The sequence below is a fragment of the Actinomadura rugatobispora genome (genome assembly GCF_042656285.1).
Lineage (GTDB): Bacteria > Actinomycetota > Actinomycetes > Streptosporangiales > Streptosporangiaceae > Spirillospora > Spirillospora rugatobispora.
Map to the genome: position 1 here is coordinate 1 of NZ_JBHSON010000062.1, position 57,671 is coordinate 57,671.

Below are 57,671 nucleotides of genomic sequence, written 5' to 3' on the forward strand. Positions count from 1 at the left end.
GAGGCCGGTTCCCTACGCGACCTGGCCAAGTGGGCTCGACCAGAGGCGACGGGGAGGCCCCAGACCATCACTCCGGTGGAAAGGGGGCCCCGCACGCCGACATCGAACCCGGCGTCCCAGATCACGCTACAGAAAGTACAGGGACCAACACAAGCCGTCAAGTCGGATCACTTGATCACCCCCATGTTCACTCAACCGACCTCACAGGCGAACAGTTCGCAACCCCCTCGGCAGCCCCGACGTCCTGGGTCTCGACCAGGGCGCCTACACGGGCGTGCTCGCCGCGATCACGCTGCTCGGCGGCACCGCGGGCGGGCTCGCCGCCGGGTCCCTCGCGGGCGGCGTGCTCGCGGCGCTGGCCGTCTACGCGCTCGCGTACCGGTCCGGGATCAGCGGGCTGCGGCTCGTCGTCGTCGGCATCGCCGTAAGCGCGATGCTCACCGCCGTGAACTCCTGGATCGTCCTGCGCGCCGAGCTCGACATCGCGATCGCCGCGACGAGCTGGAGCGCGGGCTCGCTCAACGGCGTCGACTGGAGCGAGCTGCGGCTGCCGTTCCTGCTCGTCGGCGCGTTCACGCTGATCATCGCCGCCAATGCCGGCGCGATGCACCAGGCCGCGCTCGGCGACGAGGTCGCCGCCACGACTGGCGTGGGCCTCGGACGGCACCGGCTGCTGATCGTCCTGGCGGGCGTCGGCTGCACCGCGACCGTGACGTCGGCGACCGGCCCGATCGTGTTCCTGGCGCTGGCCGCGCCGCAGATCGGCCGCCGCATCGCCGGGGCGGCGGGCGTCCCGCTGGTGCCCGCCGCGGTCACCGGCGCGGTGCTGCTGCTGGCGGCCGACCTCGCCGCGCAGACCGTCCTGGCACCCGTCGCGCTGCCCGTCGGCGTCGTGACGTCGGCGCTCGGCGGCTCCTACCTCATCTGGCTGCTCATCAAGGAGGTGCGGCGACCGTGACGGACCGCCTGACCGCCCGTGACCTCACCCTCTCCTACGGCGAGCGGGTGGTGTCGACGCGGCTCACCCTGGACGTCCCCGACGGCGCGTTCACCGCCGTCGTCGGGGCCAACGCGTGCGGGAAGTCGACGCTGCTGCGCGCCTTCGTCCGGCTGCTCGCGCCGACGGAGGGACGGGTGGCCTTCGACGGGCGCGACGTCCGCGACCACCGTCCCAAGGCCATCGCCCGGAAGATCGGGTTCCTGCCGCAGGGGGCGGTGGCACCGGAGAACATGCTGGTCAGGCAGCTGGTGGCGCGCGGCCGCTACCCGCACCAGTCGGTGCTGTCGACCTGGTCGCCGGGCGACGAGCGGGCCGTCGCCGCCGCGATGGGCGCGGCGGGCGTCACGGAGCTGGCGGAGCGGCGCGTGGAGAACCTGTCGGGCGGGCAGCGGCAGCGCGCGTGGGTCGCGATGGTGCTCGCCCAGCAGACGCCCTACCTGCTCCTCGACGAGCCCACCACCTTCCTCGACATCACGCACCAGTACCAGCTGCTCGCGCTGCTGGCCCGGCTGCGCGACGAGGGGCGCACGGTCATCGCCGTCCTGCACGACATCAACCAGGCGTGCCGGTTCGCCGACCACCTCGTCGCGATGAAGGACGGCCGGATCGCCGCCGAGGGCAAGCCCGCCGACATCGTGGACGCGGACCTGCTGCACGCGGTGTTCGACCTGCCGTGCGTCGTCGTCCCCGACCCGGTGAACGGCACCCCGATGGTCGTGCCCACGATCTGAGGTTCGCGGCCGGGGGGCGACTGTGATTGGGTCGGTCATGCAGACATGAGTGTCTACTTGCGGGGGACGGGTGCGGGTCGGCGACGTGATCGACGGGCGGTACGAGGTGACCCGCGTCCACGAGCACGGCGCCATGGGACTGGTGTACCGGGTCCGGCACCTGACCTGGGGCATCGACCTCGCGGTGAAGAGGCCCCGGCCGGAACTGCTCACCGCGGACCGGGACCGGGCGCGCTTCGTCGCCGAGGCGGAGGCGTGGGCGTCGCTGGGCCTGCACCCCCACGTGTGCGCGTGCCATTACGTCCGCACGCTGGACGGCGTCCCGTGCGTGTTCGCCGAGTACGTGCCGGGCGGGGGCCTGCACGAGTGGATCGAGGACCGCGGGCTGTACGAGGGCGGCCCGGCGCGGGCGCTCGAACGGATCCTGGACGTGGCCGTCCAGATGGCGTGGGGCCTGGAGCACGCGCACGGCCGCGGCCTGGTCCACGGTGACGTCAAACCCGCCAACGTCCTGCTCGACGCCGAGGGGACGGCCAAGGTCACCGATTTCGGGCTGGCGGGCGTCCACGGCACCGAGGCCGGCGGCGGCCCCGGCGAGGTTTCCGGGGACGGGACCATGCTCGTCCCGTGGGGCGGGCACTCGCCGCCCTACGCCTCGCCCGAGCAGTTCGCGGGCAAGAGCCTGGGACGGCGCAGCGACGTCTACGGCTTGGCGGTCTCGGTGCTGGAGATGCTGGCCGGGGGACGGACGTGGATGGTCGGGCCCGCCGCCGGCGAGGCCCTGACGGCGCACGTGGCCGCGGGCCCGGAGGCGGGGACGGGACTGCCCGCCGTGCCGCCCGAGCTCGCCGAACTCCTCGCCCGGTGCCTGCGCGAGGACCCCGGGGCGCGTCCGCGCACCATGGCCGAGGTCACCGCCGAGCTGGTCGCCGTCCACCGCCGTGTGACGGGCCGCGCCTACCCGCGCCCGGAGCCGGTCGTGGCCGAGCCGCGCGCCGACGAGCTGAACAACCAAGCACTGTCCCTGCTGGACCTCGGCCGCCCGGACGAGGCCGAGGAGATGTTCGCGGCGGCGCTGGCGACCGACCCGCGCCACCTGCAGGCCGGCTACAACCGGGCCCTGCGGCGCTGGAGGACCGGTGCCCTCACCGACGGGGAGGTGGTCGACGAGCTCCTCGACTTCCGTCCGCACGACGGAGGCCCGTGGCAGTCCCTCTACCTGCTGGCCCTGGTGGAGCTGGAGCGCGGGAACCTCGTCCAAGGCCGCTATCTCCTGGAGACCCTCGACGAGGACCGGCCCGGCGAACCGGAGGTGCGGGCGGTCCTGAACGCCCTGCCGCCGCGCGGCGTGACGACGAAGCCTCCCGGCGCAGGCCAGGCGGCCCCGTGGAGCGTCCCTCCGCGCCAGGCGCCGCGGAACTGGCGTCCCCCGGAACCGCCCGCGCCGGCCGCCCTGCGAATCCTGCACGGGGGACGCCGCCTGCTGTACGGGGACGCCGACGGCGTCGTCAAGTTGTGGGACCGCGAGACCTGGAGATCCCTGCAGACGCTGAAAGGGCACGCCGGTCCCGTGCGTTCCGTCGACGTCTCCGCGGACGGCCGCCTGGCGGTCTCCGGCGCCGCCGACGACCAGGTGCACGTGTGGGACCTCACCGACGGCACCCTCCTGCAGACCCACACGCCGCCGGGCCTGGAGGCCACCCCGTGGATCCACGCGGTCAGGCTCGCCCGAGGAGCCCGCGACGTGCTCGCGGTGTCGGAGGAAGGGCACCTGTTCGTCTGGGACCGCGAGAGCGGGCGGCCGCGGCTGACGCTCCAGCCGCCCGGCGACGGCCTCAGGCGGCAGGTCGAGGTGAGCGCCGACGGCCGCCGGGTGCTGCTGGTGACCTGGCCCGGCGGCGCGGCCGAGCTGGTGGACCTCGACACGGGACGCGTCGAACGGCGGAGCCCGTTCGGCCTGAACGTCACCGCCGCACGGCTCGGCGCCGGCGGGCGCACCGCCGTCGTCGCCCAGGGCGACACGATCGCCATCTGGGACCTGCGCGAGGGACGCCGCCTGCGCACCCTGACCGGGCACACCGACGAGATCGGGGCGCTGTCGCTGAGCCCGGACGGCCGGTTCCTGATGTCGGGCGGCCGGGACCAGACCGTGCGGCTGTGGGACCTGGACACCGGGCGATGCGTCCGCACGTTCGGCCGGGCCCACGGCGTCCACGGGCACACCCTCCCGGTCACGGGGGTGCTGATCCGCGCGGACGGCAACGGCGGGATGTCGGTCGGCGCCGACGACACGGTGCGTTCCTGGGAGATGGGGCCGCCGTACACCGCCCCGTACCAGGTGGCCGTCCCGCGCCGGACCGAGGAGATGAACCGGCAGGCCGTCCAGATGCGCGCCCTGGCCGAGGAGGCCGAGCGGGCACTGGAAGAGAGCAGGTACACCGACTCCCTCGGCCTGCTCACGCGGGCGCGGGCGATCCCCGGGTATGAGCGGGAGCCGCGCCTGGTGGACGCCTGGCACGAGCTCGGCCGCCACCTCGGCCGCACGGGCCTGCGCGACGGCCACCTGGTGACGGCGCTCGGCGGGCACCGCACGGCCGTCCGGTCGGTGGACGTCGACCCCGGCGCCGGGCTCGCCGCGTCCGGCGGCGACGACGGCACGGTCCGGCTCTGGGACCTGCGCGCGGGCCGCTGCACGCGGGTGATCGAGGCGACCGCCGGGGCGACCCGGGTGTACGAGCTCGGCGTGGTCGCGGTCCGGCTGACCCCCGACGCCCGCGTCCTGGCGCTGACCTGGGACGGGAGATTCCACGCCTGGTCGGTCGCGACCGGGGAGCGGCTGGCCGGGAGCGCGGTCGTGCCGGTGCGGTCGCGCGGGGCGGGCGTCACCGCCGCGTCGTTCACCCCGGACGGGCGGCGGCTGCTGGCCGGCGGCGGCGACGACGATCTGATCCGCTGGTGGAACCTGGACACCGGCGGGCTCCTGCAGGTCCTGGACGGGCACGCCGGCCCGGTCGCGGCGGTGTCGGCCGCCGCGAGCGGCTGGACGGCGGCGACGGCCGGACGCGACGGCACCGTCCGGCTGTGGGACCTGGCCACCGGCCGCCCGACCCGCCACCTGGGGCGGTTCACCGGCCGTCCCGGCTCGGTGTGCCTGAGCGCCGACGAACGCCTGGTCATGGCGACCGGCTGGGACGACGACCGGCCGACCCGGATCTGGGACGCCGGCAGCGGCGAACTGCTGCACGGCGGCGCGTGGAAACCGCGGTCGGGCCGGCTCACCGCCGACGGCCGCTTCGCGGTGATCGGCGGCACGGACGCCATGCTGCGGGTCTGGAACCTGCGGAACGGGCGCGGGACCGTCCTGCACGGGCACCGCAAGGAGATCAACGACCTCGCGCTGACGCCGGACGGCCGCCACGTGGTGTCCGGAAGCGCCGACGGCACGGTACGGCTCTGGGAGTTCGACTGGGAACCGGGCGGCTAGCCGAGCCGCGGGCTCAGCACCAGGGCGGCGTTGTGGCCCCCGAATCCGATGGAGCAGGACAGCGCCGGCGCCACGGGCAGCGCCCTCGGTGCGCCGGCGACGATGTCCAGCCCCTCGGCGTCGGCGCCGCCGGTGAAGTTGGCGACGGGAGGCGCGAGCCCGTCCCGCGCGCTCAGCAGAGCCATCACCGCCTCGAAGGCCCCGCCCGCGCCGAGCAGGTACCCCGTGACGCCCTTGAGCGCGGTGATGGGCGGCCCCGCGCCGTCGAACACCGCCCGCAGGGCCGCCGCCTCGGCGCGGTCCCCGGCCGGTGCCGCGCTGCCGTGCGCGTTGACGTGCCCGATGTCGGCGGGGCCGAGCCCCGCGTCGGCCAGCGCGTCCGTCATCGCCCTGGCCACCAGGGCCCCGTCAGGACGCGGGCTCACGATGTCCGCCGCGTCCGAGGTCAGCGCGTATCCGGTGATCTCGCCGTGGACCCGCGCCCCGCGCCGTTCGGCGACGTCCGCGCGTTCCAGGGTGAGGAACGCCGCGCCCTCGCCCATGACGAAGCCGTCGCGCTCCGCGTCGAAAGGGCGGCTGGCCTCCGCCGGCGTGGCGGTGCGCCGCGACAGGGCCCCTAGCCGGTCGAAGGCGTGCACGAAGAACGGCGTCAGCAGCGCGTCCACCCCGCCCGCGACCGCCCGGTCGAGGTGACCCGCGCGGATCGCCCGTACCGCCTCGCCGATCGCCACCGCGCCGCTCGCGCACGCCGCCGCGAACGTCAGCGCGGGGCCGCGCAGGCCGTACCTGATGGAGATGTGCGCCGCCGTGGCGCTCGGCATGATCATCGGAATGGTGTAGACGGGCGGCCGCTCTCCGGCGAGCAGCACGGCGGTGGCCAGGCTCAGACCGCCGCTGCCGACGTAGACGCCCGAACGGGCCGCGTCGCCGGCGAAATCCGGACCGGCGTCGGTGACGGCGTCGACCGCCGCGGCGATCCCGAGCTGTGAGGCTCGGTCGAGACGCCGCCGCTCGGCCTTGGAGAAGTAGCGATCGGCGCCCAGCTCGGGAACCGGGCATCCGATCGCGACGGACAGTCCCGAGTCCAGGAGCTCGGGCAGGTGGACGGCCTGCGGCTTGCCCGACAACACCGTCTCGTAGGCGTCCGCGACGGTGTTCCCCGCGGGGCTCTTGACGCCCATCCCCGTCACCACGACGGGGTGGGAAACGCGCTGGGCTGTCGACACGGGGTGCCCCTTCCAACGGCGTACGGCCGAGCAGGCTACGGCCCGGGAGCGGCGCTCCGCTTAGCCCGGGCGCAACAAGTGGCCCGCTCCCGACTGTCCGACCGTGACAAGCAAACGGTCCAAAGCCTGGGAGAGCCTTGGCCGCCCAGTTCCAAAGCACGAGGAGGCGGCACATGCGGCGGACCATCGGCCCGGTCCTGACCGGCGCGGCGGCGTTCCTGCTGATCACCGGCGCCCTGCTCCACTTCTACGTGGCGCCGCGGATGACGCGGGCACCGGCGAACGTCTACGCGGTCACCACCATGCGCGCCGAGAACGCGACCTACCTCGACGCCTCGACGGCGAAGGTCCGTACCGGGGCCACCGTGACCTCGACCACCACCGTGCGCGGCGACCCCGCGGCCGGCCACGGCCGGATCGCGGTGTGGGAGTCCTTCACCGCGACGCAGGACCTCGCCAACGACACGACCCTGAGCTACGCCCGCGACCGGATCGCCTTCGACCGGAGCAGCGCTCAGCTCGTCAACTGCTGCGACGCGTCCATCGACGGGCACACCGGCGTGCCGATGTCGGGCATCGGCAAGTTCTGGCCGATGAACGTGGAGAAGAAGACCTACATGCTCTTCGACATCCCCACCCAGCGGGCCTGGCCGGTCACCTACCAGGGCGAGGAACGCGTGGGCGGGCTGCGGACGTACAGGTTCGTCCAGCGCGTCCCCGACACGATCGCCCCGGGCGAGGTCCCCGCGGTGCCCGCGTCCATGCTGGGCATGAAGGGCAACGCCCCGACCCCGGTGCAGCGCCACCACCAGGGCGAGGCGACCTACTGGATCGACCCGCGCACCGGGGCGCCGGTGAACGTCCGCCAGAAGGTGCACTCCACCCTGGTCGCGAAGCAGGGCCCCGGCCGCCTGGTGGTCGCCGACATGGACCTGCGCATGACCGAGGACGGCCGCCGCAAAGCCCTCGCCCAGGCCAAGAACGGCCGATGGGGCCTCCTGGCGCTCACCACCCTGGCCCCCATCGCCTGCCTGCTCCTGGGCCTGGCCCTCCTCGCCACGGCCCTGATCACCGCCAGAACCCGGACGCCGCACAGGCACTGACTCCGCGAACTGTCGGCGGCGCAGGGCAGTATCGGCCGCAGCCGTGCAGAGGAGAGAAACCGGTGCCGTTCACCAACCAGCAGATCAGCGATCACGCCTTCCTGAAGGGGATGTACGAGGACGGCTACTATCCCGATCACGTCGTCGACAAGGGGAAGGCGATCCTGCTGCGGCTGTGCGAGCGGATCGAGGCCGAACGCCCGTCCGACCTGGCGGCGCTCTACGTCCTGACGCAGGCCGCGACGGAGGAGTTCAACGCGCTGGCCGAGGATTTCGACGCGGCGGGCAGCGAGCTCGAGACGGTGGCGCGTGAGTTGATCGGCGAAGACTTCTGGTTCGTGGCCACCGCCTACGGCTTCGCGGACGCGGACGCGGAGGAACTGATCGCCACCCGCGACTGGTGACCGGCACCCCGCGACGGGGCGGCGTCGTGGCGCGATGCGAGACTGTCAGCCACGCGCGAGTCGGGAAATGAACGTGTTTGATCATTTTGTCTGGTCAGTGCTGGTCGCACCGGCCCTGGTGGTGGTCGTCGTCTCCGTGCCGGCCGACCGCGTCAGGCCGGCGGCCGGGGTGACGGCGCTGGCGTGGTCGGCCGCGGCGGCGGCCGTGGCGACCCTGGTCAATCTGGGCGCGTTCACGGTGAAGGCCGCCGCCGAGGTGCCCGGCGTCGCCCATCGTTTCGGCCTGTCGTACCAGACGGTCGTGCAGGACACCGCGCACCAGCGGTGGGTTCCGTGGCTGTCGGCGGCCCTGCTCGCCTGCGGGACGGTCGCGGCGGCGCGGGTGTGGCGCAAGCACCGCCGCGGTTGGCGGTTCGCCCGCCGGTTCGCCGGGACGCCGGGTGACGGGCAGGTCGTCCTGGTCGATCGGACCGAGATCGACGCGTTCGCCGTCCCCGGCCGCCCCGGCCGGATCGTCGTCACGACCGGGATGCGGGAGGCGCTGGACGACGACCAGTTCGCCGCGCTCGTGGCGCACGAGCGCGCCCACCTGGACGCCGGCCATTCCCGCCTGATGCTGGTGGCCGAACTGGCGGGGGCGGTGCATCCGGCGCTGCGCTGGGTCGCGCGCCGCGTGTCGTTCCTCATCGAGCGCGCCGCCGACGAGCGGGCCGCCGGCGCGGTCGGAGACCGGCGGACGGTGGCGACGGCCATCGCGGCGGCGGCGCTGGCCGCCGACCGGCGTCCGGCGGCCGACGGGCCGGTTCGCCTGTCCTTTGCCAGAGCCGTCCACCCCGGGGCCGTCCCGCGGCGCGTGGCCGCCTTGCTGGCACCGCCGCCAGGCCGGCGGCGCGCCTGGCCGGTCATCGTCCCGGTGCTCCTGGCGGCCGGCTCCGTGGTCTGGACCGGGGAGGCGCTCTACGACCTGTACGAGTTGCTCGTCCTGGCGCACCATCTGGCGCCCTGAACGAACGAGCCGTCACGCCGCCCCGGGACCCTGCCCGGAGGCGGATCCGGAGGCGGATCCGGGCGCCGGCGCGGGGGCCGGCCGGCCAGGTGCGGTGCGCGGGGTCCCGGCGGCCTGGGGGCGCAGGAACAGCACCATGACCGGGACCAGGTAGGCGATCCAGATGATCAGCTGGAGCCAGGTCACGGTGGGGGTGAGGTTGAAGACCCCGTGCAGCAGCGTCTGCGTCCACTGCCCGGCCCTGCCGAACCCGGCGAAGAACTCGGCGGGCTGCAGCGCCAGCGCGCCCAGCCCCGGCAGGACTCCGGCCTCCTGCAGGTCGTGGAAGCCGTAGCCCAGCACGCCGGCCGCCACCACGATCAGCGCGATACCGGTCCAGGTGAAGAAGCGCTTGAGGTTGAGCCGCAGCCCACCCCGGTAGAGCAGGTACCCGAGCACCACCGCGGTGGCCAGCCCCAGCAGCGCGCCGATGATGGGCGTGCTGCCGGAGTTGGAGTTGCTCGTGTTGATCCACAGGAACAGGGCCGTCTCCAGCCCTTCGCGGCCGACCGCCACGAACGCCACCACGGCCAGTGCGGCCGGGCCGACGTTCAGGGCACCGGCCAGCTTGCCCTCCAGTTCGGCCTTGATGGAACGGGCGGCGGTGCGCATCCAGAAGACCATCCAGGTCACCAGGGCGACCGCCACGATCGACAGCAGCCCGCCGGCCAGCTCCTGGACCTTGAAGTGGTTCTCCTGGGCGACCAGCAGGTTCAGTAGCAGCGCGAACCCGACGCTCACGGCGACGGCGGTCCCGATGCCGGCCCATACCGGGATCAGCGCGTCCCGCCGCCCGGTCTTCACCAGGTAGGCGGTCAGGATGCTGACGACCAGCGCCGCCTCCAAGCCCTCGCGCAGGCCGATCAGATAGTTGCCGAGCATCGCACCGTCCTTCGCGGTGAGCGCCGGAAGCCGCGCTCTAGCTTCTACACGCGAATAAAATTAAGGTTAGCATTAACTAACTTTCAACCCCCTACGCGGCGCTCGTGCCCGCACCCCTGGAGAACGAAGTCATGCGCATGTCGCCGTCTTCCGCGGTCCTCACCGGCGTCGCGGCGGTGTCGGTGTCCCTGCTCGCGGCCTGCGGCGGGGACGCCGGGGGCGGGAACCCGGACACCACGAAGATCGTCGCCTCCGACAGCGAGTGCGAGGTCACCAGGAAGGACTTCCCGGCCGGGGTCAACGAGTTCCACGTGACCAACACGGGCTCCCGGGTGACCGAGGTCTACGTCTACGCCCCCGGTGACAAGATCGTCACCGAACGGGAGAACATCGGCCCCGGCACCAGCGTCACCCTGACCGTGCAACTGGCCGCAGGCACGTACCAGATCGCCTGCAAGCCCGGCATGGTCGGCGCCGGCATCCGCCAGGACATCACCGTCACCGGCCAGGCCGACCCCAAGCTCGACCCGCGCGCCGAGAAGGCCGTCACCGACTACCGCGCCTACGTCGTCGAGCAGACCGACAGCACCATCGCCGCGACGCGGAAGTTCGCGGCGGCGTTCAAGGCCGGGAACGTCGCGGAGGCCAAGAGGCTGTACGCGCCGTCCCGGATCGGCTGGGAGCGGATCGAGCCCGTCGCCGAGTCGTTCGGCGACCTGGACCCCCGTGTGGACCTGCGCGAGGCCGACCTGAAGCCCGGCGAGAAGTGGACCGGATGGCACCGCCTGGAGAAGGCGCTGTGGAAGACCGGCTCCACCAAGGGCGAGGAGCAGTACGCCGACCAGCTCATCAAGGACCTCGGCGAGCTCAAGGCCAAGGTGAACGCCGCCAGGCTCGACCCGCCCATCACGCCGGTGTCCATGGCCAACGGCGCCAAGGAACTCCTCGACGAGGTGGCCACCGGCAAGGTGACCGGTGAGGAAGAGGTGTTCAGCCACACCGACCTGGTCGACTTCAAGGCCAACGTGGACGGCGCGTTCAAGGTCTACCAGCTGCTGCGGCCGGTCGTGCGGGACAAGGACCCGGACCTGGCCAAGGAACTGGACGAGAACTTCACCAAGGTCCAGGATGCGCTGACGAAGCACCAGAGAGGGGACGGCTATGTCTCTTACGACACCGTGGGCAAGGCCGACCGCAAGACGCTCGCCGACGCCGTGAACGCGCTCGCCGAACCGCTGTCCAAGCTCGCCAAGGCCGTCACCAAATGACCGGACGCCCGTCCCGCCGCCGGATGCTGGGCTTCTCCGGCGCGAGCCTGCTGGTCGGGGGCGCCGCAGGAGCGGGCTTGGGCCGGGTGGCCACGGCGGAGCCCTCCCAGACCCCGCCCGTCCCGCCCGTCCCGTTCCACGGCCGGCATCAGGCGGGCATCGTCACGCCCGTGCAGGACCGGCTGCACTTCGCGGCCTTCGACGTGGTCACCGACGACCGCGCCGAGCTCGTCCGGATGCTCAAGGAGTGGACGGTCGCCGCGGCGGCCATGACCCGGGGTCGGCCGGTCGGCGACGGCGCGGTCGGCGGCCTCCCGCAGGCCCCGCCGGACGACACCGGCGAGGCCCTCGGCCTGCCGCCGTCCCGCCTGACCTTGACGATCGGATTCGGGGCCGGCCTGTTCGAGAAGAGCGGCAAGGACCGCTTCGGCATCAGGGACAAGCGGCCCGCCGCCCTCGTCGACCTGCCGCACTTCCCGGGCGACCGGCTCGACCCCGCGCGCGGCGGCGGCGACATCGCCGTCCAGGCGTGCGCCGACGACCCGCAGGTCGCCGTGCACGCCGTCCGCAACCTGGCCCGCATCGGCTTCGGCACGGTCGCGGTGCGCTGGTCGCAGCTCGGCTTCGGCAAGACCTCCTCGACCACGCCCGCCGAGCAGACGCCGCGCAACCTCTTCGGCTTCAAGGACGGCACCGAGAACATCCCCGGCACCGACGCCGGCCTCCTCGACGACCACGTGTGGGCCGCCGACGGATGGATGGCCGGCGGTTCCTACATGGTCGTGAGACGCATCCGCATGCACATCGAGACGTGGGACCGCACGTCGCTGCTGGAACAGGAGGACATCATCGGCCGCGACAAGAGCGAAGGCGCCCCCGCGGGCAGGTCCAAGGAACGCGACAAGGTGGCCCTGGCCGCACTCAAGCCCGATGCCCACGTCCGGCTGGCCCACCCTGACACCAACCACGGTGCGCGCATCCTGCGCCGCGGCTACTCCTTCACCGACGGCACCGACGGCCTGGGACGCCTGGACGCGGGTCTGTTCTTCATCGCGTTCCAACGCGACCCGCGCAAGGGGTTCATCCCGATCCAGCAGTCTCTGGCAGGCGACGCCCTGAACGAGTACATCCAACACGTCGGCTCAGGAATCTACGCCTGCCCACCGGGGGTGAACCAGGGCGGGTACTGGGGCGAGACCTTGTTCGGGTGACAAGAGCCGTCCTCAGCCCTCGTCGTCCTGGCGGAGCAGGTCGCGCAGGAGTTCCTCGTCGCCGGGGTCCAGCGAGCTGACGAACCGCCGCAGGACCGAGGCACGATCGTCTTCCTTGCTCAGCAGCCGGTTCATCCTGAAGGCGGTCAGGCCCGCCGCGTCCGCCACCGCCCGGTACCGGAAGGCCCGCCCGTGACGGCGCCGGGAGGCGACACCCTTGCTGTGGAGCCGGTTCAAGGTCGTGACGACCGTGCTGTAGGACAGGCCGGCCCCGGCACCCAGCCGCTCCAGCACCTCGCCGGTGGTCAGCGGCTGCTCGGCCTCCGCCAGGACGGTGAGGATCTGCGCCTCCAACTGCCCCGCTCCCCGGCGTGCCGCGGGCGGACCGGCTTCTGAAGGCGGATTCGACGTCACCTGGAAAACTCTAGCTCCCGCGGCTCCCGCCGCGGCGACTTCGGGGTGCCGCCATCAGTGCCGTACATATACTGATGGACACGTCCGGTTGTCTGCGCACCCCTGCCGTCGGCGCCCCTCGCAACCGCCGTCGAAGCCGTCGCCAGCGAATGGGGAAGGTCCAGCACTGATGAAGGCCCCAAGCTCTGGGGTGGCCCGGCAGATGAATCAGCCATCGATCGGCGAGATGGTGGCTGACATCCTGCGCACCCGGATCCTCACCGGCGAACTGCCCGAGGGCTCACTGCTCCCGCGTCAGGAGGACCTGATGCGCGAGTTCAATGTCAGCCGTCCCCCGATGCGCGAGGCGCTGCGGATCCTCGAGGCCGAGGGACTGGTCGTCGTCCGCCGCGGCAACGTCGGCGGCGCCCAGGTCCGCGCACCGGACCGCAGCGCCGTCGCGAGCAACCTCGGCATGCTGCTCCAGTTCAAGGACGCGCCGCTGAAGGACCTGGCCGACGCCCTGGTGGAGATGGAGCCGCTCTGCGCGGCCCTCGCCGCGGACCGCGAAGACCGCGTGGAAGCCGTGATCGCCAAGCTCCGGCCGTACCTCGATCGGCAGCGCGAGCACCTCGAGAACGGCGCGGAGTTCACGGCCCACTGCAAGGCGTTCCACGACGCGATGATCGCCGCGTGCGGCAACGACACGATCCGGATCTCCGTGGGCGCCCTGGCCGCCCTCTGGTCGACGCAGGAGCAGGCGTGGGCCGACGTCGCGGCGTCGACCGACGGCTACCCGCCCATCGCGCAGCGGGAAGAGGTCCTGGCGATCCATGAGCAGATCGTCGACGCCATCGAGAAGGGGAACCGTACACAGGCGATGGCCCTGACGCGCGCACACGCGCGCGCCTACCCGCAGCACGTGCTCGCGACGGGCGAGCGCCGGCGGATCATCCTCACGAGCACGGGCCGCGGCCACGCCGGGCCCTGACCCGCCGCTCAGGCCGCCCCCGTCACCGATCGCCCTCGTAGGTGCGCAGGCTCGCCAACGGCGCGCTGACGGCGAGCGGTTCGCCGGGTTTGAGGGACCGGATCCACGTTCCGGCGTCTCCGGTCCCGACCCGCACATGCAGACGGGTCTCCTTGGCGCGGACGGTGACGTCGACGTGCCGGCCTCCGTATTCGGCCGTCACGAGGTCGGCGTCCAGAGCGACGGCCCCCTCGAGATCGTCCGGCTGCCGCGGGTGGACCCGGAGGTCATCGGGCCGGACGCGTGAGACCGCGCGCTGTCCGGTGAGCGCACCGAGGTCGTCCGGGCCGACCCGGGCCCCCGCGGGCGACGACCAGCCGCCGTCGACACGCTCCCACTCGATGCGGTTCGACATGCCGATGAAGGCGGCGACGTAGTCGCTCGCCGGTTCGACGTACACGCGCTCCGGCGTGTCGCACTGCTCGATCCGGCCGTCCCGCATGATCGCGATCCGGTCGCCCAGCGCGAGCGCCTCGTCCTGGTCGTGCGTGACGAGGACCGCGGTGAAGCCGAGCTCCTGGTGCAGTTCGCGGATCTCCGTCCTGACCTGATCGCGCAGTTTCGCGTCGAGATTGCTCAGGGGCTCGTCGAGCAGGACGAGGCCGGGCCGGGCGACCAGGCCCCGGGCGAGCGCGATCCGCTGCTGCTGCCCACCGCTCAGCTGGGCCGGGTAACGGTCGAGCAGGTCGCCGCAGTGCACCATGTCCGCGGCGTTCTCGACCCAGCCGTCCGCGATCGCCTCGCGCCTGCCCCTGACCTTGAGGGGGTAGGCGATGTTCTTGCGGACGGTCATGTGCGGCCACAGCGCGTACGACTGGAAGACCATGCCGATGTCGCGCTTGTGGATGGGGACGTTCCAGCCGCGCCGGCCGTCGAACACCGTCGTGTCCCGCAGTTGGATCGTTCCGCCGTCAGGGGTCTCAAGCCCGGCCAGACAACGCAGCGTCGTCGTCTTCCCGCAGCCGCTCGGGCCGAGCAGGACGAGGAAGTCGCCCTCCCCGACCTCCAGGTCGAGACCGTCCACGACGGTGGTGCGCCCGAAGCGCTTCGTCAGACCCGAGACGGCGATTCCCGATGCCATCAACCTTTCCTTTCCGTCGATTCGAGGCGGCCGCAGCCCATGGGAACGGACGCCGCTCAGGAGTGGCGCAGCACCCATCCCAGCTGCAGGGACGCGAAGAACGCGGGGTCCTCCGCGTAGTAGGCGTGCCCGCCGCCCTCGACGGTGACCAGCTGCGCGCCGGCGATCCCCCGGTAGAGGTCGCGGGCATGCGCCGCCGTCGTGAGGATGTCCTCCGTCCCCACCGTGACCAGCGTCGGCGATGAGATCTTCGCCAGCTCCTCGTCGGACATCCACTGCTCGGTCGCGACGCGCAGGTGCGAGGCGTACTCGGACTCCGACAACTCGTCGATCTCCGCGGCGCCCTCGGGCAGTTTCTGCATCGACATCTTGTCCGGGCTCCACCCCCAGAGCGCGACGAAGGAGCGCAGCAGCTGCGGCGCGAGGCCGCCCGCGAGGAGCTGCCCGCGGAAGTCGAGCATCGCGAGGAGGCGGGGGTCGGGCCGGGCCGCCGTGGAGTGCAGCGCGAGGCTCTTGACCAGGTGCGGGTGACGTGAGGCCACCCTCATCGCGATCCCGCCTCCCAGCGAGACGCCGCAGACGTGCATGGGGCCCTCGCCGATGGCCTCGATCAGCTCCGCGGCGTCGTCCGCGAGGTCCTCGATGGTGGTGGACTCTCCGATCGGGGAGGCCTTGCCGACACCGCGGTTGTCGAAGGTGACGCACCGGAGGTGGGGCGCGAGGTGCTCCACGATCGGATCCCAGGCGCGGTGATCGGTCCCCAGCCCCTGGATCATCAGCACGGAGGGCCCCTCACCCTTCGTGCACACCACCGTCTTCAGGGCCGACAGCGAGATCGTTTCGAGCTTCGAGTCCAACGGTTCCTCCGCGATGCGTTCGACGGACGGCCAGGAGGGCTGATCCTACAAACTTTGTACTGTTAGCGCCATGGCATGGCGCCTCCGGCCGCGATACCGATGCTCCCAGGCATCGCGGGCTGGAGGGGAGTCTAGATTCTGTATAAAGATTGCAGTACTGTGCGGCGAACGGGCTCCCGGCCAGATCGCGGTGACGCGTACCCGGGAGGACGCGGAGCCGGACCACGCGGACCGGCTCGGTCTTCCGGGGCCGAACCGTCGTCGTGGGCCGCCGACCCTACCGACCGCACGCCCGAGCAGGGGCGGACCGAGGCGCAGGCCCCGGTGGCGAAAGATCCTCGGCCGCCGGCCCCGCGGACATCTCACGACTGACGAAGGACGTGATCGTGAACGCCGATCTGCGCGACTCGGACGGGGCCGTGAAAGCCACCGTCGGCGCGTACGGACGACCCGAGGCCACCGCGAGTCCCGGCGATCCGGCCGGGTCACGACGCGCCGCGACATGGATCCGCCGCCACGGCCTGTCCGCCGGGCTGGCGCTCGTGCTCTCCTACCTCGTCGTCTTCCCGCTGGTGCGACTGCAGTACCTGGCGCTCCAGGACGGCGGGCGCGCCTACCGCGACGCGTTCGCGCTCCCGGACATCGGGAAGACGGTCCTCACGACCGTCGCGCTGGGCGCGGGTTCGCTCGTGATCTCACTCGTCGCGGGAGTGTCGCTCGCCTGGTTCGCGCTGCGGCTGCCGCGTCGCTGGGCGTGGCTGTCGGCGATCCCCATCCTGCCGATGGTCCTCCCCGCCGTCGCGGTGGTCGTGGGATGGGCGTCCCTGCTCTCCCCGCAGGTGGGGTACCTGAACATCGCGCTCCGCAAGCTCCCCTTCGTCGACGTCCAGGCCCCCGAGGTCGGGCTCCCGAGCGGACCGCTCAACGTCTACAGCATCCCGTGGATCATCGTCGTCACCGGCATCCAGCTCACGCCGCTCATCTTCCTCTTCGTGCAGTCCAGCCTGCGGCAGCTGAACTTCGAGGCCGTCGAGGCGGCCATGGTCGCCGGCGCGTCGCCGGCACGCTGCTTCCTCGGAATCGTGGTACCGCTGCTGCGGCCCGCCATCGTCTACTCCGCGGCGTTCGCGATGCTGCTGGGGCTGGGGCAGCTGACCGCTCCCCAGTTCCTCGGGACCAGGGAGGGCATCCGCGTGCTCGCGACCGAGGTGTACCGGTTCGGTGGCGAATCGCCGACCGACTTCCCGCTCGCCGCGGCGGTCGCCTCCCCGCTGCTCCTCGCCGGTCTCGCGTTCATCCTCATCCAGCGCGTGTCGCTGCGGCGGGACTTCAGGTTCGTGAGCACCGGGGCCAAGGGCACGTCGCGGCCGGGCAAGCCGTCACGTCTGGCGGCCCCGGTGATCGCCCTGTACGGGCTCTTCACGCTGGTACTGCCGTTCGGCGCGCTCGCCCTCGTGGCCTTCTCGTCCTTCTGGACCGGAATGATCGACGTGGACGCGTTCACCCTGAAGAACTTCGAGCGCGCCCTCAGCGACGAGTCGATCATCGAAGCGCTCGTCACGAGCATCACGACGTCGGTCGGTTCCATCCTCATCGCCCTGCCGCTGGGATACCTCCTGGCCGAGGTCATCTACAGGCGGCGCGGGAACGCCGCCGTCCGGACGATCCTCGACGTGATCACGCAGCTCCCCCTCGGCATACCCGCGGTGGTCTTCGGGGTCGGATTCCTCTACGTCTACATGGGCCAGCCGTTCCAGCTCTACGGCAGCCGGCTGCTCATCGTCATCACCTACGTCGTGCTGGTGCTCCCGTTCACCGTGCGCCTGCAGCTCACGGCGCGCATGTCCCTCGGCACCGCGTACGAGGACGCGGCGCGGGCCAGCGGCGCGAGCACGCTGCGGGCCCATCTCACCGTCGTCGTACCGATGATGCGGGGTGCCATGGCGGGCGCCAGCGTGCTCATGTTCGTCATCCTCACCCACGAGTTCGCGGCCTCGCTCTTCGTCCGCTCCACCAACACCCAGGTCCTGGGGACCCTGCTGTACGACGAATGGACGCACGGGTCGTACCCGATGGTCGCCGCGGTGGGCCTGATCATGTCGGCGGTGACCGCCGCGGGGCTGGTCGTCGCGGTCTGGGTCGGCGGTCGCGAAGCCACCCTCGACCGGCTCTGACCCGCGCCGGATCGGGATCACCGCCGCGAAGCCGCCGGCCATTGTCCATCTGTTAAAAGATAGCTATCCTCATAAGTATTGATACTTCTGCTCGGGGTGGGCCACGGCTGTCCGGCCGTCGTCGAAGGTCGCTCGAACATGTCGCCCCGTGCGCGGGTGCCACCGGCACCACTACGCCGAGACGACGAGAGGAGACGGTCAGGGTGAAGATCCGCACACGATGGATGCGCACGGCGGGCGTTCTGCTCGCCGCATCACTGCTCGCCGCCGGCTGCGGGGGCGGGGACGGCGGAAGCGGTCCCGCGCCCACCGGCGACGCCCAGTGGCAGGCGGTCGTCAAGGCGGCGAACAAGGAGGGCCATGTCACCTGGTACACGATGGCGCCGCAGTCGGCCCAGGAAGCCCTGAAGAAGGCCTTCGAGAAGAAGTACCCCGACATCTCGGTCAAGGTCCGCTCGATGGGGATCGCCGAGCTGAACTCGGCGCTCGAGGCGGAGAAGAAGACCGGCGCGGAGGGCGCCGACGTCGCCACCTCGGTCGCCTACAGCTGGGTCTACGAGAAGGAGAAGGCCGGGTGGTTCGCCGACCTGACCGGCGGCTCGCTCAAGGCGCCTGAGTGGACCTCCAGCGGTTACCTCGTCAACAACAAGATCGTGGTCGCGCCCCTGGGGCTGATCGTCCTGGGGTGGAACGCGACGCTCCTCCCCGGGGGCGTGAAGACGTACACGGACCTGCTCAACCCGAAACTCGGCAACGGGGCGATCGGGGTCGTGCAGCCGGAACCGGCGATCCACGCGGACAACTGGGCCTTCATCGAGAAGAACTTCGACCAGAACTGGCTCCAGAAGCTGGCCGCCCAGAAGCCGACCGTCTTCCCGAGCGCGTTCGCGCTGCAGGAAGCGCTCGCCGCGGGTGAGGTCGCCGTCGGCAGCTTCGTGTCGGCCACCGACATGGTGGGGCTCCAGGACAAGGGAGCCCCCGTCAAGTTCGCGGTGACCAACCCGGCGTGGGCGGCCCAGAACCTGTTCTTCGCGCTCAAGTCCGCGAAGCACCCCAACGCGGCGCAGGTCTTCATGGACTTCTTCGCGTCCCCTGAGGGACAGCTGGCGGCGGCGCGCAACGGCTACAGCCCCCTGAAGGACGTCGCCCCGAAGACGCTCGGCGGCAAATCCCGCGTCGTTCTGACGGACGTGAAGCAGGTCCTCGACCCGAAATGGGGCCCGGAATACCTCGCGCGCTGGAAGCAGACGTTCGGGAAGTAATGAGCCGCGCACAGGGATGAAGCGGGCGGGGCCCGGCGCACCAGGAATGGCTCCGACGCCGGCCCCGACCGCCATCATCCTCATCATTGCGTCATCTTTATAAAGAATGTAAAGTAAGTCCACGGCAATGGACCCCGATGAAGCCCCGTCTGTCATCGGGCGACGAGAAGGGATGTCCGGTGAAGTTCGGACTCTTCCAGACCCCGTACACGCGCCCCGAGCGCAGCCCGCTGGAGACGTTCACGTGGGCGGTGGACCAAGCGGTGGCGGCCGAGAACGCGGGCTTCTCGGAATTCTGGGCCGGCCAGCACTTCACGCTCGCGTGGGAGGCCATCCCCAACCCTGAGATGGTCCTGGCGGCCGCGGCGCGCGAGACCAGCCGCATCACCCTCGCCCCCGGCGCGCACCTGCTGCCCTACCAGCACCCCGCGGGCCTGGCCTCGCAGACGTCGTGGCTGAGCCACATCGCCGAAGGCCGGTACATCCTGGGCGTCGCGACCGGCGTGAACCCCATCGACGCCCAGTTCCACGGTCTCAAGAACCGGGCGGACAACCTCGCGATGTCGATCGAGTCACTCGACATCATGGAACAGGTCTGGTCCGGCGAGCCCTTCGAGTACGTCGGGCAGTACTGGACGGCCGCCTTCCCCGCGCAGAACGACACCCACCAGCTGCGCGACCTGCGTCCCCACGGCGGCAGCATGCGGATCGCGATGGCCGGGGCGAGCCCGAACTCGACGTCGATCCAGTGCGCCGGATCCCGCGGCCTGATCCCCCTGTCGTTCGGCGGCAGCCCCGAACTCGTGGCCAACCACTGGGAGAACTACCTCGCGGGCGCGCGGGAGACGGGCCGTCAGGACGGTTTGGACCGCGGCATTCATCACATCGCCATGGAAGTGTTCGCGGCCGATACCGACGCGGAAGCCGAAAGGATCGTCAAAGAAGGACCGATCGGCCACGCCTGGCGCGAGCACCTCGTTCCCAACGAGCAGGGCCGGGCACGCAGAGCCGGCATCGCCCCGGTCTGGGACAGCAACTCCTCGATGGACGAACTCATCCGGCACAAGATGGTCGTGGGAAGTCCCGACACCGTCGCGGAAAAGCTTCAGGCCCTCATCGAGAAGAGCGGCGGCTGGGGGACCACCCTCGTGTTCGGCCACGACTTCATCGACGACCCGTCCCCCTGGAACCACAGCATGGAACTCCTCGCCAACGAGGTCGCGCCCAAGATCGGATCGGACGTCAAGTAAGCACATTCGGCGACAACGGTCGAAGCCGAACGAATACCGGCCTAATAGAGCGGTGGGATGAAATGCGAGACACCCCCTTCCTTGTCGGGCTCGGCGGCACCCTCCGAGCGCAGTCATCGAGTGAATCGGCCCTCAGGATCGTCCTCGAGCACGCGCAGAGCCTGGGGGCGACCGCACGGCAGTTCAGCGGTGAGGACCTCGCGAGCCTGCCCCCGTACGCTCCCGAGCGGCCGGATCGGACGGTTCTCGCAACCGAACTCGTCGCCGCCCTCCGCCTGGCCGATGGAGTCGTCATCGCCTCGCCTGGCTACCACGGATCGGTCTCCGGTCTCCTGAAGAACACGCTCGACTACATCGAGGACATGCGGACGGACGCCCGCCCCTACCTCAGCGGGCGCGCGGTCGGCATGGTCTCCACCGCGTACGGCTGGCAGGCGGCCGTCACCACGCTCACGTCGATGCGGGCGATCGTCCACGCTCTCCGAGCATGGCCGACTCCCTTCGGGGCCGCGATCAACTCGGCGCAGGTCCGGATCGGACCCGATGGCTGCAGCGACGACGACGTGACGTCCCGGCTGCGCACCGTGGCGGAGGAGGTGGTCACCTTCGCCGTCCGTCAGCGAGCGTGGGCGAACGGGACCGCGCATGATGGTCCGGCTGTTCGGGAGGATCCCCAGCCCAGCGGCAGCCGGTCAGATCAAGGCGCGGTGTAGCCGAAGAGGACTCCCCGATCGCCGGACTTCGGCGAGCACCGCGGATCAGGTCGTGCGCCGCGAAGGCGGCCCCGGCGACCAGGTCGGCCGTCGGCGCGGCCCCGAGGGGTTCGCTCGCGCCCGCCAGGAGCCCGGCTCGTCCCTGCACCGCGAGATCCGTTCCGGGCCTGAAGCCCTCCGCGCGCGTGAGTCAAGCCTCCAGCGCCGCCCTTTCAGGTCCAGTGTGATCGCGGACTTGGTGCGGTTCAGCGCGTGGAACGGAGCGAGGAGCGGAACGTCGGTTCCTCGCCGAGGTCTCCCGGCGGCATCGCGGCGCAGGGGCCGGGACGACTGCTCGGCGAGGCTGAGTACAACACGGCCCGGTCCCCTCCCGCCCGAGCTCACCTGGTGGTCTATCGCGGGGGACGGCCAGCGGAGCCGGACGAGCCCCAGGCGTGCTCGGCGGCCACCAGGGCCTCGTCGTCGGCGGTCCACCCTGGGAACGGTCACGCCGGCTCCTGTCCCGCCACGGGATCGGTCGGCGAGACGGAGCTGGGTGGATCGGGGTGGATACGGTGTCAGCGCCCTGGTCTGAGCCCTGGATTCCGGGAGCTGTGCAGACGGGTGATCGGCAGGTCGCGCCGGCCTTCGAGGACATGGTGGTGCGAAGCCAGCGAGTGGGATCGGCTCAGGTTGGTGGCCTGATGGCGGTCGCCGGCGGCGATCGCGGTGGCGATCATGTGGTGCACCTTCAGGGCGCGGCGCTGCTGCTCGACGGCCGGGTACTCCGAGGCCGCCGCGACCACGTCGGCCCAGTCGAGTTCCTGCGTCGACCAGAGCTGCGCGAGGGCGCCCGCGGTGAGGATCAGGGTCGTGTTCCCGCAGCCGCTCACCACGGTCTCGTGGAACTCGCGGCCGATCGAGGTGAAGTCGTGGGCCTCGCCCACGGCGCGCTCCTGCGCGTCGACGAGGGCGTACAGCCGGGGGACCAGGTCGTCGTGCCGGTCCGGGCGCGTGGCGGCCACCCCCGCGCACAGCGGCTCGATCTCGTTGATCGCGTCCGACAGATCCCCGAGGGTCACCTGCTGGAATCTCAGGAGGAGGCCGAGGGTGTAGGTGGTCGCGTGCTGCGAGGGCGCGAGCACCACGACGCCGCCCTGGTTGCCGCGCCGCACCGAGATCAGTCCTTCGGCCTCCAGGATGCGCAGCGCCTCCCGGTACGAGGGCCGGCTGACATTGAACTCGCGGAGCATCTCCTCCTGGCGGGGGAGCAGGCTGCCCTCGGCGAGCTCGCCGTTGATGATCCGGTCGCGGATCGAATCGGCGATCAGTTCCGCGACCGCGGGCTGGCCGAATTGCAGGTCCGGATATGGCTTTTGACGGGACCGCGCCCCAGTCGCATCCGGCATGAGGTCTCCGATCAGGCTCTTCACTCCGAGTTATTATCTGTATAAATATAACACATTTGAAGGGGGAGGCGGTGTGATGTGAACGACACACACCGTCATATGGCGTTCCCCTGCGCATTCTGGCGCACCGTACGGGAACGGTCTAACCGGCAACGGCCTAACCGGGGCGCCCTGGCAGACCGGACATAAGCGCAGGTCGGAGCCGGGATCGCCGGACCGGGCGAGGAAATGCGCAGGCTCGGTGCAGCGAAGGGCGACCGGATGGGCCCGCGTCCCCGAACCGGCTGGACGCGGTACTCCTGATGGCGGCCGCTGTCGTGGCGGGAATGGCCGTGACTCCGGTGAATTGGAAGCTTCCACCCGAGACCGCCGCGGTATACCTCGCAGACCTGACCCCTTTCCTGGTCTTCTGCTCCCGCGAGCATCGTGCCATCTCGGAAGGCGTCACCGGAGCCGTGGTCGTCGATCGTCGATGACGAGCCCGCCGCTGGGACGGCCGGGAACGCCGCTGGGAGAGGGGTGCGGCCCCGGAGTCCGGCCGCGGTGCCGATCCCCTGACGATCATGTCCACCTGGCGGCCCCACCGGAAGGCCCGGCGCGGCAGCTTGTTCCCCGCCGGCGACCCTGTTCGGGCGTCGGCGCCGGGGCGAGCTCGGCTTCGTCGAGCGAAGCGGCCGGATGTTCGGGTGCGGTGGAGAGAACGTCCACCCGGCGGCGATCGAGCGCGGCCGCCCGGTGGTCGGCGCGCCGAGTGCGGACCCGGGCGCCGAGGCAGGTGGTTGACTATATGTTCAAAGATTGATTTGATGCGCGTGTCGGGCGTCACAATCTAGGAGAAACAGATGTCCCTAGACCTTCCCCCCACGGTGCGGTACGAGGTGCGCGATCGCGCCGGCGTGCTGATCCTCGACCGCCCGAAGGCCAAGAACGCGCTGAGCCGGGAGATGTACGCCGCCGTGCGCGACGTCGCCCGGGCTGTGCGGACCGATCCGGCGGTCGACGCCCTGGTGCTCGCCGGTGCCGGTGGGGCGTTCGCCGTCGGCGGCGACCTCAAGGAGATGCGGGCCATGCTCTCCGGCCCGGACCGCTCCGAGATCCTCGGCTACGAGGACCATCTGCCCTTCGAGGCCGTGCGCCAGCTGCCCAAGCCCACGATCGCCGTCATCGACGGCCTGTGCATGGGCGGCGGGCTCACCCTGGCGCTGATGTGCGACATGCGGATCGCGACGGAGTCCTCGACCTTCGCCATCCCCGAGGCCCGGGTCGGCATCGTCGACGGGCACCTCCCGCGCCTGCTGCGCGACCGTGTCCCGCCCGCCGTGCTGCGCCGCTGGATGTACACCGGAGCCCCGTTCAGCGCCCGCGACGCCTGGCACAACGGCCTGCTGTCGGAGCTGGCCGACGACGCCGAGGATCTCCAACGCCGCCTTGGAACGCTCCTCACCGAGCTGAGCGCCGCGTCCAAGCCCGCCATCGCCCGGCTCAAGGGCATCTTCAACGAGGTCATGCCCCTGCCCTCCATGAGTGACGCCTACGACTCGCTCCTCAACGAGGAGGTGCTGGTGCACCTGAAGGGGTTCGGTGCGAACCAGGGCGCCGGCACCGCCGCGCAGCCCGACGGGGGGACCCGGGCGTGAGGCGCGCACGCGGAATCCGGGCCGGTGCCGTGGCCGGCACCGCCCTGGTGACGGTGCTCGCCGGATGCGGTGGTGGTGGAGAAGGCGGCCCCACCTACCGGATCGGCATGTCGATGGACCTGTCGGGAGCCATCGCCTTCAACGGCAAGCCCGCGGCGGCCGGACTGCGCGCCTACATCTCCGACCTGAACGCCCGGGGCGGCGTGAACGGCCGCAAGGTGGACCTGAAGGTGCTCGACGACGGCTCCGACGTGGCCAAGGGACGGGTCAACGTCCAGCAGTTCACCTCAGAGAAGCGGCTGGCCGTCTTCGGGTTCATCCTGCCGAACCTCAGCATTTCGGGAGTGCCGCTCGCGGCGACCCGCAAGACCGCGATCGTCGGGCTGGGCGGCCCCGGCAGCCTGTTCGAGCCGGTCAACCCCTACTACTTCTCCTACGAACTGCGGGCCGAGCGCCTGGAATCGGCGATCCTCAACCACATCGCCACCCGGGCGCAGGGCGACGGCGTCGCCAAACCGCGGGTGGCGGTCTTCTCCGTGGACACCCCGTCGAACCGGGACATGGTGAAGCTCGCCCAGAAGGACATCGCGTCCCGCGGCTGGACGCACGCCACCACGCAGTACATGCCGGTCGCGCCGACCGATGTGACCGCGCAGGGCGCGGCGATCAAGGCGGCCAAGCCCGACTACGTGCTGCTGAGCCACAACGACGCCGGCGCGCTGGTGGCGGTGCGGGGACTGCGCGCGCAGGGCGTCACCGCACCGGTGATCAACCAGTGGGCGGGCTCGGCCGACGCGACCCTCAAGCAACTCGGCGACTCCTACGCGGCGTTCCGCTCCTACTCCAGCCCCACCGAGAAGGGCGTCCCCGCGGTGGAGGCGATGAGGCAGGCCGCGACCAAAGCGGGGGAGGCCGGCAACATGACCAACCCGTACTTCACCCAGGGCTGGGTCGCGGGCATCCTGATCGAGCGCACGCTCAAGGCGTGCGGCGCGTCCTGCCCGTCCGCGCAGAAGTTCCGCGACGCCCTGGAGGGCCTGGGAACGATCCAGACCGACGGCCTGTCCGGCCCGCTCACCGTGAGCGCCAAGAGCCACGAGCTCGTCAGCACGGTCAGGTTCTTCAGCTGGGACAAGGCCAGCGACTCGGCCAAGCCGCTGACCGGCTGGGTCAAGGCATTCGGATGACCGCCCCCGGGCACGCGAGGGGGGCGCGGCCGCCATGGTGAGCCTTCTGGTGGGAGCCCTGGTGCTCTCGGCGATCTACGCGCTGGTGGGGTTCGCGTGGGTGCTGCTGCGGCGCACCAACGGGATCCTCAACCTGGCGACCGGCGCCCAGCTGGCCTTCGGCGCGTTCATCTTCAACCAGTACGCGACGAGCTGGGGCCTGCCCTGGCCGCTGGTGGTGCTCGGCACCCTGGCCACGGTGGCGGCCCTGGGGGCGGTCACGCACTGGCTGATCTTCCGCAAGCTCTCGGGCCAGCCGGAGTTCGCACTGGTCATCGCGACGCTCGGGCTCGCCAGCGCCCTCAAGGGCATCAGCTCTCTCACCTGGGGGACCGAGGCCCGGGTCATGCGCGAGCCGGTGGACAGCCGCGTGGTCGACCTGCCCGGCGGCGCCTCCACCACCCTGTACGGGCTGTTCGGGCTCGTGGCCGCACTCGTGGTGTTCGCCGCCGCGCACGCCTTCTTCCGGTACTCGACCACCGGGGTGCGCATGCGCGCCGCCGCGGAGAACCCCGTGCTGTCCGCGCAGGGCGGCATCGCCGTCGACTGGGTGTACGTCCTCGGCTGGGCGATGGCGCTCACCGCCGCCGCGGTGGCGGGGATCATGTACGCCTACCAGACCGCGCTGAGCTTCCACGGGGTGGACGCCCTCGGCCTGCGCGGCGTGGCCCCCGCCCTGGTCGGCGGCCTCACCAGCATCAAGGGCGTCATCCCCGGCGCACTGATCATCGGGCTCGCCGAGACGTTCGGCGTGAAGCTGTTCGGCGGCTCGGCCCAGGACGTCGCGGCCTGGGCGGTGATCCTCGTCGTCCTGCTGCTCCGGCCGCAGGGGCTGTTCGGCGAGAAGCAGGTGGAACGCGTATGACGACGACGGACCGCCCCCTGACCCCGCCGGCCGAGCACTCCCAGGGCCGTGACGGCACGACCGCCGTGCGCCGGTACGGCGGCCGGGCCGCGGTGGCGCTGCTGGTGTGCGTCCTGCCGCTGGCCCTCCAGGACTACCAGCTGTCCCTGGTGAACTCGGCGCTGATCGCCGCGCTCGGGGCACTGGCGCTGACACTGGTGATGGGTTTCGCCGGGCTGGTGACGGCCGGCAACGCCGCACTGCTCGCCCTCGGCGCCTACGGCGCGGCGGCCGGCGCGACCGGGATGGGCCTGCCGTTCGCGGTGGTGCTGGCCGCGTCGCTGCTGGTCGGCGGGCTCGTCGGATTGCTCGCGGGCCTGCCGGCGCTCCGCGTGACCGGTATCTACCTGGCGATCGCGACCCTTGCGCTGCACTTCATCCTGATCTTCATCTTCAACGAGTACCAGACCCAGGCGGTCGGGTCGGCGGGGTTCGTGCTGCCGATCGCCGCGATCGGCGGGCTGGCGATCGACACGACCCTGAAGTGGTACGTGCTGCTGGCCGCCGTGCTCCTGCTCGCGTGGTGGATCGTGCTCAACCTCAAGCACAGCAAGTTCGGGCGGGCCTGGATGCTCATCCGCGACACGCCCCTGGCCGCGGCCAGCCAGGGCATCCCCCTGGCGTCCTACAAGCTGACCGCCTTCGTCATCTCCTCCGCGCTGGTCTCGCTGTCGGGGACGCTGCTGGCCTACTCCCAGCAGACCGTGTACATCGAGAGCTTCACCCTGGAACTGGCGATCCAGTACATCGCCATGGTGATCATCGGCGGGATGGGCTCGCCGGGCGGGGCGATCGCCGGCGCGGCCTTCGTCATCCTGCTGCCCACCATCCTGTCGCGGCTCATCTCCCTGCTGCCCCCCGAGATGCCGGTCGTGTCGTTCCTGCAGCAGAACCTGGGCGACGTGCAGCTGATCATCTACGGAACCCTGGTGGTGGTCTTCCTGATCTGGCGGCCCGACGGGATCGCGGGCATCGCCCGCGTCCTCACCTCGATCCCGCTGCCGGGGCGGGGCAAGGGCGGCGACCGGTGAGCCGGCCGCTGCTGGAGATCCGGGACCTGACGGTGTCCTACGGCGGCGGCAGCGTCGCGGTGGACCACGTCGATCTGGACGTGCACGACGGCGAGGTATGCCTGGTCCTCGGGGCGAACGGCGCGGGGAAGACCTCGCTGCTGCGCGGAGTGGGCGGGTTCGCCTCCAGCGAGCGCGGCCGGGTCCGCGGCGGCCGGGTGCTGGTCGGCGGCGTCGACGTCACCGGGCTCCCCCCGCGCGCCATGGTCGGGCACGGCGTGGTCCTGGTGCCCGAAGAGACCAAGGTCTTCGGGACGCTGACGGTGGGAGAGAACCTGCGCGCCGCCCCGGCGAAGGGCGGGCGGGCCTCCCGGGCCGCCCTCCTGGAGGAGGCCGTGTCGCTGTTCCCGTTCATCGCCGAACGGATGAACCTGCCCGCCGGCCAGCTCAGCGGCGGCGAGCGCCAGCAACTGGGCATCGCGCGCGCCCTCCTGCTGAGTCCGCGCCTGCTGATGGTGGACGAGGCGTCGCTCGGGCTGTCGCCGATCGCTGTCCGCGCGGTGTTCGAGTCGCTGCGCGCGCTGGTCGACTCCCGGGGGACCACCCTGCTGATCGTCGAGCAGAACGTGCGGGCGGCGCAGGCGATCGCCGACCGCGCCCACGTCATGGTGTCCGGCTCCGTCGCGCTGACCGGCCCGGCGCGCGAGGTCCTGCAGAGCGAGCGGGTCCGGCGCACCTACCTGGGACTGGAGGTCTGACCGGATGACCGGGAACGGTACCGCCGCGGCGGCCGTCCGCACCCAGGGCCTGGACGTCCGCCTCGGCGGGACCCATGCCGTGCGGGAGGCGACCGTCTCGTTCGGGGAGGGCACGACCTCCGGCCTCGTCGGGCCCAACGGAGCGGGCAAGTCGACGCTGCTCAACTGCGTCAGCGGGCTGGTCCCGGTGAGCGCGGGCCAGGTCTTCCTGTACGGCGAGCGCAGCACCGGCATCAAGCCGCACCGCCTGGCCGCCATGGGAATCGGCCGGTCCTACCAGGGCGCGCAACTGGTCATGGAACTGACCGCCGCCGAGAACGTGATGGTCGGCGACCACCTCGCCGTGCGCACCGGCCTGCTGGGCGCCGGCCTGTCGCTGCCCGGCGCCCGCCGGGCCGAGCGGCGGGCCCGCGAACGCGCCCTCGGTGCGCTGGAGCGGGTCGGGCTGCGGCAGCATGCGGACCGGACGGCCCGGGAACTCCCCTACGGCGTGCAGAAGCGGGTCGACCTCGCGCGGGCGCTCGTCAGCGAACCCCGCTGCATCCTGCTCGACGAACCCATGGCCGGGCTGTCGCGCTCGGAGAAGGAGGAGGTCGTCGAGGTGCTGGCGGGGCTGCGCGTGGAGGGCGGCCCGACCCTGGTGATCGTCGAGCACGACATGCGGGTGATCAACCAGCTGTGCTCCGACGTGGTCGTCCTGAACGCCGGCGCGGTCCTGGCCGTCGGGCCCCCGGACGTCGTGCTGAACCGCCCCGAGGTGGTCGACGCCTACATCGGCCGAGACAACGAACAGGAGCGCCCGTGAACCCCTTCGCCCAGATGCTCGACCGCTGGCTCGCCACCGGCGCGCGGCTGCGCGTCCAGGCCGAGGACGTGGACGCCGCGTCGCTGGCCGCCGACGCGACGGCCGTCGCCGAGCAGTTGCGGTCCCTGGGGATGGACCACCGCTCTCGCGTCGCGACCTTCATGAACACCAGCGCGCAGGCGCTGGCGGTCTGGTTCGGCACCGCCATGACCGGCTGCCTGGAGGTGCCGCTCAACACCAACTACCGCGGCGACCTGCTCACCTACCTGCTGCGCGACTCCGAGACAGAGGTCGTGTTCTGCGACGCCGGACTCCTGGAGACCCTGACCGGGAGCCTGCCGGGAACCAGCGTCCGGCATGTGATCGTCGCCGGGCGGGTACCCGAGCAGTGGCAGGGCACGGTGTCCGTCCTGGAGAGCGGCGGATCCGGCGACTTCCACCGGTGGTGTTCGGACGCCTCCAGCGGCGTGGTCCTCTACACCTCCGGGACGACGGGGCCCTCCAAAGGCGTCCACCACTCCCAGGAATCCTGCGTCGAGCTGGCCAGGGCGGTGGCGCGGCTGAACGACTACGGCGAACGCGACACCCTGCTGAACTTCTTCCCGCTCTACCACCAGAACGCGCGCTACACCGGGGTCGGCGCGGCCCTCGCCGCGGGCGCCGGGTTCCAGCTCGACCGCCAGTTCAGCAGCTCGCGCTTCTGGGACATCTGCCGCGCCGGGAACGTGACGGCGTTCAACTACCTCGGCTCCGTCCTCGGCATGATCCTCAAGGCCTCCCAGGGCCTCGACGACCGGCAGGCCCGCGACCACACGGTCCGGGTCGCGTGGGGCGCCGGTGCGCCCCGCGACGTCTGGACGACGTTCGAGACCCGTTTCGGGGTCACCATCTCCGAGGTCTACGGGCTGACCGAGGCGCCCATGGCGACCGTCAACCGGTCCGCCGGCCGGTCGCCGGCCGGCTCCGCCGGACGCGAGAGCGACCTGTTCCACGTGCAGGTCGTGCGTCCCGGCGGAGAACCGGCCGGGCCCGGCGAAGTCGGTGAGATCCGGCTGCGGCCCAAGCGGTCGAACGTGTTCATGCGCGGCTACCTCGGCCGCGAGGCCGACACCATCGCCGCGACGCGGGACCTGTGGTTCCACACCGGCGACTCCGGCTGGCTCAGCGAGGACGGCGACCTGTTCTTCGCCGACCGGATCAAGGACGCGATCCGGCGCAAGGGGGAGAACATCTCGGCCTGGGAGGTGGAGTCGGTGCTCCTGTCCCACCCCGATGTCGTGGAGTGCGCGGTGTACGCCGTGCGTCCCGACGACGAGGACGAGGTGATGGCGGCCGTCGTCCTGCGTCCCGGCGCCGACGCCGGGGCGACCATCGCCGCCGTCGAGCACCGGCTGCCCCGGTACGCCGTCCCCCGCTTCGTGCGCGTCCTGCCGGAGCTGCCCCGCACCCCCACCCAGAAGGTCGAGAAACCGGCCCTGCGCCGCCGCGGCCTCGAAGGAGACGTGCTCGACCGCGCCGAAAAGACAACAGAAAAGGAGTGAGCGTTGGACCTCGACATCAAGGACCGCGTCGCGATCGTTACGGGCGGCAGCAAGGGCATCGGCCTGGCCTCGGCCGCCGAACTCGGCCGCGCGGGCGTCAAGATCCTGCTCGCCGCGCGCGGCGAGCAGGACCTCGACAACGCCGTGAAGCGCCTGCGCGCCGACGGCGTGGACGTGGCCGGTCATGTCGCCGACGCCGCCAAGGCCGAGGACGTGGACGGGATCCACGAGGCGGCGGTCGCGGCCTTCGGCCGTGTCGACATCGCCGTCTGCGCGGCGGGCGGCGGCCACGGACCGCTGCGCTCGTTCAGCTGGCAGCAGTGGGTGGAGCACTTCGAGCTGAACGTGCTGAGCGGCGTCGCGCTCGCCATGCGCTGCATCCCGGAGATGCGGGAACGCGGCTGGGGCCGGATCGTCTTCGTCGGCTCCACGTCCGGGCGCGAGGCCGACCAGCGGTGGGCCGCCTACGGCGCCGCCAAGGCGGCCCTGATCCACGCGGCCAAATCGCTGGCGCTCGGCTATTCCAAGGACGGCGTCCTGGTCAACTGCGTCCTGCCCGGCCTGACCCGCACCGAGGGCGTACTCGCCGGATACCAGGCCCAGGCCGACCGACTCGGCGTCACGACCGACGACGTCGAACGCCGGATGCTCGAACTGCAGCCCATCGCGATGGGCCGCCCCGGCGAGTCGGCCGAGGTCGCGGACGCGATCGCCTTCATGTGCTCGGAACGAGCCTCCTGGATCGCGGGCACCTCCCTCCTAGTAGACGGAGGCACAATCCGCGTAACCCCCTGACCCCGCCCCGAAAACGGCGCCCTGCCCAAAACCAGGGCGCCGTTCCGTCCCCCAGACACCGCAACCACCCTTCGCTGAGGCGCCTCCCCCGACCCGGTCGCTACTCACCACAACCACCCCAACCACCCAGGGACCGCGCAGCCACTCCAGCAGCGGCTGGGGTGCCGTTGGGAGCTGCCTGGTGCCAGAGTGAACACATGATCACGCTGAATCACAGCGATAGAGAATCTTGAGGGCGGTCTCAGAGGCGTGCGATCAGGGCTCTGACCTGGGGGGCTTTGGAGCGGGCGACGGGAATCGAACCCGCGTAGCCAGTTTGGAAGCGGCAGAAAAGCATCCCCGAAGATCACGCTCAACCCCGCTAAACTGCAGGTCAGAGGCTGTTTCGTATGCCATCCTGTGCTCGCTGATGTCGCTGGGATTTCCGTGATCCAGTGACAAATGAGTGACAGATGATCTCGCTTCCCGGGGGACCATGGGTTTCACACGCAAGCGCACGGGTCCGCACGGCACCCGGTACCAGGCGCTCTATGACGACGCCAGGAGCGTCCGCCAGACGGCCGGCACCTTTGCCACGCGCAAGGAGGCCGACCGAGCCTGGCAACGAGCCGAGGCACGCATCGCCGAGGGCAAGGCAGGCGACCCTCGCCGAGCCCGGCAAACCTTCCGCACCTACGTCAAGGAACGCTGGTTCCCGAACCACCGCATCGAGGCATCAACCCGCCAGGACTACGCCTACGCGCTCGCCTCCCACGTCATGCCGTACTTCGGCGACATGAAGCTGCAGGACATCACCTCGGAGACCGTCCGCGAGTGGATCACGCACCTGAAGAAGCAAGGTGCCTCGGCCTACCGCATCAAGTACTGCAAGACGGCCATCCTCAACGCCATCTTCACCACCGCCGTCAACGACGGCGTCCTCGTCTACCACCCCAGCCGCGGCGTGAAGACCGACCCCGTCCCCGAGAAGCCGCGTCAGATCATCACGACCGAGCAGTTCGCCCGCATCTACGAGGCCCTCCCGGACGCGACCGCCCAGCTCTTGGTCGAGACCGACATCGAGAGCGGCCTCCGCTGGGGCGAACTGACCGAACTGCGCGTCAAGGACCTTGACTTCACCACCGGCATCCTCACCGTCAGCCGCTCTGTAGTCGAACTCGTCCCCAAATACCACCCCGAAGGCCGCCGCTTCCTGGTCAAGGACTACCCCAAGGGCAAGCGGTGGCGCCGCTTCAAGCTCAGTCCCCAGATCGTCGCCAAGCTCAAGGCACACGCAGAAGCCAACAACCTCGGCCCAGACGACCTCTTCTTCAGCCGCCGCCGGGACAAACCACCCAAACCCGAACTCGTAGAACCCGAAACCCTCACCTTCAAAGCCCCGAACGGGCGCACCTACACCCACGGAACGATCACGGCCTACAACCTCGGCAAGTGCAAGTGCGACCGCTGCCGAGCCGCCTACGCCGCTTACCGAGCCAAGCGTCGAGCCCAAGGCAGAGACAGCCCCCGCAAGCCCCGCATCGTCGACACCGAACCGCACATCTCCGCCAACTGGTTCCGCAAGTACTGCTGGCACCCAGCCCGAGACGCCGCCAACCTCGGTTGGTCACCTCGAATCCACGACCTCCGCCACGCCCACGCCTCCTGGCTCCTCGCTGGCGGCGCCGACCTTCAGGTGGTGAAGGAACGCCTCGGTCACCGCAAGATCTCCACAACCGAGCGCTACCTTCACACCCTCCCCACCGCCGATGAAACCGCCCTGGAAGCCCTGAACAAGATCCGCACAACACCCGCAGGACCGCCGGGTTCCCCGAACGCAGAGAAGGAACTGGCCGATGCGAAAGCCAAGATCGCCGAACTCCAAGCATTAATCACCGATCAACTGATTGCTCAGAAGACCAGCGACAACCTCAAGCTCCGCCCTGCCTAGAAGGGCCGTACATTCTCGCCGGTGAGGGTGGCCGAAAGTGGCCTAGCGTCATCGTTTGTTCCTCAGGCACCGTAAGCAGCGCGTCTCTTGATCTAACCTTCGAGATATGGAAGAAGCCCCCGAGCTGATTGCTTCGTGCAGTGCCGTCACGAAGATTGTGCGAGAAGAGAGGGAGAGCCTGCGGGCGCGCTACGGCCAGCCTGTTAGTGGAGGATTTCCTCATTCGGACCTTTTGTGCGAGTCTCAGGCTGGCCATCCTGGTCGCCACGTCCTCCTAGTCAACGAATACGAGGGTATGTTGCTGGTCTGGCTTCACTGGGACGATGAGGGTGCCCGCGAGTTTGCCTCGATGCCCGGATGTCCAGCCGAGATCCCGATGACCGACACAGAGCCCGGCGAGTGCTGCACCTTTCCCGCAGAGCACTGGGGAGCGCACTCCTACGAGACCGACCACTTTGCGCGCAGCAGGGAATGGTGGTCGACGCACGAACCTTGGCGCGAGGAACGTGAAGCCCTCTATGCAGCCCTCAGCAGTGGCACAGGCGTCTTGGGCCCTGGCCCTGGCTACTACGATGGGACCGGGTACTGGCTCTCGGGATATCCCCCGACCAGCGGCCGTGCACGCTGACCCGAAGGTCCCGCTTGCGAGCCGCTTGTCCGCGCCGCCCCGCACTGCCCCAGAAACGACGAAAGGCTGGTCGGTCGAACGCGTAGGCCCGTATCAGTCTGTCGCTCGGCGTGCCGCCCTCGGTGCTCGGTTCTCGTGCTGCTTGCAGGAGGAGCGCGGCGACGCAGACGGCCGGGATGGGTAGGCCGTTTCTGGCGTTTCGGTCTTGACCTGGAGGCGCAGCAGTTGCCATCGGACCTGTTGCGGTTGCTCGCCCACCCACAACTCAGCGGCGTCAAAGTCCATCAGGTCCCAGGTGAGCCTGAGAACCTCGCCTTTCGGTGGCCTCAGCACGAAGGCGGGCTCTGCGCGCAGCACTGGCAGGTCGTGCGGAGCTTGAGCTGAAGGGATTCAACCCAGCCATTCGGGCTGTTCTGGAGTGTGCTCTATTGGAGTGGTGAGGCGGTCTGCTGTCTTCCGTGATGGCCGAGGTCGTGGTCGGGTGCACGATGGCCTCGTGAATAGAGCGAGGAGTGCCGGTGGGCACCGGCGATGTGGCTCGAGGAACCGCAGGCTGGTCGAACCCCGGGCAGCAGGTTCTCGCGGTTGGCGGGCGGGCGCAGCCACGGCAGCGGACAAGCCGAATGTCCTCGCACCGCAGCCCCGAGCAGCTCGCCGCGCCGCAGGCCGACGCAGAGCACCAGGACGTAGAAGGCGTAGAGTTGGTCCTTCTTGGCCGCCTTGAGGACGTCCCGCACCCGGTCGATCGTGAGCCCTTCGGTTGCCCCGTAACGGCCAACTCCCACACGTCCGCAACATCGGCCGCCACAGCCTCAAGAGATCCACGCCGCCTTAGTAGCCGCAGGCATGGACGTCCAACACACCAACCTGACCCAACACCCACGACGCCCTAGCACGGTCAGCCACCACACTGACCAGGCTAGCCAGAGGCCGCCGCACGTCCAGGACCTCAAACTCACCCGAAGCCGCCGCAGCCTGGATGAGGACTTTCGATACGTCTTTCCATCCGCTCCTTCCGAGATCTTCCCGCCGAACGAGACTTGATCCGGCCGTCGGTGTAGTTGCCGGTTTGGACGTTGCGACCCTCGCTTGCCCCGGTGGACAGGCGCCACCGACGCCCCTCTTGTGCAGATCAGCGCCACCTAACTGTTGCGATCATCATTGCTCGACCGCGTCCGTTCAGCGAATGTCCTGGTGCCACGCGGTGTCGCGAGTCAGGTGGCGATGGTTGGCCCATTCCTGGGCGATCCGACGTCCGCCAGTAAGGAGGGCGGTCACGGCTGGGCGTTGGCTGAGGGGGAGCCAGGCGCTAAGGGAGGAGGCCACATCGGGGGCGACGCAAGACTCGGTGCCGTGGCGGGGGCGGCCAACCCGAAGGAGCAGCTTATACAGCGCCGTCGCCGGGAGAACGGGGGGGAGGCCGATAGCGGTGGCGGCTTGAGATGCCTTGAGGGGGATGGTGAGGCCACTTGGGTCGAGGTCCCCGAAATAGCGGATTTCGGCGATCCGGTGCTTGGCGGCGATCGATCGGATCGAGGCGCGAAAGGAGCCGCCGACTCCCCAGGCGACATAGCCGAGCCGATGGTCTGAGGGGAGCGCGTCGACGATGGACCACCACGTGGTGGAGTTCTCGATGACGAGGAGCAGGTCGCCGTGGCCGACCCTGTGGAACCGGCCCTTGTCGTCGGTGGCGGGGAAGGTCTCGGTCAGGAGGGGAAGCGGTGGGCGGAAGGTGCGGAGCACTTCGTCGAGCCGAGCGGTGTCGGAGAAGAGGACGCCGCTTCTGAGATTGTCGAGAGCTTTCTCGGGAATGGGGAAGTCGGCGTCCGAGCCATAAGTGCCGAAGATCTCCAGAGTGCGCTCGCGAAGCGGCAACGGAGTTAGATCGGGGGCGCTCTTCAGCCAAGTATTGATGGCCCTGTAAGCGGCCTTCTGCCGTGGGCCGGCCGTTCTCCAGGATGCGGCCATGCCGCTGAGCTCGGGATGCCAGGACGGCATAGGAACGGACGTGGCCCGCCGCGGCGTCTCGGGAAGCAGCCAGACTCCGACGGGCAGCGGGGCCATGTCGGGGGCTCGCTCCCGCAGTGGTCTGACGATGCGGTGCTGTTCGAGTTGTTTGAGGAGGTGGGCCAGCACCTCCGGTTCGTAGGCGTTGTCGGGATTGCGATTGTGGACGAGTTGGAAGACGTCATAGACGTCCCGGATCGGGACACGGGTCTTGGCGCCCTTGCCGAGGCCCCGGTCGTCGGCCCATCGGCGGAGTCCCGCAGCGAGCTCACGCTCCCTTCGGGGGAGGGACCTGTCCTGTGCCTCTGCCATGGCTGTAGATTCTCGCAGTGCTGATCCGCCCGACGCCGTCAGAAGGCGGCAGAGCGTCGAGGTGCCCCTTGACCCGCGCGTCGACGGACAGGAACATGCGGGCGGACCTGAGATCCTCGTCGTTGCGAAGCCTGATGATCAGAGGGAACTGGCGCAGCGCCCTGTCGTCGAAGAGCCCTGTTGTGTAAATGAGCTGGACCCCGAGCGTGCGCGCGACGGACAGCTGGAGATCCAGCAGGTAGTAGGCGTTCGCCCGGCCGATCGGGTTGTCGAGGAACAACAGCCCGGCGCGGTGCTCCGCGCGCCGGCCACGGTCGTTGCCGCGGAGCGCCGCCATCGTGCAGTAGAGCAGGATCGCGGCGGTGAGCTGCTGTCCGCCGGAGAAGACCTTTTTCACCCGTGAGACCCGTTCGCGTTCGGCGCGCAGTGTGGTGTCGGGTTTGAGGACGTAGACCTTGATCCCCTTGGGTGTGGCCGCATGGACGGCCCTGAGTATCAAGGCCAGACCGGTGCGCTGGACCTTGCGGTTGTCGGAGGTCCTCCCGGCGGCGGCTTCATCGACGACCTCGCCGAGACGTTCCATGAGGAGTTCGTTGCCGAGGAGCTCGAATTGGAAGCGGAGGAACTCCTCGTTGTGCCAGTCGCCGAGGCTGCTTGGGAGCCGGGACACCCGCTGGGCGGTGCGGAGAACACCGATCGCCTTGTCGGTCTCGCCCTTGAGATTGGTGACGATGTTCCGGCGGTGCCGTTCGGTCTGTTCGAGATCGTCGTTGAGGGACCGAAGACGGGGCCGCAGCCGTTCCTCCCAGGGTTCGGCCTTCTCCGCAAGTCGCTCGGGTTCCGTCGCGTTGATCTCGCGCTGAACAGCGGCGCCCAGTTCGGCGAATCGGTCGCTCCTGGTGAGGGCGTGCAGGGCGCGCCCCGACTTCCTCACCTGGTCGGCGTCCTCCAAGGCCGCCGATCGCGTGGACTTTCGGGAGGCGAACAGGACGTCGTACTCGTTGACGGCGGACGCGTAGTCGCCCTCGTAGGGCGTCTCGACGGAATCCGTCAGATCCTCCTCGAGTCCCTTGGCAAGGACGCCGAAGGACCTGGCCGCCTCCTCCGCTCCCGAGTGTTCCCCTTGCCGGAGATCCAGTTCCTTCTCGCGTTCGGTGACCAGACGTACGGCGGCGGCGTGCTCGTCGAGCGTCTGCCGGATACTCAGGTCACAGGCCGCGACGTCCACCGGAAGCGGATGGAGGAACCTGTCGACGGGCCCGGCCTCCTTGTCGTCCCATGCCGTTTGGAGCCGTTGGGCCTCGTGCTCGCACACACCTCGGCGGACACGCGCGTTGTGGTGATCCTCATCGGCCACAGCCCGGGCCCGCACGGCCAGGTCGAGCGCTGACGCCCGGCTGGCCGCACTCGCACCCGCAGTGGTTTTGAGGAGGTCCTGGGCACGTTCCCGGATCTTCGAGTTGAGGGCTTCGTAGGTCGCCGTCGTGGCCGCGGCGGTCTTCTCCGCAGTCGCCAGCCGCTCCATCAGATCTTCGTCGGTCGCGGCGCGCTGGTATTGCTCCGCCGCCGCAGCGTAGAGTTCGCGCAGTACCGGGACGGGCTCTGCAGGGCGCGCACCGGAGTCGGTGATCTCCTCAGCACCGGGCAACGCGGCACGTTCCGCGTCGAGGTCCCGCTCCGCCCGGCGCTGCCGGTCGGCCTCGCGAACCGCGTCGGTGGCCAACCGGTTCTCGTTCAGGGCGTCGTTTCCGAGACGTTCGGCGGTCTCGCTCTCCACACGGGCGGTCTCGAGTAGGCCCCTCCGCTTGTTCTTCCAGCCTGGGATCTTCTCGGCCTCGTCGGCCAGAGCGGTGAGGGTTCGGACCAGGTCTTCCGATCTCGTTCTTTCCTCCGCGAGAGCCTGCCGCTTGACACGGGCGTGGAGAAGCCGACGCTCGTTCTGCTCCTTGGCCCTTTCGGCCGTGGCCACGGCCGCCGTCGCCTCGGTGAGTTCCATTGCGGCTCGATCGCGATCGCCTTCGAGTCCGGTAATGCGCCCCGGTGGATAGTCCCGCAGCCAGTCACGGACTCTGCTCAGAAGGGCGGTGTCCCTCTCTTGGGCCTCCGTGAGCGCGGCGATGGCCGTGGTCCTGTCCCGGTGCCGGGACTCGATCCGCTCGTGTTCTCGTTCGGCGGCTGCCTCGTCGTAGAGCGCGGGTTTGAAGGGGAGCACGAAAGCGGGTACGCCGGAGCCGGGCCGCTCCAGTTCTTCGGTCGTGGCGACGGTCACGACCGAGGCCGACTGGTGACGCTCGTCGGACAGGATCCGGCGGGCGTCCTCGACGTGCTCCTTCGAGTTCAGGAGAATTCCGGCCACCAGGTGCGGATGGACGCGGACGAGTTCGCGCCGCCGGTCTCGGTTCTGAATGTCGCTGACATATCTCCATCCCGGCCATGCCTGAATGTTCTCCCTGACCAGGGCCGCGCATGCCTCCTCCACCCCGGCCGACGGCGGGAGCAGGTCGCCCTCGGCGAGGGCCAGGCGGTCGCGTTCGTCCTGTGCCTGCTCGACCATCAGGGCCACGATCTTGTGGGTGTGCTCCGCGATCGCCTCGGCGAGGGATTTCGCGAGGGTTGGAGCGTCCTGCTCAAGGAGGACGTCCCCAGTCTGGAGGAGTTCCGCGAGGCGGTCCTCCGCTTGGAGGAGCGCGCGTCGTCGGTGGGCCTCCTCAACGGCGTCCCTCGCGGCGTCATGCCGTTGTTCGGCGTCCTTGGCCTCGAGGTCCGCGCCACGTTGTTCGGCATCGAGACGCGGCCAGTCGTCGATGAGCTCGTTGACCTGCTTCTGGGCGCCGGCCACCTTCTCGTAAAGGTCCTGTCGCTTGTTCCGTTCGGTGGAGAGCGCAGTCGCGAGCGTCTCGGGTGCCTCGATGAGGCCGTCGTTCACGGCTTTGTCGAGCCGCCTCCCCACGTTGGAGATCAGGTCGGTGAGCGTGACCGCGTTTGCCCTCGCCTCGGCGGCCTTTCCGGTCGCTGTCTGCTGCGCTTCGCGTGCGGCGGCTTCCCTGTTCTGGTGTTCGGCGGCCTCCTCATCGAGGACTGCGGCGGCGTCGGCGGCGTTCCGCGCGAGGCCAAGGAGCGCACGCGCGAGAGACATGGCGGCGAGCGTCCGGGCCTCTAGGAGGGGACGTGCCTGATCGTCGCGTTCCTGAACGAGTTCGCGAAGGCGTCCGGCCTCGGCGGCGTTGCTGAGATGATCGAGTACCGCGCCGGTGCTCTGCCATGCGCTGACCTCGGCCTCGGCCTGGCGAGTCCTCCACTCCGTCTCGTTCGTGTTTCGATCAGCCGCCTGGAGCGCCAGTATCGCCTTCCGGAGGCGCAGTGCTTGCTCGCGGTTCAGGAGGGCGGTGGCCTCGAGCTCGGCCTCCTTGAGGGACGTCTTGGCTGCCTTCACCCGCTCCGTGAGGCTGACCAGCGACGAGTTCTCACGGCCGCTGCGGGCGGTGACGCTCCCGGCAAAGGCACTGAGTGAGGCTTGGGCCCGCGCCGAAGTGTCGTATGAGACTGCGGCGCGCTCCGCGTTCCGTCGCAGCGGGGCGAGGAGCTCCAGCGTTTCCTCCACGAAGTCCCGTTCCAGGACAGTGGTGGCGCGTTTGGCCAGCTTCTCGACGTGCTCGGAGACGAGGTCGGCGAGCGGAGTCAGGTCCCGCTCGAGCAGGACGGCCTCCAGTAGGAAGTCGACGAACCGCTCGTCGGTCTCCATGGTGAAAGCCCGGACGGCCTCGCCTTCGCCCGCGTTCATGTGCCGCTGGTAGTGGAACAGTTCGGTGTCGATGCCGAGCTTTCCCAGGCGCTCGGTCCAGTCGCCGTGGCTCCTGGGCCAGTAGAGATCAAGATGCGAGTCCTCGACGAACGCCGCGCTCAACTGGGCGCGGTACGCCTGAAAGGTCAGATAGCGGCCCTGCTCGACGACTGGGAGACTTTCGAGGTTGAGCTTCTCGTTGGGAAACAGGCAGTACCACTGTTCAAGAAAGTTCTCGGCGGTCGCTGAAACCGTCTGCCCCTTCCAGGCCATGGTTTTCCCGGTGATCAACAGGCGTCCGGTGACCGAGTGCGTCCACTCCAGGATCACGTGGGAGACGTCCCTCGCACCGACGAAGTCGCCAAGGGAGGTTCCGTCCGAGCCGCCGACGACGTTGCGCTGGCCTGGCAGCAGGACCGAGAACACGAGCTTCAGCAAGACGGACTTGCCGCCGCCGTTCTCCAGGAAGACAACGCTGGCCGACGACGGCCGAAGCACCTCCGACACACTTGCGAACAGGTTCGCCTGGTAACCCGTTACCGGACGGCCCGCCTTGCTGAAGTCTAGGAGGACGTTCTCGTAGCGCGCCCCGGAGGGACCGACGGAACGGAGGCAGATTCGGGAAAGCTCGTACATCTCACTGGTCTCCCGACAGCGCCTCGGAATCAGGTCGGCGAACGAGGCCGCCCTGCGACATGGGCGGACCGTTCATGATCTCGGTCAGCTCATCGAACAGCCGGAGTGCCGCGAGCTCACGGACCTGGAGCTGGTATCGGTTGGTCGTCCGGAAGACCCGGTCGGACTCCTCCGCCTCCTCGTTGTAGGCCGTGAGCATGCCCTCCTCGAGGAGATACCTTACGACTCTGAGGACGAGCGCCTCGTTGGTGTGAGGCGCGACCCGGTCGTCCCGCGTCTCCGCGGCTTCCGGTCGGCGGGCGTATAGCCTCCAGACCCGTTCCAGTTCCGGTTCGCCCTGCGGTGGATCCCCGTTCTCGCCAGCCGCCGCCGCCCGTGCGTCCAACTCCTTGCAGACGTCTTGGACGACGCGGTCGACCTCTCTGACCGAGATCCGGCCGACGTACTTGTCGTCGGCGAGGTCGGCGGGTCTTGGAAAGCCCAGCGCAGCTGCCGCGAGGTGGACGATGCCGTGGAGGACGCGTTCGGTCTCCCGGTGCTGGGCCTGGCGGAACAGCCGGGCGTAGGGTTCGAGCTTCGTTTCGAAGAACGAGCCTGGAAGCGGTGCGAGGACGGAGCCGGCGCTCCCGGTGACGCCGATGACACGGAGCTTCAGTCCCGCCGCATAGCGGTGGACGATCCGCTCAAACTCCGGATCCTCGTTGTAGCGCCGGACGAGCGCCGCGTAGTCCAGGTCGCGGAACGGACGGAGTTTGGGCCGGAAGCCGTAAGCGACGAGTCGGCCTGCAGCCTCAATGTCGTCCTCGTCCTCGAACACGGGGTTCACCGCTCGCCTGCCCTTTCGTCGTTCCGCTCGATAAGTGCCGAGGTGACCAGCAGGTCGTCGCCGCCGAAACCGGGGACGTCGAGCGGTGTGCCCGTGGGGACCGACAGCCGCAGCGCGCGATCCCCTCTGTGAACGCTCGAGCGCGCTTCCGGCGCGAAGGCGTGCTGGGCCAGAAGAGCCACCAGGTCTGGAAGGTTCTCAAGGTCGGACTCCGCCGCCTCCGCCAGGAGGTCCGACAGCCTGCGAACCCTTCCGGGGAGGTTCAGCAGACGCTCTGCGGCATCCCATTCCGCGTCGGAGAACCCACTGGGTTCGGGCAGTGGCGCGAACTCGGGCTGGGGCACCGGTTCAGCGTGCCGTGGCCGCTCGGGCGGGGGATCGAACAGCAGCCGAACGAGTCCCGTCAAATGGACGGGGGCGCTGGCTTCGGGGCCACTGGAGGCCGCGAAGAACCGCGCGACGGGTTCGGCCGCCTCGGCGACGGAGAGCGCCATCAGCGGCTTGAGTAGACCTCCGTACAGGTCAATGCCGAGCCCGCCGGGCCGTCCCGAAAACTCCTGGCGGTCCTGTTCCTCGCGAAAGACCACGCGAGCCCCGATCAGCCACCGTTGCAGAACGGTGTGGCGGCGGACACAGTCCTCGACGATGTCGACGAGTTCGGCAGCCGCGCGCTTGAGTACTGGATCGTCCGCCTCGTCTCGCGTCCGTGTGATCTGTGCGGCGATCCCGCGTTCCATGACGACACGTTCCTCGACGTGTTCCAGCGCCTCGTCCAGGAGCCCGGGCATCGTCTCCATCCAGTCCACCGACCATACGTCGCGCCGCGTGGCGTCGAGGCGTGCTCGGATCTCCTCGCCGAGTTGGATCGTCCGGATCCGGGCCTGCTCGGCGACGAGCTTCGCGTCCTGGAGCCGCCCCCGCTTGATCAGGTTCCGAAGCCGGACCTCGGCGGCGATCTGCGCTGACTCGACGTCCGTGTCGAGCGCTCCGACCAGCACGTTGAGTGCTTCGTTGGACGCCCTGAGCACGAGCCCGCCGCGCTCGTCCCGCTGCTCTTCCAGCAGCCGGAACCGGAAGTCCAGCCTGACGTGGCGGCCCGCCTCATCGGTCACCCCGTAGGACGAGGTGAATCCCCTCTCGATGTGCTGAGCGTTGAGCAAGCCGTTCAGCACCCAGCGAGCCACGGCCGTCCACTCATTCGCTGATCGATCGGGCGCGATCTGCCGAGCGTGCTCCGATAGCCGCTCAATGACGCGGTCGTGCCCCGCGCCGGTCTCGAAGTCTTGGGCGATCGCGACGATGTCGATGGCGTGCAAGGCCAATTCTGCCATCGGGTACACCCGTGCGTCCGCCCAGGTGACGAGCCCCTTCCTCTCGTCGAGCTCATGTAGCGGCCGGGTGAGGGATAGCGCCTTGACCCTCTCGCTGAAGCTCCGATCGGATGATCCCCCAGGTTCAATGACATCTCCTGTCACGGCAGTCACTGTATCGTTCAGAATGAGCACAGTGCCGTCATTTCTCACCCTTGCGTCCGGCTCTGTCATGGAGTTCGCCTGCTTCCCGAGCCAGCTCGCAGGAGGGCGCGCCATCGTCCGTCCGAAGCATCGTCACCCAGGTGAAGTCCATCCACATCGAACCGGACAGCCTCCTGTCCTGCGCGATCCACCCCTCGGGCGAGTTAGTAATCAACTGTGTCGTGTTGGCCTACTGACTGCCGGAGCGCAACCACATGCTCCAAAACACTCGGGGCACGGAACGTCTCGGTGCCCCGCGAGCGGCGTTCCCAGCGTGCAGCGCCGCTGCCTGAGTCACCGAACCGACCAGTAGGCCACCTTGAGATCTTCCGTCTGATTGGATCTCCCTCTCCGCTGGGAGAGGGATCTGGCTCGAGCGTGGATCAGCCTGTTGGTCTTGCGCACGCGGGGGTGGTCCACTCAAGGTGAAGTTCCAGCCCTAGGAACACGAGTGATCCCCATGCCTGTGGGGGCAGGCCGTGACGCCAGATGACTCCGGTCTCCCGACGCAGATCCTCCTCACACTCGGGGAGCAATCCACCACACCAGCACTGGCATGCCCACTGCAGCAGGTGGTCTCATGCCTACAGGCATCGTCCGCGACTAAAGACCGGTCTACTTCACGCTGTTAGCGCAGTTATTCCGCGAAGCAATCGTGACAGGGCTTGCGGGTGAGAGTGGGCTCACGGGGGTAGGATCTCAGCAGAGGGCGGAGCTAGGCTCAGTAGGCAAGGCAATTCGCTTATCGGGTTTTCGCTCATCAGGCACGTGCATCTTTGCAGGTCAGTGCAGCGTTCGGGGCGTGTGACCTGAAAGCAGAAGGTTGGCGATTGCGTCCGTCCCTGTCACAAAGTCACCTCCGAGCAGCGGGAATGTGGTCAGGGTTTCTGCCATCTTCAGTTGGTGTGATGGTGCAGGGTGGGATCCTCGGGACGATCACTGTCAGCTGCCGGTAAGCAGCGTGCCCGCCGCCGGTATCCGTGCTCCAAGGGTGACCCTCGGGAAGCTCAGAACGATTAGAGCGGCTTATCACCGGTGGCCGTTCTGTAGATAGGAGGCCTTACCCGCTTGGAGGCTGTGCAGTGCTGCATGTGCGCGACGCCAGACGTATGGGCGGAGGCGGTTGGCGGCTTCGTTGTCGTTGCAGAATTCGAAGGCGCCTAGCTCTTCATCGTTCAGGCTGAGGTTAGCGATCTGGTGCTCATCGAGTACGCCGCCGTCGAAGATGAACATGAGGGAGTCGTCCCAGGGGCCGTGTGGGGGTACCCAGTCGATGCATAGGAGTCGGCCGGGGTGGATGTCGAGGCCCAACTCTTCCTTCAACTCGCGGCGGACGGTCTCTGTTGGTGGTTCGTTGGCTTCGCTCATACCGCCGGGTAGGTCCCAGTCCGGCTTGTACTTCGGGTCTACAAGGAGCAGCCGGCCCGCGGGGTCGCGGATGAGCGCGTCGGCGCCGACGCGCTTGCGTGGTTGGGTGGCGTTGCCCTCGGCGAGATGGGCGCGCCATGCTTCGGGGTCGCGCTCGTAGAGCGGTTCTTCAGGAGACATCGGTTCTCCTCGGCTCATCGCGCAGTGGCGGCGTCGCTGCTCAGCCAACTGTAGAGACCGCGTCGGCTGCGGACGACATCTTCTAGGCAGGGTAGGAAGTCGGCGACCGTGACGTTCGCTCGGTATGGCCTCAGTAGCGCCTGTAGCTCGTCGAGTTGCTGGGTTACGAGGTGAGAGCTCAACCCTTGGATGGCGTCGACGACTTCGCGGGCTTGGGTGCATGCCTCTTCCGGCTGGCCTTGGGCGATGAGCACTGTCACCAGGAGGAGCTTGGCGAAGGCTCGGCTGCGGATGTGGCTGTCGGCGCGCAGCTCGATGATGCGTCGGGCCTGGCGCTCGGCTTCGGTCAGGTGCCCGAGTTGGCGCATGCAGCGAGCGGTTTCGCTGGCCAGCGAACCGGCGTCGAAAGGGCTGACCCATGGTGACGGTACGTCGGAGGGGGAGCGTTCTAGTGCCTTCTCCGCGTCGGTTAGGGCGTCAGTGCAGGCGGCGTGATCGGTGAGCGCTGCCAGGCCGCGTGCTGCCATGGCATAGAGCCGTGCGGAGAGCGCTGGTGCTGGGGGTGCGTCGGCGAGTGCGGTGTGGCCTTGCTGTGCAAGCGCTATGGCGTCTTCCGGTTCGTCCTGGTGCAGGGAGAGGTGGCTCATGCTGGCGTAGATATGGGCGCTGAGCTGGGGGTCCCCGCCCATCTGGGCCAGGTGGAGTGAACGGCCGAAGTGCTGGCGGGCGATGCGGTCGTGGCCAGCGTCGTGAGCCATCCAGCCTGCCATCTCGGTGAAGCCGCCTGCTGCGGTGAAGACGTTGACCCCTCGCTGGGGCGTGTGGCTGCCGAACAACTGGGGCGCGAGCGTGGTTTGCAGATAGCTCGTGACGGTGGGGTAGAGGTGGCCGCCGCCGACCTGGCGGTCTGCCGCGCGGAAGGCGTGCAGTGTCGTCATGTTCGGGTCGTCACTGGACAGCGCCAGGCTGGCAAGCGGGTTGAGTACGGCTTGCTGCACGGCGGCGGGTAGCGATGGAGCGGTGGCTTGCCGGATAGGTGGGGATGTGGCGGGTGGCTGACGGTCTTCTGGGAGCTTGAACCACAGCAGGCAGGATGGAATGCCGAGGGTGCGTGCCCAGGGGATGAGGCGGTCCAGGTCGGTCACTGGTGGGCCGCTCTCGATGCGACTGAGCTGGGTCTGAGTGATGTTGAGCCAGCGGGCGACGATGTCTTGCGGCAGGGCACGCGGGCCGTGGTGGGGATGATGCCGGTACGCCCGGACGACCTGCCCCATGTGCCAGCTGACCAGGGCCGCCCGTAGGGGCTCGGAGCTCCAGAAATCAGCGGGCACGGTCAGTGGCGTGATGAACCGGTCACGCGCTTTCACCTGACACGGAGCGCACCGAACGCCCGGATTGTCCCGAGCGAGACGCGTGCCGCAAGTGTGGCAAATACGCGCATTATCCCCTGTGGTCATAACCGACGGTGGCTTCCTGGGGGTAGTCGATTACGGTCAGTATATGTCGCCTGGTGGTGACTTGTCTCGCCGCTATGCATCGTGCGCATAAACGGTAGGCGGAACCAGCGTAGCCCGGTAGTTCCCCAGGTCGCAGGCTGGTCCTCCACCGCAAAGCACCAACTCACGCGGAGAGAACCATGCGCACGGCTGGCAAGCGAGCTGGAGAGGTTGCCTGCCGGCCGTGTGTTCCCGACGCGGGGTCGATGTCGTTTGTGAATGTCCGCTCCCCCCTGCGGTATTTGCGAGAGCCCTGCTCCGGCATCGGCCCTGCTCCACCCTGGCCGCCAACGCATCGAGGAACGCATCGTGAACACTTGGACGCACCAAAGCGAGCTGACACTCATTGCACTTCCCAATGCCGCGTATTGGGGCCGGCGGCATACCGAGGAGGTCTTGAACCGGTGGAATATGCGTTGCGTGCTCGGCGACGCGAAGCTCGTCATCACCGAGTTCATCAGCAACGCGGTGAAGGCGACCGGCACGCTGGATGTGCAGCAGCAGGAGGCATACGCCAAGGACCCGCTCGCTGTGCCCTCTGCCGAGCTGTCCCAGCTCGAACAGGTGCGGCTGCGGCTGTCGTGCAGGCGGGCTGAACTGCTCGTCGAGGTGTGGGACAGCAGTGACGAACCGCCGGTCGAGCAGCTGCCCGACTTCGAGTCCGAGGGCGGGCGCGGCCTGTTCGTTGTGCGGGCCTTCTGTGAGAAGTGGGGCTGGTACCCGGCGCAGGGCGGCGGCAAAGTGGTATGGGCGGAGCTGCGCGCACCGTGACCTGCGTGCTGGACCTCAGGACTACACCCGGACTCTTGTGGAGATCATCTCGCTGATGCCTCTCGCCATCGAGCCCAATCTGGCACCGGCGACGATTACGGCGGTTCTCGTTCTTGGCCCAGGTGCCGGAAAATTGGGGCGTTTGCCGGCGGGTGAACGGTTTGAGAGTTCGCGGCATCGTGCGTCACGATCTGTTCGTCTTCGGAATGAAAGCGTCTGCGTGACCTAGCATTCATCCAGCCCAGCGCGGGATGCAAGATAGCTGGTAGAGCGCTACCTGTTATGGATAACTTCCGCTCGGAAGATCACACTGGCCAGGTGGGGACCGAGCGCGGTCCCCAAGAGCCGTGAGCGGAGGTACATGGGGAGAGCGAAGCATGAGGACGGCCAGTCAGAGCCGTTGCAGCGTCGGGCGAAGCTCGGTGAAGGGCGACGGAGAGAACGGGAACTGAGAATCCGTGTCAGCGACCAGAAGTACAAAGAGATCCATCAAGCCGCGACACAGGTCGGGCTCGCTTGTAGTGCCTTCGTGGTAAGGACGGTCCGCACTGCGATCCGGGAGCAGCGGCCCTTGGACGGAGCGCTCGCCGCGGTGCATGCCGACCTGCGGAATGCCAGCCGCCAGGTCAACGCGGTCGGCGTCAACCTCAACCAGCTCGTGCGCCATGCCAACACCCACAACGAGGTTTCCGATTCGCTGCCGTGGCTGGCCGCGTACTGCTTCCAGGTCGTGCGGCGGGCTGAAGCGGTCATCGTCGAACTCGGTAGACATCTGCCGTGATCGCCAAGGTCACCCGCGGCACCGATGTCGGCAACCTGCTCCGCTACCTGTACGGGCCGGGCAAGCGGAACGAGCACGTTGATCCACACATCGTTGCCGGATACCGGCACCCAGCCGCACTGGAACCACCCAGACCACCGGGCAGGAAGTACGATCTTCGGTCGCTGGCTGATGCGCTTGGCTCCCCAATGGAGACCCTGCGGGGCAGCCAGCCAGCCGAGCCGGTCTGGCAGTGCTCGCTACGGACGGCTCCCATAGACCGTGCCCTGACCGATGAGGAGTGGGCCGACGCCGCCGAGGAGCTGATGCATCAGACCGGCATCGCACCACGCGGCGATCCGGAGGCCTGCCGCTGGATCGCCGTCCGTCACGCGGACGATCACATTCATGTCGTGGCCACGCTCGCACGGGAAGACGGCCGCCGCCCGAACATCACCCGCGACTACCTCAAAGCGCGGAAGGCATGCCAGGTCGTCGAGCAACGGTACGGCCTGTGCCGCACCGCGCCCGCGGACCGGACGGCGGCGCCGCGTCCTACGCGCGCCGAGACGGAACGCGCGCAGCGCGCCGGCTTGAAGGAGCCGCCTCGCGTCACCTTGCGCCGACAGGTCGCTGCAGTCGCCGGATCCTCTGACAGCGAGGAAGCCTTCTTTGCTGGACTGCGTGAGCGCGGGTTGTCGGTCCGGCTGAGATTCAGTGTCCGGACGCCGGGAGAGGTTACGGGCTACGCCGTGGCGGTGCCCGATTACACGAACTCGTCAGGTGCGCCGATCTACTTCTCGGGCGGCAAACTCGCCGCTGACCTCACCCTGCCCAAGCTGCGTCACCGGTGGGGGGACGACGCCGCCCGCGAGCCGGATGCCCGATCGCACAGGTGGACACGACGGGCAGTGGCCGACTATGAGGTGCGGGTTGGCGCTTACCGGGAGGCTGCTCGGGTGGCCGGGACGGCGGCCTGGCAGATGCGCGCACTCTGCGATCCACGTGTTCGTGCCGATCTCGCAGCGGCGGCGTCCGACGTCCTGCACGTGACCGCGGACATCACCGGAAACCGCGAACTGGCCAAAGCCGCCGACTTCTACGATCGCGCCGCCCGGGAACCCTACGGCCGTCCACCACCGGTCACGCCGTATGGGGGCGCCCTGCGTTCCGCTGCGCGGATGCTCGCCGCCGCCAACATCCACCAGGGCGATCGACGTGACCAAAGAAGGGACCTCACGGTCGACCTGCTATTCCTGATAGCGAACCTCGCCGACCTCATCGAATCGGCCGCCGAGCATCGCCTCGCCCAACACCGCCTCGCACAGGCCGACGCTGCTCGCCGAGCTGCAAGTCGGCTCCACACCATCCGTCAGCTGGCGTCTGGATCAGCCTCCCCGGCACCACCGCGCGTCGCAGACCTCGCTGAGGAGGCCCGGACGACGGCACGTCTTGCGGCCAGCTCCTTCCCGGTGCCGCTGGCCGACGGGTTGGGCTCGACGGCCGTACCGGCCCCTCGACTGGCCAAGGAGTCACCGCGTCCAAGGGGCGTGCCCAGGCGCTGAGCGGCAGGGGGCGAGACTCGCCGATGCGCTCGCAGTGGTGGAGCCATGATCACCCTAAGTGCACAATGACGGAGCGTAAACAATGTCATGAAACGGCAGAGCGTCTAGCTGCCGCTCCTCGAGAGGAAGGACGGGCCATGTTCACGATCAGCTCTGGCTCTCCCAGAGAGGGCCTGCACCTCAAGGAGTGCATTCATGACCTACGACCGAGGCAAGACCGGTCGTGACGTCCAAGCGGACTGCGAGACTGAGCAAATCGCTCACGAACTGGAAAGGGTCGTCCGGTCGCTGAACCGGGCCGTCGGTGAACCTCGCGGTCTGGATGGGGCGGCAACCGTCCACGTGGTGTTGGACGCCGTCTCGGCAGCCGCCTCCGGCCTCGATCAACCCCTACAGCAACTCGAGCGCTTCCTGGCGCGCCAGCACGCGGATGGGCGCCTCGTCCATAACTCTGGCGCGAATCTCGACGAGGCGCTCGGCGCCTGCAGCCGCTCCATCCTTCACGCTCGTCATCTGGGCGCGGGGTGTGGCGAAGCGGTCAACCAAGCGCGAAGCGCGATCGACCATGTCCGTGGCACGGGCCTGTCGGCAGTCGGTGCACCGTCGTCCTACAACATCGCTGGCGAAACGGCATCCACGGCCTCGGGAGGCGGGCAACGGGCGAGATGGTTCAGAGGCCTCAGGAAGGGGGCCTGAGCCGTGAAGCAGATGAGCCACGAGGAGCTTCTCGCCCTGCCCACCACGATCAGCATCGAGACCGCCGCACGCGCCATCGGGTTCGGGCGGACGCGTGCTTACGAGTTGGCCCGCCGCGAGCAGTTCCCCTGCAAGGTCATCCGGGTGGGGGTCAGCTACCGGGTCGTGACGGTTGACCTCCGGCGCCTGCTCGGGATCGAGCCGAGCTAGCGAGACGTCCGCAGGCTGAAGGTCCGGTTCTCCGTTGGGAGCCGGACCTTCGGTGTTGAGGGCGCGTGGTTGTCCCCCGTACCGATCTCTGCTGGGGGCGGTCAGACCTTGATCACGAAGGTTCGCAGATGAACCAGGATGCCGCTCAGGCGTGCCCGATCCCAGTGACAAATGGGTGACAAATGATCTTGGGAGGGGCGGTCAAGACCGCCCTGCGAGGCTCTGACCTGGGGGAACGGTGGAGCGGGCGACGGGAATCGAACCCGCGTAGCCAGTTTGGAAGACTGGGGCTCTACCATTGAGCTACGCCCGCTTGGGGTCGGCGGCGGCCTGGCGGGGCCGGCACGTCGATCGCCATCCGTAGAGTACAGGGTTTCGGGGGTGCTCGGGTCCGGGTGGTAATGGGCGAGGCGTTCGGGGCTGATCGGCACTACACTGCTCGGGTCAGACGGGCTGTGGCGCAGTTTGGTAGCGCACCGGCTTTGGGTGCCGGGGGCCGTGGGTTCAAATCCCGCCAGCCCGACGTAGGTCAGAGGCCCTGTTCTCCTTTGGGGGACGGGGCCTCGGCTGTGTCCGGCCTACGTTGGTCTCGGGGCTTCCTGGGGACGGTGGCGTGTGTTCAGGTTGCGGTATGCGTGCGGGCATCGTTGTCGTTTGCTTGTTGCTGGCCGGGTGTGAGAGTGGGGCCCCGTTGCTCGTCCTCCGGTTGCCTCCTCGCCTGGGGTGAGTGTTCCGACTGAGAGGTTTCAGGGTGCTTGGCGCGCAGAGGGTTCGGCTGCCTGAGGACGAGGGGAATGCGGAGCGCATGCGCACGTGTGCCTCGCTGCTCATGCCTGGAGAGGTTGTGCGGATTGAAGGGCAGTGCGTTCCAGGCATGCCTGGCTCGGCACGGGGTGAAGTTGCCGGCTGAGGGTGAGTGGCTGCGGATCGACCGGCGTGAGGAATCCGTGATGGACTCGGCGCTCAAGCAGTGTTCATGACAAGGCGAAGAGCCTTTCCCAGGTTTCGGCGTTGACGGTGCCTGTTTGCGGGATTCCCTCGCGTTCCTGGAAGGCGATGACGGCGTCGCGGGTGATGGGGCCCAGTTCGCCGTCGCCGTTGAGCTGGGTTCCGCTGATCATGTTGAGGCGCATCTGGACGCGCTTGACGTCGATCTCGGCGAGCGTGCCGGGGAAGGGGCGGGTTCCGGCGACGAGATCCCAGGCGGCCGAGGCGGCGTCGCCTGCGCGGGTGCAGAACCAGAGCCTGAACACGGGGCCCGTTGGTGCGGTCTCGGTTGTCGCGAGCAGTTCGCCTCCGGCGCCTCCGACGCGGCCTTCTGGAGACGGCATCTCCCGGGGCACCAGACGCATCTGGGCGTTCTCTTTTGACTCGAAGACGGCGCCGGGGCCGCTGCGGCTGATGGCGTGGAGGCCGAACCCGGCGTCGCTCGTGCCCAGGACTCCCGTGCTGGTGCGGCTGTCCCCGTGACTGCCGATTCCGGTGCGGCTCATGCCCAGGGTCGCGGTGTTGCTGTCGCTCATCCCGTGGACGCCGAAGCCGGATCCGCTCTTGCCGAAGACGCCGGTGCCCGAGCCTGTTCCGAGGGAGTCGAGGTTGACCTCGGCCGGTGGCACGTTGAGGTTCATGAGGTCGTTGGTGTTGGTGACGCTCGCCCCGACGACACCGATGCGCTGCCCGAATCCGGTTCCCAGTACGCCGAACTGGGAGAAACGGCCATGGCCGTACAGGCCCGCGACTCCGCCGCCACTGGTCTGTCCCACGACGCCGCACCGGCGGGCGTTCACCCGGAGGCCGAATTGGAAGCCCGTGTCGTCGGAGGAGAGGGTCGAGAACGCCGTCTGCGGGAATCCCGAGTCGGCGAATGGGGGGCCCATCGCGGTGAACTGATCGTCATGCATTTGCGATTCTCCCTTTTCTCTTGTGGTGCGGCCGTGCCCGCTGAGGTGCAGGGCAAAACGGGGTGTTGCCGCTTCCGGTCGGCCGTGCCCCTTGAAAAGCGGGTGCGCGGGTAGGGGAGGAAGATCCAGGATGGGGGGCGTGGTCGAGGTCACCAATGTGCTGCTGGCGGGGGTCGTGGGGTCCACGGCCTATGGGCTGGCGACGCCGGAGTCGGACGTGGACAGGCTGGCGGTCTTCGCGGCGCCGACGGCGCTGTTCCACGGGCTGCGGCCGCCGACCGGGAGGCAGGCGACGAAGGTCACCACGAACCCGGACGTCACCCAGCATGAAGCGGGCAAGTTCGCGAGCTTGTGCCTGGGGGTCAATCCGTCTGTGACGGAGCTGCTGTGGCTTGAGGAGTACGAGACCCGGACGGGGTTGGGGGACCGGCTGATCGGGATCAGGGCGGCGTTCCTGTCGGCGCCCCGGGTGCGGGACGCCTATCTCGGGTACGCGGTGTCGCAGTTTCGTCGGTTGGAGGGCCGCGGGGACGGGTCGTTCTCGGCGGACACGCGGAAGCGGACGGCCAAGCACGCCCGGCATCTGGCCAGGCTCGTCCACCAAGGGCTGGAGCTGTACCGGACGGGCCTGCTCACGGTGCGGCTGGCCGAGCCGCAGTGGTACCGGGACTTCGGCGAGCGGGTGGCCGGGGGCGAACTGGACGAGGCGAAGGCGGTCCTGGCCAAGGCGGAGCAGGACTTCGACGCGGCCTCCACGCCGCTGCCGGAGCGTCCTGACGAGGGCGCCGTGGAGGAGTGGCTGCTCCAGGTGCGGGCGGCCTTCCTCTAGCGGGACGGGCCGGGCGCGACGGCGGTCTTGGCGAGATCACCGGCCCGGACGCGGTCCAGGACGGTGGACACGCTGGTGACCACCTCGTCGAGGTTCTCGCGCAGCGCGTCGGCGGAGGCCCGGTAGTCCTCGGGGGAGTCGACCTCGGCGGCCTCCAGGAGCGGGACGGCGTCGGCGAGCTGAGATTCCAGCCAGCCGATGGGGTCGGCGGTCAGGTCCTCGCTGAAGACGCGCCGCCCCGGCTCGTTGTCGGCCATCCCGGGGTGGTGGTGCATGCGGTCCTTGGTGCCGGGGCCGTTCGCGGCGGTCTCCAGGAAGTCGGCCCGCCAGACGGCGCGGTCGGCCACCACCCGCTGGGAGGCGTTGATCGAGCCGCGCCACGGCTCCGGGTCGAGCAGCCGCAGCTCGACCCGGACGCCGCGTTCGCGCCCGCCGCGGACCGGGTCGGGGTCGATCAGGAACACGTCCTCCACCGTCACTCCGAGACCGCCGAAGCAGAACACACGCAGCACGCCTGACTCCTTTCGCCCGATAAGTCGGACGATACGCCAGGGGGCGCAGCAATCAAGGTGTCAGGAGATCGCGCGCGGAGCGGGCCGCCAGGCCGAGCGCCTCGTCCAGCCGCTCGGGGCGGCGTCCGCCCGCGTTCGCGATCGGGCCCCGGCCGCCCGTGCCGCCTCCGAGGGCCGCCGCGGCTTCCCTCAGCAGCGACGAGGCGGTGCCGGACGTCGCATCGGTGAGCGCGGCGACGAGGGTCGCCTTGGCGCCGGAACGCGTTCCCAGGATCACCGCGCCCGGCTCGGTGCGCGGGCGTCGCGCCAGCACGTCGGCGGCGAGCGTGCGGAGGTCGCCGGTGTCCGGGACGATCGCGCTGATCAGCCAGCCGCCCGGCAGCTGCTCGGGGCCGTCCGCCAGCCGGCGCGCCAGCGCGGCGCGCTCGGCGTCGCGGAGCGCGTCCAGGTGGCGGCGGGTCTCGGCGAGCAGGTCGAGCCGCTGCCGCAGCCGCGCCGGGGCCTGGTCCGGCGGGACGTTCAGCAGCGCCGCCAGCTCGGCGAGCAGCGCGTGCTCGTGGTCGTGGTGGCGCAACGCGTCCGCGCCGGCCAGCGCCTCGATCCGGCGCAGCCCGGTGCCGATGGACGACTCGCCCACGATGTGCACGGGCCCGGCCTGCGCGCCGTGCCCGACATGGGTGCCGCCGCACAGCTCGCGGGACGCGTCGCCGATGTCGACGATCCGGACGCGGTCCCCGTATCTCTCGCCGAACATGGCGGTCGCGCCCGCCGCCTCCGCCTCGTCCCGGGTCGCCTCCCAGGCCCGGACCCCGGGATCGTCGAGCAGGTAGTCGTTCACGAGGGTCTGGACGGGGCCGGTGTCGACCGGGGCGAAGTGCGCGAAGTCGAACCGCAGCCGTCCGGGCTCCACGCGGGAGCCGCGCTGCGCCGCGTGGTCGCCGAGGACGCGGCGGAGCATCGCGTGCAGCACGTGCGTCGCGCTGTGCGAGCGCGCCGTGGCGTCCCGGCGCGCCGCGTCCACGACCGCCTCCGCCTCCTCGCCCGCGCGGACGGCGCCCTGGGCGACCCGCGCGGTGTGCACGTGCAGGCCGTCCAGTCCGGGACGGGTGTCGAGGACCTCCAGCACCGCGCCGCCGGAGGTCCGCACGGTGCCGGTGTCGCCGACCTGCCCGCCGCCCTCCGCGTAGAACGGGCTGCGGTCCAGGATCAGCTCGACCTCCTGGCCTTCGGACGCCTCCGGGACAGGCCCCGAGCCGTCCAGGAGCGCGACCACCCGGCCCTCGGACGCCGTCGTGCCGTACCCGACGAAGGAGGTGAGGCCGTGCCGGGCGACGACGTCCCGGTAGAGGTCGCGGCGCGCCACCGCGCCGCCCTTGCGCTCGCGCCCGGCCTGGTGCGCCTGCCGCCGCTGCTCCTCCAGCAGTTCGGCGAACGCGTCCGCGTCCACGGTCAGCCCCGCCGAACGCGCCGCGTCCACGGTCAGGTCGACGGGGAAGCCGTAGGTGTCGTGCAGCTCGAACGCCGTGCGCCCTGGCAGCACCGCCGAGCCCGACGAGTGTGCCGCCGTGATCGCCGAGTCGAGCAGCCGGGACCCCTGCCGCAGCGTCCGGCCGAACGCCTCCTCCTCCGCCGCGCACACCCGGCCGATCAGCGTGCGGTGGCGCTCCAGTTCCGGCCACGCCTGGCCGAGGGTGTCCACGACGCTGCCGGCCAGCGAGGGCAGCACCGGGTCGTCGACGCCGAGCAGCCGCGCGTGCCGGATCGCGCGGCGCATCAGCCGCCGCAGCACGTAGCCGCGCCCGTCCCGCGCCGGCAGCACCCCGTCGGCGACGAGGAACGCGACCGACCGCGCGTGCTCGGCCGCCACCCGGAACGACAGCGACTCCTCGCCGCCGTCCCGCCCCGGGTAGGGGCGCCCCGCCAGTTCCTGGACGAGCCGCAGCGTCGGCGCCAGCAGGTCGGTCTCGCACAGAGTGCCGGCGCCCTGCAGGACCGCCGCGAGCCGGTCCAGGCCCAGGCCGGTGTCGATGCTCCTGGCGGGCAGCTCGCCGACGATCGGGTAGCCCTCCTTCGCCGGTCCCTCGCCCCGGACGTTCTGCATGAACACGAGGTTCCAGAGCTCCAGGTAGCGCTCGCCGTCCACCGCCGGGCCGCCCTCGGGGCCGAACGCCGGGCCCCGGTCGTAGTGCAGCTCCGACGACGGCCCGCACGGCCCCGGGACGCCCATCGACCAGTAGTTGTCGGCCATCCCGAGCCGCTGGATCCGGCCGGCCGGACGCCGATCCGCCGCCACAGCCGCTCGGCCTCCCCGTCGTCGGTGTAGACGGTGGCCCACAGCCGCTCCGGCTCCAGCCCGAACCCCCGGGTGAGCAGCTCCCAGGCCCAGGCGATCGCCTCCTCCTTGAAGTAGTCGCCGAAGGAGAAGTTGCCGAGCATCTCGAAGAACGTGGAGTGCCGCGCGGTGCGGCCCACGTTGTCGATGTCGGAGGTGCGCGCGCACTTCTGCGCGGTCGCCGCCCGGCGGTGCCCGGGGACGGACTGGCCGAGGAAGCACGGCTTGAACTGGTCCATGCCCGCGCCCGTCAGCAGCAGCGTGGGATCGGACGGGACGAGCGGGCTGGACGGTACGACGCGATGGTCGCGCGCCGCGAAGAAGTCGAGGAACGTGCGACGGATGTCAGCGGAGAGCATGGAACGGCCTCACGAGGTCGATGGGACGACGGCGCACACCGCCGAGCCGGGCCGGGCACGGCTGCCCGCTCCCCAGCTCGGCGCGGCTAGCTCGCCGCCCCACCTCGTGGAAGGCCATGCGCGTCAAATTACCTCGCGTTCACGATCACGCGCACCCGATTATGGGCCCATGCCCCCCGACCCCGATCCGCCTCCCGGGCCTGACTCCGACGCCGTCCCGGAGTCGCTTCTCGGCGCCGAGCGCGTGCCGGTGCGGTACGACTACGTGGGGCCGTCCGACATCAGGGCGCGGGTGCGGCCGGGGGAGGGCGGGGCGCCGATTCGCTCCCCCGGTGACGTGCGGGCGTGGCTCGAGGGGCGGGAGCCGGGCGAGCGCGGCGAGCCGTTCACCTACGTGGTCGACCTCGGCGGGACGCTCCGGCTCGCGCCGCGGCGCAGCGAGCACGTGGCGTGCGCGGGCGGCGGGCCCGTCCTGGCCGCCGGTGAGATCACCTTCGACGCGTCCGGCCCGGCCGTGGTCGAGGTCAGCAACCAGTCCACGGGCTACTGCCCCGGCGTGGAGTGCTGGCCCGAGGTCGCCGCCGCGCTGGACGGGGCGGGCCTGCGGCGGCGGCCGGACGGCTTCACCCACCCGTTCGTGTTCCGCCGGTGCGGCGCGTGCGGCGAGCTCAACCTCGTGAAGGACGCCCACTACGTCTGCGCCGTCTGCGACGCCGACCTGCCCGAAGGTCCGGAGGAGGGCTTCAGGACGTCCTGAAGCCCTCCGGGCCGGCCTCGTCCGCCGCGCGGGCGTCGTAGTCGGCGCGGGCCTCCTCGATCAGGTCCACGTGCGCCTCGGCCCAGATGATGAACGCCGAGGCGGCCTCCAGGAGGGTCTTGCCGAGCGGGGTGAGCGCGTACTCCACGTGCGGCGGCATCACCGGGTACATGGTCCGGATCACGATGCCGTCGCGCTCCAGCGTGCGCAGCGTGACCGTCAGCATCCGCTGGCTGATGCCGTCGATCGTCCGGCGCAGCTCGCCGAACCGCATGGTCCGGTCGGCGAGGACCGCCAGCACCTGCAGCGACCACTTGTCGCCGACCCGGTCCAGGACCTCCCGTCCCCGGCACGTGGGCGCGTACATCGTCCCGGTGGTGAGCGCGCCCGCCGGGACGGACGGCCCGGGACCGTGCTCGACGCTGCTGTTCTGCATGGTTATCTCCAGGTGACCAGGGCAGGTGAAAGTGCCTTCTTGCGCCGTACGCGGGGTCTCCGCACGATGGGAACGGTTCCTTTCCGGAAGCGACGTACCGACCGGAACCAGGGAACTGAACGGAACCTTCTTACTGTGCAGAACCGCTCCAAGGAGACACCATGACGACCGACGTTGTCGAGATCCCCGGCTATGTCGCCGGAACCTGGACCATCGACCCCGTGCACTCCACCGTCGGCTTCACCATCCGCCATCTCATGGTCAGCAAGGTCCGCGGCCGGTTCGGGGCGTTCGAGGGCCAGGTGGTCACCGGGGCGGACCCGCTGGAGTCGGAGGTCACCGCGACCATCGACCTGAGCTCGATCGACACCGGCAACGCCCAGCGCGACGAGCACGTCCGGTCGGCCGACTTCCTGGACGTGGAGAAGCACCCGAGCATGACCTTCCGCTCCACCGGCGTGCGGGCGGCGGGCTCGGCGTTCCTCCTGGACGGCGAGCTCACGCTGCGCGGCGTGACCCGGCCGGTGACGCTGGACCTGGAGATCGAGGGCTTCGGACCGGACCCGTTCCGCACCGACGACCCGTTCAAGGGCGCCCGGGCCGGGTTCACCGCCAGCACGGAGATCAACCGGCTGGACTTCAAGGTCGGCGACGCGTCCACGGTCCCGGGCGGCGCGCTGGCCCTCG

The 57,671-nt window shown here is 69.8% G+C and carries 46 protein-coding genes, 2 tRNA genes and 2 pseudogenes (1 of these 50 running past the window's edge); 31 read left to right on the forward strand and 19 right to left on the reverse strand.

Annotated elements, in window-relative coordinates; genetic code table 11:
* Window positions 1-223: 223 nt before the first annotated feature.
* The 3 genes and pseudogenes from ACFPZN_RS35785 to ACFPZN_RS35795 all read left to right on the forward strand — a co-directional run.
* Window positions 224-958, forward strand: a pseudogene (locus ACFPZN_RS35785) (FecCD family ABC transporter permease); the annotation flags it as partial.
* Window positions 955-1,731, forward strand: coding sequence for an ABC transporter ATP-binding protein (locus ACFPZN_RS35790; RefSeq protein WP_378286875.1), 777 nt, complete (start codon window positions 955-957; stop codon window positions 1,729-1,731). The pseudogene ACFPZN_RS35785 and the gene ACFPZN_RS35790, both read left to right, overlap by 4 nt.
* Window positions 1,732-1,801: 70 nt before the next feature.
* Window positions 1,802-5,215 carry a protein kinase domain-containing protein gene (locus ACFPZN_RS35795; RefSeq protein WP_378286876.1) on the forward strand — a complete coding sequence of 1,138 codons (3,414 nt, stop codon included), beginning with the start codon at window positions 1,802-1,804 and terminating at the stop codon, window positions 5,213-5,215.
* On the opposite strand, the gene ACFPZN_RS35800 is transcribed toward ACFPZN_RS35795, so the two are convergent.
* Window positions 5,212-6,441: a beta-ketoacyl-[acyl-carrier-protein] synthase family protein gene (locus ACFPZN_RS35800; RefSeq protein ID WP_378286877.1), complete on the reverse strand. Its 1,230-nt coding sequence runs from the start codon at window positions 6,439-6,441 to the stop codon at window positions 5,212-5,214. The two genes, ACFPZN_RS35795 and ACFPZN_RS35800, sit on opposite strands and share 4 nt — an antisense overlap.
* A gap of 173 nt (window positions 6,442-6,614) precedes the next feature.
* On the opposite strand from ACFPZN_RS35800, the gene pgfA reads away from it, so the two are divergent.
* The 3 genes from pgfA (at window position 6,615) to ACFPZN_RS35815 (ending at window position 8,954) form a co-directional block, all read left to right on the forward strand.
* Window positions 6,615-7,544, forward strand: a complete 930-nt coding sequence (pgfA, locus tag ACFPZN_RS35805; protein ID WP_378286878.1) for a cell envelope lipid trafficking protein PgfA — start codon at window positions 6,615-6,617, stop codon at window positions 7,542-7,544.
* A 62-nt stretch (window positions 7,545-7,606) separates the two neighbouring features.
* The gene (locus tag ACFPZN_RS35810; protein ID WP_378286879.1) at window positions 7,607-7,948 is read left to right on the forward strand and encodes a DUF5713 family protein; all 342 of its coding nucleotides are present in this window, start codon (window positions 7,607-7,609) and stop codon (window positions 7,946-7,948) included.
* A gap of 97 nt (window positions 7,949-8,045) precedes the next feature.
* On the forward strand, window positions 8,046-8,954 hold the full coding sequence (locus ACFPZN_RS35815) for a M56 family metallopeptidase (protein WP_378286880.1): 909 nt from the start codon (window positions 8,046-8,048) through the stop codon (window positions 8,952-8,954).
* A gap of 12 nt (window positions 8,955-8,966) precedes the next feature.
* Here ACFPZN_RS35815 and efeU read toward each other — a convergent pair whose 3' ends face one another.
* Window positions 8,967-9,875 (reverse strand): iron uptake transporter permease EfeU, encoded by a 909-nt coding sequence (gene efeU / locus ACFPZN_RS35820; RefSeq protein WP_378286881.1) that lies wholly within the window; start codon window positions 9,873-9,875, stop codon window positions 8,967-8,969.
* Window positions 9,876-10,012: 137 nt separating this feature from the next.
* On the opposite strand from efeU, the gene efeO reads away from it, so the two are divergent.
* Window positions 10,013-11,143, forward strand: coding sequence for an iron uptake system protein EfeO (gene efeO / locus ACFPZN_RS35825; protein ID WP_378286882.1), 1,131 nt, complete (start codon window positions 10,013-10,015; stop codon window positions 11,141-11,143).
* Entirely contained in the window at window positions 11,140-12,354 is a 1,215-nt protein-coding gene (efeB, locus tag ACFPZN_RS35830; RefSeq protein WP_378286883.1) for an iron uptake transporter deferrochelatase/peroxidase subunit, read from the forward strand. Before efeO ends, efeB begins: the two co-directional genes overlap by 4 nt.
* 12 nt (window positions 12,355-12,366) lie before the next feature.
* Here efeB and ACFPZN_RS35835 read toward each other — a convergent pair whose 3' ends face one another.
* The gene (locus ACFPZN_RS35835) at window positions 12,367-12,708 is read right to left on the reverse strand and encodes a BlaI/MecI/CopY family transcriptional regulator (protein ID WP_378286884.1); all 342 of its coding nucleotides are present in this window, start codon (window positions 12,706-12,708) and stop codon (window positions 12,367-12,369) included.
* A gap of 286 nt (window positions 12,709-12,994) precedes the next feature.
* On the opposite strand from ACFPZN_RS35835, the gene ACFPZN_RS35840 reads away from it, so the two are divergent.
* Window positions 12,995-13,738 (forward strand): FadR/GntR family transcriptional regulator, encoded by a 744-nt coding sequence (locus ACFPZN_RS35840; RefSeq protein ID WP_378286885.1) that lies wholly within the window; start codon window positions 12,995-12,997, stop codon window positions 13,736-13,738.
* Between the two features lie 22 nt (window positions 13,739-13,760).
* Here the strand turns inward: ACFPZN_RS35840 and ACFPZN_RS35845 are convergent, their stop codons facing one another.
* Window positions 13,761-14,858, reverse strand: coding sequence for an ABC transporter ATP-binding protein (locus ACFPZN_RS35845; RefSeq protein ID WP_378286886.1), 1,098 nt, complete (start codon window positions 14,856-14,858; stop codon window positions 13,761-13,763).
* Between the two features lie 56 nt (window positions 14,859-14,914).
* Window positions 14,915-15,715, reverse strand: coding sequence for an alpha/beta fold hydrolase (locus tag ACFPZN_RS35850; protein ID WP_378286887.1), 801 nt, complete (start codon window positions 15,713-15,715; stop codon window positions 14,915-14,917).
* Between the two features lie 386 nt (window positions 15,716-16,101).
* Here ACFPZN_RS35850 and ACFPZN_RS35855 point away from each other — a divergent pair, with 386 nt between their 5' ends.
* From ACFPZN_RS35855 to ACFPZN_RS35870, 4 genes are all read left to right on the forward strand, one after another.
* Window positions 16,102-17,889 (forward strand): ABC transporter permease, encoded by a 1,788-nt coding sequence (locus ACFPZN_RS35855; protein WP_378286889.1) that lies wholly within the window; start codon window positions 16,102-16,104, stop codon window positions 17,887-17,889.
* Window positions 17,890-18,092: 203 nt separating this feature from the next.
* Complete coding sequence (locus ACFPZN_RS35860; RefSeq protein ID WP_378286890.1) at window positions 18,093-19,151, forward strand: ABC transporter substrate-binding protein; 1,059 nt, start codon at window positions 18,093-18,095, stop codon at window positions 19,149-19,151.
* Window positions 19,152-19,330: 179 nt separating this feature from the next.
* Complete coding sequence (locus ACFPZN_RS35865; RefSeq protein ID WP_378286892.1) at window positions 19,331-20,401, forward strand: LLM class flavin-dependent oxidoreductase; 1,071 nt, start codon at window positions 19,331-19,333, stop codon at window positions 20,399-20,401.
* Between the two features lie 62 nt (window positions 20,402-20,463).
* Window positions 20,464-21,114 (forward strand): NADPH-dependent FMN reductase, encoded by a 651-nt coding sequence (locus tag ACFPZN_RS35870; RefSeq protein WP_378286893.1) that lies wholly within the window; start codon window positions 20,464-20,466, stop codon window positions 21,112-21,114.
* Window positions 21,115-21,671: 557 nt separating this feature from the next.
* Here the strand turns inward: ACFPZN_RS35870 and ACFPZN_RS35875 are convergent.
* On the reverse strand, window positions 21,672-22,502 hold the full coding sequence (locus ACFPZN_RS35875; RefSeq protein WP_378286895.1) for a FadR/GntR family transcriptional regulator: 831 nt from the start codon (window positions 22,500-22,502) through the stop codon (window positions 21,672-21,674).
* Window positions 22,503-23,344: 842 nt separating this feature from the next.
* Here ACFPZN_RS35875 and ACFPZN_RS35880 point away from each other — a divergent pair.
* The 9 genes from ACFPZN_RS35880 (at window position 23,345) to ACFPZN_RS35920 (ending at window position 33,108) form a co-directional block, all read left to right on the forward strand.
* Window positions 23,345-24,139: an enoyl-CoA hydratase/isomerase family protein gene (locus tag ACFPZN_RS35880; RefSeq protein ID WP_378286897.1), complete on the forward strand. Its 795-nt coding sequence runs from the start codon at window positions 23,345-23,347 to the stop codon at window positions 24,137-24,139.
* Window positions 24,136-25,326: an ABC transporter substrate-binding protein gene (locus ACFPZN_RS35885; protein ID WP_378286898.1), complete on the forward strand. Its 1,191-nt coding sequence runs from the start codon at window positions 24,136-24,138 to the stop codon at window positions 25,324-25,326. Before ACFPZN_RS35880 ends, ACFPZN_RS35885 begins: the two co-directional genes overlap by 4 nt.
* Window positions 25,327-25,360: 34 nt before the next feature.
* Window positions 25,361-26,230, forward strand: coding sequence for a branched-chain amino acid ABC transporter permease (locus ACFPZN_RS35890; RefSeq protein ID WP_378286899.1), 870 nt, complete (start codon window positions 25,361-25,363; stop codon window positions 26,228-26,230).
* The gene (locus ACFPZN_RS35895) at window positions 26,227-27,300 is read left to right on the forward strand and encodes a branched-chain amino acid ABC transporter permease (protein ID WP_378286900.1); all 1,074 of its coding nucleotides are present in this window, start codon (window positions 26,227-26,229) and stop codon (window positions 27,298-27,300) included. Before ACFPZN_RS35890 ends, ACFPZN_RS35895 begins: the two co-directional genes overlap by 4 nt.
* Entirely contained in the window at window positions 27,297-28,037 is a 741-nt protein-coding gene (locus ACFPZN_RS35900) for an ABC transporter ATP-binding protein (RefSeq protein WP_378286901.1), read from the forward strand. The genes ACFPZN_RS35895 and ACFPZN_RS35900 overlap by 4 nt, the downstream gene beginning before the upstream one ends.
* A 4-nt stretch (window positions 28,038-28,041) precedes the next feature.
* Window positions 28,042-28,842 carry an ABC transporter ATP-binding protein gene (locus ACFPZN_RS35905; RefSeq protein WP_378286902.1) on the forward strand — a complete coding sequence of 267 codons (801 nt, stop codon included), beginning with the start codon at window positions 28,042-28,044 and terminating at the stop codon, window positions 28,840-28,842.
* Window positions 28,839-30,383: an AMP-binding protein gene (locus ACFPZN_RS35910; protein WP_378286903.1), complete on the forward strand. Its 1,545-nt coding sequence runs from the start codon at window positions 28,839-28,841 to the stop codon at window positions 30,381-30,383. Before ACFPZN_RS35905 ends, ACFPZN_RS35910 begins: the two co-directional genes overlap by 4 nt.
* Before the next feature lie 3 nt (window positions 30,384-30,386).
* Window positions 30,387-31,178 carry an SDR family NAD(P)-dependent oxidoreductase gene (locus ACFPZN_RS35915; protein WP_378286904.1) on the forward strand — a complete coding sequence of 264 codons (792 nt, stop codon included), beginning with the start codon at window positions 30,387-30,389 and terminating at the stop codon, window positions 31,176-31,178.
* Between the two features lie 475 nt (window positions 31,179-31,653).
* Window positions 31,654-33,108 (forward strand): tyrosine-type recombinase/integrase, encoded by a 1,455-nt coding sequence (locus tag ACFPZN_RS35920; protein ID WP_378286905.1) that lies wholly within the window; start codon window positions 31,654-31,656, stop codon window positions 33,106-33,108.
* Between the two features lie 1,053 nt (window positions 33,109-34,161).
* Here ACFPZN_RS35920 and ACFPZN_RS35925 read toward each other — a convergent pair.
* The 7 genes from ACFPZN_RS35925 to ACFPZN_RS35955 all read right to left on the reverse strand — a co-directional run bounded on the left by ACFPZN_RS35925 (window position 34,162) and on the right by ACFPZN_RS35955 (window position 45,727).
* Window positions 34,162-34,521 carry a site-specific integrase gene (locus tag ACFPZN_RS35925; RefSeq protein WP_378286906.1) on the reverse strand — a complete coding sequence of 120 codons (360 nt, stop codon included), beginning with the start codon at window positions 34,519-34,521 and terminating at the stop codon, window positions 34,162-34,164.
* Window positions 34,522-34,915: 394 nt separating this feature from the next.
* On the reverse strand, window positions 34,916-36,055 hold the full coding sequence (locus tag ACFPZN_RS35930; protein WP_378286907.1) for a hypothetical protein: 1,140 nt from the start codon (window positions 36,053-36,055) through the stop codon (window positions 34,916-34,918).
* Window positions 36,012-40,472, reverse strand: coding sequence for a coiled-coil domain-containing protein (locus tag ACFPZN_RS35935; RefSeq protein ID WP_378286908.1), 4,461 nt, complete (start codon window positions 40,470-40,472; stop codon window positions 36,012-36,014). The genes ACFPZN_RS35930 and ACFPZN_RS35935 overlap by 44 nt, the downstream gene beginning before the upstream one ends.
* Window position 40,473: 1 nt before the next feature.
* Window positions 40,474-41,289 (reverse strand): hypothetical protein, encoded by an 816-nt coding sequence (locus tag ACFPZN_RS35940; RefSeq protein ID WP_378286909.1) that lies wholly within the window; start codon window positions 41,287-41,289, stop codon window positions 40,474-40,476.
* A 5-nt stretch (window positions 41,290-41,294) separates the two neighbouring features.
* Window positions 41,295-42,773: a hypothetical protein gene (locus ACFPZN_RS35945; RefSeq protein WP_378286910.1), complete on the reverse strand. Its 1,479-nt coding sequence runs from the start codon at window positions 42,771-42,773 to the stop codon at window positions 41,295-41,297.
* A 1,068-nt stretch (window positions 42,774-43,841) separates the two neighbouring features.
* On the reverse strand, window positions 43,842-44,360 hold the full coding sequence (locus tag ACFPZN_RS35950) for an NUDIX domain-containing protein (protein WP_378286911.1): 519 nt from the start codon (window positions 44,358-44,360) through the stop codon (window positions 43,842-43,844).
* A 14-nt stretch (window positions 44,361-44,374) separates the two neighbouring features.
* On the reverse strand, window positions 44,375-45,727 hold the full coding sequence (locus tag ACFPZN_RS35955; protein ID WP_378286912.1) for a helix-turn-helix domain-containing protein: 1,353 nt from the start codon (window positions 45,725-45,727) through the stop codon (window positions 44,375-44,377).
* 438 nt (window positions 45,728-46,165) lie between these two features.
* Here ACFPZN_RS35955 and ACFPZN_RS35960 point away from each other — a divergent pair, with 438 nt between their 5' ends.
* From ACFPZN_RS35960 to ACFPZN_RS35980, 5 genes are all read left to right on the forward strand, one after another.
* Complete coding sequence (locus ACFPZN_RS35960) at window positions 46,166-46,627, forward strand: ATP-binding protein (protein ID WP_378286913.1); 462 nt, start codon at window positions 46,166-46,168, stop codon at window positions 46,625-46,627.
* Between the two features lie 361 nt (window positions 46,628-46,988).
* Window positions 46,989-47,408, forward strand: coding sequence for a plasmid mobilization relaxosome protein MobC (locus ACFPZN_RS35965; protein ID WP_378286914.1), 420 nt, complete (start codon window positions 46,989-46,991; stop codon window positions 47,406-47,408).
* Entirely contained in the window at window positions 47,405-48,952 is a 1,548-nt protein-coding gene (locus ACFPZN_RS35970) for a relaxase/mobilization nuclease domain-containing protein (RefSeq protein WP_378286915.1), read from the forward strand. Before ACFPZN_RS35965 ends, ACFPZN_RS35970 begins: the two co-directional genes overlap by 4 nt.
* Window positions 48,953-49,147: 195 nt before the next feature.
* The gene (locus tag ACFPZN_RS35975) at window positions 49,148-49,648 is read left to right on the forward strand and encodes a hypothetical protein (RefSeq protein WP_378286916.1); all 501 of its coding nucleotides are present in this window, start codon (window positions 49,148-49,150) and stop codon (window positions 49,646-49,648) included.
* Window positions 49,649-49,660: 12 nt separating this feature from the next.
* Window positions 49,661-49,858: a DNA-binding protein gene (locus ACFPZN_RS35980; RefSeq protein WP_378286932.1), complete on the forward strand. Its 198-nt coding sequence runs from the start codon at window positions 49,661-49,663 to the stop codon at window positions 49,856-49,858.
* Window positions 49,859-50,097: 239 nt separating this feature from the next.
* On the opposite strand, the gene ACFPZN_RS35985 is transcribed toward ACFPZN_RS35980, so the two are convergent.
* Window positions 50,098-50,171 (reverse strand) — tRNA-Gly (locus tag ACFPZN_RS35985).
* Between the two features lie 136 nt (window positions 50,172-50,307).
* Here ACFPZN_RS35985 and ACFPZN_RS35990 point away from each other — a divergent pair.
* A tRNA-Pro gene (locus tag ACFPZN_RS35990) sits at window positions 50,308-50,381 on the forward strand.
* A gap of 451 nt (window positions 50,382-50,832) precedes the next feature.
* On the opposite strand, the gene ACFPZN_RS35995 is transcribed toward ACFPZN_RS35990, so the two are convergent.
* Complete coding sequence (locus ACFPZN_RS35995) at window positions 50,833-51,912, reverse strand: peptidoglycan-binding domain-containing protein (RefSeq protein ID WP_378286917.1); 1,080 nt, start codon at window positions 51,910-51,912, stop codon at window positions 50,833-50,835.
* Between ACFPZN_RS35995 and ACFPZN_RS36000 the strand changes: the two genes are divergently transcribed.
* Window positions 51,899-52,588: a nucleotidyltransferase domain-containing protein gene (locus ACFPZN_RS36000; RefSeq protein WP_378286918.1), complete on the forward strand. Its 690-nt coding sequence runs from the start codon at window positions 51,899-51,901 to the stop codon at window positions 52,586-52,588. The genes ACFPZN_RS35995 and ACFPZN_RS36000 overlap by 14 nt on opposite strands.
* On the opposite strand, the gene ACFPZN_RS36005 is transcribed toward ACFPZN_RS36000, so the two are convergent.
* The 3 genes and pseudogenes from ACFPZN_RS36005 to ACFPZN_RS36015 form a co-directional block, all read right to left on the reverse strand.
* Window positions 52,585-53,100: a hypothetical protein gene (locus ACFPZN_RS36005; RefSeq protein ID WP_378286919.1), complete on the reverse strand. Its 516-nt coding sequence runs from the start codon at window positions 53,098-53,100 to the stop codon at window positions 52,585-52,587. The two genes, ACFPZN_RS36000 and ACFPZN_RS36005, sit on opposite strands and share 4 nt — an antisense overlap.
* Window positions 53,101-53,152: 52 nt before the next feature.
* Entirely contained in the window at window positions 53,153-55,393 is a 2,241-nt protein-coding gene (alaS, locus tag ACFPZN_RS36010; RefSeq protein WP_378286920.1) for an alanine--tRNA ligase, read from the reverse strand.
* A gap of 44 nt (window positions 55,394-55,437) precedes the next feature.
* Window positions 55,438-55,791 (reverse strand): annotated as a pseudogene (locus tag ACFPZN_RS36015) (alanine--tRNA ligase-related protein); the annotation flags it as partial.
* A 169-nt stretch (window positions 55,792-55,960) separates the two neighbouring features.
* Between ACFPZN_RS36015 and ACFPZN_RS36020 the strand changes: the two are divergent.
* Window positions 55,961-56,548 (forward strand): hypothetical protein, encoded by a 588-nt coding sequence (locus tag ACFPZN_RS36020; RefSeq protein ID WP_378286921.1) that lies wholly within the window; start codon window positions 55,961-55,963, stop codon window positions 56,546-56,548.
* Here ACFPZN_RS36020 and ACFPZN_RS36025 read toward each other — a convergent pair.
* Window positions 56,535-56,984 carry a winged helix-turn-helix transcriptional regulator gene (locus tag ACFPZN_RS36025; protein WP_378286922.1) on the reverse strand — a complete coding sequence of 150 codons (450 nt, stop codon included), beginning with the start codon at window positions 56,982-56,984 and terminating at the stop codon, window positions 56,535-56,537. The genes ACFPZN_RS36020 and ACFPZN_RS36025 overlap by 14 nt on opposite strands.
* A gap of 161 nt (window positions 56,985-57,145) precedes the next feature.
* On the opposite strand from ACFPZN_RS36025, the gene ACFPZN_RS36030 reads away from it, so the two are divergent.
* Window positions 57,146-57,671, forward strand: partial view of a YceI family protein gene (locus ACFPZN_RS36030; protein ID WP_378286923.1) — the 5' portion only. Its footprint extends 62 nt past the window's final position; 526 of the gene's 588 nt are visible here — the first part of the coding sequence; it begins with the start codon at window positions 57,146-57,148; its stop codon lies off the right edge, out of view.

Excerpts from the sequence above, each read along its gene's own strand:
- pgfA (WP_378286878.1), top strand. The coding sequence starts at position 6,615 with ATGCGGCGGACCATCGGCCCGGTCCTGACCGGCGCGGCGGCGTTCCTG.
- efeU (WP_378286881.1), bottom strand. The coding sequence starts at position 9,875 with ATGCTCGGCAACTATCTGATCGGCCTGCGCGAGGGCTTGGAGGCGGCG.
- efeO (WP_378286882.1), top strand. The coding sequence starts at position 10,013 with ATGTCGCCGTCTTCCGCGGTCCTCACCGGCGTCGCGGCGGTGTCGGTG.
- efeB (WP_378286883.1), top strand. The coding sequence starts at position 11,140 with ATGACCGGACGCCCGTCCCGCCGCCGGATGCTGGGCTTCTCCGGCGCG.
- ACFPZN_RS35840 (WP_378286885.1), top strand. The coding sequence starts at position 12,995 with ATGGTGGCTGACATCCTGCGCACCCGGATCCTCACCGGCGAACTGCCC.
- ACFPZN_RS35845 (WP_378286886.1), bottom strand. The coding sequence starts at position 14,858 with ATGGCATCGGGAATCGCCGTCTCGGGTCTGACGAAGCGCTTCGGGCGC.
- ACFPZN_RS35870 (WP_378286893.1), top strand. The coding sequence starts at position 20,464 with ATGCGAGACACCCCCTTCCTTGTCGGGCTCGGCGGCACCCTCCGAGCG.
- ACFPZN_RS35875 (WP_378286895.1), bottom strand. The coding sequence starts at position 22,502 with ATGCCGGATGCGACTGGGGCGCGGTCCCGTCAAAAGCCATATCCGGAC.
- ACFPZN_RS35880 (WP_378286897.1), top strand. The coding sequence starts at position 23,345 with ATGTCCCTAGACCTTCCCCCCACGGTGCGGTACGAGGTGCGCGATCGC.
- ACFPZN_RS35890 (WP_378286899.1), top strand. The coding sequence starts at position 25,361 with ATGGTGAGCCTTCTGGTGGGAGCCCTGGTGCTCTCGGCGATCTACGCG.
- ACFPZN_RS35895 (WP_378286900.1), top strand. The coding sequence starts at position 26,227 with ATGACGACGACGGACCGCCCCCTGACCCCGCCGGCCGAGCACTCCCAG.
- ACFPZN_RS35905 (WP_378286902.1), top strand. The coding sequence starts at position 28,042 with ATGACCGGGAACGGTACCGCCGCGGCGGCCGTCCGCACCCAGGGCCTG.
- ACFPZN_RS35920 (WP_378286905.1), top strand. The coding sequence starts at position 31,654 with ATGGGTTTCACACGCAAGCGCACGGGTCCGCACGGCACCCGGTACCAG.
- ACFPZN_RS35930 (WP_378286907.1), bottom strand. The coding sequence starts at position 36,055 with ATGGCAGAGGCACAGGACAGGTCCCTCCCCCGAAGGGAGCGTGAGCTC.
- ACFPZN_RS35935 (WP_378286908.1), bottom strand. The coding sequence starts at position 40,472 with ATGTACGAGCTTTCCCGAATCTGCCTCCGTTCCGTCGGTCCCTCCGGG.
- ACFPZN_RS35950 (WP_378286911.1), bottom strand. The coding sequence starts at position 44,360 with ATGTCTCCTGAAGAACCGCTCTACGAGCGCGACCCCGAAGCATGGCGC.
- ACFPZN_RS35965 (WP_378286914.1), top strand. The coding sequence starts at position 46,989 with ATGGGGAGAGCGAAGCATGAGGACGGCCAGTCAGAGCCGTTGCAGCGT.
- ACFPZN_RS35975 (WP_378286916.1), top strand. The coding sequence starts at position 49,148 with ATGACCTACGACCGAGGCAAGACCGGTCGTGACGTCCAAGCGGACTGC.
- ACFPZN_RS35980 (WP_378286932.1), top strand. The coding sequence starts at position 49,661 with ATGAGCCACGAGGAGCTTCTCGCCCTGCCCACCACGATCAGCATCGAG.
- ACFPZN_RS36020 (WP_378286921.1), top strand. The coding sequence starts at position 55,961 with ATGCCCCCCGACCCCGATCCGCCTCCCGGGCCTGACTCCGACGCCGTC.
- ACFPZN_RS36025 (WP_378286922.1), bottom strand. The coding sequence starts at position 56,984 with ATGCAGAACAGCAGCGTCGAGCACGGTCCCGGGCCGTCCGTCCCGGCG.